Origin of the sequence: Bacteroides sp. ET71, assembly GCF_023336905.1 — a bacterium.
In the GTDB taxonomy this organism is placed as follows: Bacteria; Bacteroidota; Bacteroidia; order Bacteroidales; family Bacteroidaceae; genus Bacteroides.
The window spans coordinates 1-48,009 of the sequence record NZ_JAMBLS010000026.1 but is presented as its reverse complement, the minus strand read 5'-3'; the positions used below and the strand labels follow the sequence as shown (position 1 = coordinate 48,009).

Here is a 48,009-nt window from a genome sequence, read left to right as displayed (position 1 = left end):
ATAACCTATGGTGGAATTTTTATACTCATTTTATTTGCTTATTAATATAGTTCGTTTAAAATTCATTTTCCTGTCATCCCGAGCGTTGTTCTCCCCCGCCAAACGGGGGAGGCAAGAGGGGGTATCGAGGGATCTCACTACGCGCCTGAAAAGTATTAGGGAGATGTTTCGACTACGCTTCGCTTGCTCAACATGACAGAGAGAGCGATTTTTAAACGCTCTTAGTAAAAAAGTGAAAATATAAACAGGCTCCAAGCAAACAATCCATTGTGAACCGATACGCTGATATTTTGAGTAATTTTGCACGCAGAAACCAATTAGCACATCACAATGGAACCATCCATATACAGTTATTCGCTTTTCATTGCATTGCCGCTGATGCTGTTCTTCGGCTTTTACTTTTTGTTGGCCAAGATACCGGAGAAGGTCATTTTCGGAAATTATCTGCGCTCCCGGCGAATCATGGGGATAGCGTTGCTGCTGCTTGCCGCCAATTATTCGGTGCATTTCTTTTTCGGAATCCGATTCAGGAACGCCAATGCCGCCATTCTGATGAACCTTTCGACCTACTTCCTGTGCTACTGGCTTTTCAGTTCGGCACTCACGACATTGCTGGACCGCTTTTACATCACAAAGCGCCGGTTGCGGACGCACATCAGCCTTTGGGTCATTTTTTCCATCCTTTCCTGCATCGTGCTGCTGTTGTTGCCCGGAGGGACTTTGCAGACAACCGCGCTGTTTGCCCTGGCTGCATGGCTGGTCATTTATGGATTTGTTCTGGCCCGCAGGCTTATTCTGGCATATAACCGTGCCATCAGGATTTTCAACGAAACGTATTCGGATGACATAGGCGCGTATATCAAGTGGCTTTCCATTTTCACATGGTGGGCTGTCATATTCGGCGTGGGCTGCGGACTGCTCACATTCCTGCCTGACGAATACGTTTATATCTGGATTCTGTCATCCATTCCGTTCTACGGCTACCTGTTTTATTCCTACCAGAACTACATGATATTCTATGAGCAGGTGGAGCGCACGCTGGAGATAGAGAACGCGGCGGATGATGAGAAGAAAAAGACAGAAACAGAAAAGGAATCGCCCAAATATTTCGACGGCATAGAAAGCAGCCTGACGCCCTGGCTGGAAAACAAGAGCTATACGCAACCCGGATTTACCATACAAGACATGGCGAAAGCACTTGGCACCAACAGGACCTACCTGAACGCTTATATAAAGGACAAATATCATGCGACATTCTGCGAATGGATAACCGGGCTCAGGTTGGAATACGCCAAGAACATGCTGAAGGAACATCCGGAAATGAGCATACAGAAAATCGCGGAATCGTCAGGCTTCTTGTCCCGCAGTTATTTTATCAAGTCGTTCACTGAAAAGGAAGGATGCACACCCGCCAAATGGAGAAAGCTATAGCCTGATACAAAGGCCGCAGGTTTGTGCTCAATCAACAAAAATAAGTGCTCATATAACAAATTTTATAAGATGCTGATTATTAACCGAAAAATAATTGGCAGAGCATTTGGCACGACAAATGTTTTTCAGTATTTTTGTTGATAACAACTGATAATAAATCAAGTTTATATGAGCAAAAAAATCCTATTTTTCATCCCGTTTCTGTGGCTGGCGGCAATATTTGTCCCTGTCTTTGCGCAAGAAAAAGCGGACACCACCTACACCTTCCGCTTCGTGCCGCAGAAGGATATGTTCTATGTGCCGCTTGACGGCAACGAACGGGAGCTTGCCCGGCTGCTGGAATGTGTGCGCCGGAACAAGGACAGCATACTCGGCGGCAGTCTTCCGCTCTACGTGGACGGCTACTGCAATTCCCTTGACAACGAAAAGGAAAACCTGCGGATGGCCGCCATCCGTTCCAACCGGGTGAAGTCGGAACTCATTGTGCGCGGCGGAATCAAAGAGGAATGTTTCATCACCAGGAACCATGCTTCCGACAGCAAGGACTATGTGATGGTGACGATAAAAGTCCCGGCCCCCACCAGCCTCCCCCGTAATGAAGAGGTTAAGGATGCTCCGGAAATACAGGAAAAGGAAAAGAACGACAACGTCGTTATCGGTAAAAAAGAAGAGAAGCCTGCGGAAGAAGCGCAAGTGCAACCCGTGCAAACAGGACAGGCCATAGTCAAGGAAAACAACCAGCCGGCACGTCAAAGCCTCCCCACGGGGGAGGTTGGAGGGGCTTTCTCCCTCCGTGCCAACCTGCTGCGTTGGGCAACACTCACCCCCGACTTGGGATTGGAGTGGCGCGTCCATCCCTCGTGGGGAATCCTCGTGAACGGCTCGTGGACATCGTGGTCGTGGAACGGCAAGGACAGGCGGTACGCCCTGTGGGAAGTGATGCCGGAAGTGCGTTACTATACAGGCAAGGAGAAACGTGGCTATCTGGGCGCGATGTTCAAGGCTGGCGAGTTCAACTACAAGCTTTCCGCAACCGGCAAGCAGGGCGACCTGATGGGAGGCGGCATCACGGGCGGTTATCTGCTGCGACTGAACAAAGCCCTGTCACTGGACTTCTCTGTGGCTCTCGGTTGCCTGCATGCCGATTATGAGAAATATGAGGTCACGGGCGGCGTGCGTGTCTGCCGTGGTACGGAAACCAAGAACTGGTGGGGACCCGTCAATGCCGGCGTGACATTGGTATACTTTTTTAAATGAAGAATGAAGAATGATGAATGAAGAATGAAGAGACTGCTTAATATTCATTTCCCTGTCATCCCGAGCACAGTCGAGGGATCTCACTACACGACTGAAAAAGTATTAGGGAGATGTTTCGACTACGCTCAACATGACAGAGAGAGCGATTTTTAAACAACAGGTTTTAAGAATGAAGAATGATGAATGATGAATGAAGAGACTGCTTAATATTCATTTCCCTGTCATCCCGAGCACTGTCGAGGGATCTCACTACACGACTGAAAAAGTATTAGGGAGATGTTTCGACTACGCTACGCTCCGCTCAACATGACAGAGAGAGCGATTTTTAAACAACAGGCTTTAAGAATGAAGAATGATGAATGATGAATGAAGAACGAAAAATGAAGAATGATGAATAAAACATTGAACATAAAGAAGAGATCTGCGGCCATCCGCCTTATCTGTGTCGTCTGTGTGCCTTTGTTTCTCGCATCCTGCGTGAAGGATGAACTTCACAACACCCCGCACCCTGACCGGGGAGCCGTGACCGTCAGCCTGACAGGACTGGCAGCGGACGGTGCGTATGTGCTCGACATCAACGGACAGACTGCCGACATCACCGGCTCATCGTTCACTTTCCCCGACCTGCTCACTCCGGGAACGCACAGCCTCGTGGTCTATAACCGTGCCGAGGGCTTCACCTTCGACGGACGGATGGCGCAAGTCCATACAGAGGACAGCAAGACCCGTGCGGACGGCGTGTCCATTATCCCCCTTCCGGGTTATCTGAAAACCGCCAGCCGGGAGATTACAGTCACGGCAGACGATACGCTGCATCTCACTCCGGCACCGCAGCAACGGGTGCGCGACCTGCATATCGAGTTCACCGTGACGCAAGGACGCCCGGAACTGATACAGACCGTGACAGGCACGCTCAACGGCATTGCCGGGACGTTTGACATGAAGGCGGAACAGACTATCGGCGAACCTGCCTCTACCGTAGTGGCCTTCACCCGTGACGGCAGCAAGCTCACGGCCGACGCCCGCCTGCTGGGTACGATGGGAGCCGCACAGACTTTGGTGCTGGATATCGCTTTCGTGGACGGCGGACGCACCCAACGGACGGAAGTTGACCTGATGGAAGCCCTTGCCGATTTCAACGGCAACATGACCGACGGCTACCGTGTGACCGGCACACTGGAAACACCGGTCGGCATGGAGGAAGCCTCTGCCGAAATCACCGGATGGGAAACAGTGGACGGCAGCGGGGTGGATGCCGAAATGTGATAGGATAATTTAATGGGCACACAGATGACACGGATAAGACAGATTTACACAGATTGTAAAGGGCTTCGTCAAGTCATCCTGAGCAAAGCGAAGGATCTCCCGAACGCACAGGGAGATGCTTCACTCTGTTAGCATGACAAAAAGAAACCTGTGGTCATCTTGTTCAATCTGTGTCATCTGTGTGCCATTGTAAACATACAGTAAATTCCATAACATAAATGAATGAGTTATACAATAAAAATACAGAAACGATGAAGACAAGATTATTCACCTTTGCAGCACTGGCACTCGCGCTTTCCGCCTGCACCAACGACAACGAGAACCTGAACGACGGTCCCGTGGCCGCAGTGATTAACGCCGAAATTTCCGATGCCGTAGCTACCCGTGCCAGCGGCACCACTTGGGCGGACAAGGACGAGATAGGCATCTCCGAAAACCGTTTCGGCTACACCAATGTTCCCTACCGTTTGGAAAACGGGAAGTTCATACCGGCAGGAACCATTATCTTCTTCCAAGATGACGACCCGACCACCTTCTCCGCCTACTATCCTTACGATGCGGACGGCGGGACACTGACTGCCACCACTGATGCCACGGCGCAGCAGAACCAGCCCGCCATCGACTTCCTCTATGCCACCGGCGCCACTGCCAGTACGCACAATCCTGAAGTGAACTTTACCGACGACACGGCTGCGGGAGGCACGGACTGTTCCTTCCACCACTGCATGAGCCAGATTACGCTCACCTTCGAGGCAGGAAGCGGCGTGGACTTCAATACCATCAAACCCACCGGCTACACACTCTCCGGACTGGTGCTGGAGGGCAGCTTCGACACCACCACCGGCACGGCAGAAACGGATGCGAACGCACAGACAGCCGACCTTACAATGGAACTGAACGGCGTACTCACCTCGTCGGTCATCCTCTTCCCGCAGTCAACGACAAGTATCGAACTGAGCGTGAACTACAACAGCCAGCCCTACACCGCCACGCTCACCATTCCCGAAGGCGCACTGAAAGCCGGCAACAACTACACCTACACCGTCACCGTCCGCAACAAGGACCTGAGCATCAGCTCTGCCACTATCAGCGACTGGAACCCGGTGAACGGCGGCAATGTGAACGCAGACCTTTAAGTATATCATTCCTAAAAGACTAAGAATATGAACATTAGACTTCCATTGCATATACTGTCCGCAGCAACCGTCCTGCTTTTTGCAGCGACTGCCTGCACGCAAGACGACCTCGGCAGCGGCACGTTGCCCGAAGGCGAGTATCCATTGGTAATCAACGCCACCGGCCTGCAAGCCGTGGCAACCCCTGCCTCCACCCGCGCCACCGTGGACGGTGACTGGCAGGGTGTACAGACCGTAGCCCTCAGCGTGGGCGGCACGGTGAAGGAATACGATGTGACAGCATCCGATGCCGACGGCTACAAGACTGCCACCCTGAGCAGCGACACCGACCCGTTCTGGTGGACAAGCCGTGAGGACATTACCGTTTCGGCGTGGTGGCCATACAACGCAACCGACATGGGAACCATGCCCGCCGTGGTAGTAGCTGCCGACCAAAGCACGCAGACGGCCTTCCAGGGCAGCGACTTTATCTCTGCCAAAGCCCAGACCGTGCAGTTCGACAACCCGACGCTTGAGTTCAGCCACCGCACGGCGCGTATAACGGTTCATCTAAAGCCGGGTGCCGGCATCCCGAGCGTGTCGGGAGCCGATGTTTATGTCACCGGCTTGGGCAAGGATAACGGCAACCCCGCCACTATCCGCACCTACGAGGCGGGCGGCGACACCTACGAAGCCCTCACCGCACCGCAGACCGTGAAGGCGAATACACCGTTCATACAGGTGGATTTAGGCGGAGGTACTTACTATTTCCGTCCGCATAGCGATGTGGTGCTGGCAGCCGGCAGCCGCTACACCTACACCGTCAATGTCACCGCCAAAGGGCTGGAACTGGCAGGCTGCACCATCGGCGGCTGGACTGACGGCGGCGGCGAGAGCGGCACGGCAGAGGATTTGGGTTATTTCATACAGGACGACGGCAGCTACACAGTCTATAACGCTAACGGCCTGCTGGCATGGAATAAGGCCGTGCAAAGCGACCTCTCGCTAAACTGTACCCTGACCGCCGACATCAACCTCACGGGCACAACATGGACACCGATAGGCAGTGGTTTCAGTTCTAATACCGGTTATCAAGGCACCTTCGACGGACAGGGACACAGCATCACGGGACTGAGCATCACCACAAACTCAACAGACGGTGGGAATGCTGTATTGTTCGATGGTATCGGGAGTAACGGAACGGTGAAGAACCTGCAAGTAGAGGTGAACTACAATGTGCAGCAAGGGGTAGCCAGCGGCATAGTAAATGTCAACTACGGCACCATTACTGCCTGCTCCGTAACGGGAGATATTGCTGCAAGAACCAGCGATATCGGTGGCATTGCGTCTATCAACAACGGTAGTATTATTGGCTGTTGGTTCGATGGAAATTTAACAACGAATTATGTTGAGGGCGGCATCGCTGCTTACAACTATGGCACCATCACCGCCTGCTTCTATGGCGGCAATGCCGGACAAGGGGTATATAGTAATCAAGGAGAAACGGCAGAAACCACGAAGGTGGACAACTCGACCGTTACTTGGCAGACCGCTGTTGGTGGCATGAACGCTGCCCTTACCGGCAACGCCTACCAATGGACATCCGGCACCGATGGTCTGCCTGTATTGAAGAAGAAGTAAAAACAGGACGATATGAAACGATATACCCTATATGTATTCTCGGCACTCGCCCTGCTCCTTGCGGCCGCAGCCTGCACGCAGGACGATGCGAGAACGTTGCCCGACGGCACGCAGCCGCTGACGCTGACCGCCGCCATAGAGGGCAGCGCCGACACTCGCGCCACCGTGGACAACCGGTGGAACGGCAATGAGACGATAGCCCTGCAGGTAACCGACGGGGACGGCACGGAGTGGTATGACTACACGGTGGATGATAAAGGCAACCTGTCCGGCGAATACTATTGGACAAAACCAAGTCCCATCACCGTGCAGGGTCTTTACCCGAATATCATGGTGGAAAATAACGATTGGACTTGGAGTGTGGAGGAAGACCAGAGCCGCGATGCGGACTATCAGTCGGGAGACCTGCTTTGCAGTGAATCCAAGACCGTGAGCTTCGCCCAAACGCCCGCCCTCACCTTCTACCACCAGACCGCCAAGGTGGTGGTGAACATCAAGAGTGACGGTCTGCCCGAAAGCATCGTAGCCACGCCGGGCGACATCAGCCTGACTATCGGCGAGGGTGACATCCTTGCGCTGGACGGTGCGTTCACCCTCCCGAAAGCCGTGGACGCTGACGGGCGTTGGCTCGGCACATGGACACCCGGCACCACTAAAGGCAGCATCAGTCCCCATCTTGCCAGTACTCCGGCGACAGGCTGCTTCGCCACCTACGAGGCCCTCGTCATTCCGCAGAATGTGACGGCGGGCACACGGTTGCTGGCCTTCACCGCCGAGAAGGACGGCACCGGCTACGGCCCGTTCTACTACATGCTACAGAAAGACACCGAATGGAAAGCCGGCTATAAGTACACCTACAATGTTACCATCACCCTCTACGGCCTTCAGGTATCGGTCGATACCGACGGCATGACATGGGGCGACGGCGCGGACGGCGAAGGCTCGGTAGAACTGCCCGTTTAATGAAGGAAATGATACGCAAGAGACTTACAAGAACGAAGGAGATATGAGGAAAAACAGATTATTTACGACAATATGCCTCATGGCGGCAATCCTGCTCACCGCCTGCACGCAGGACGAACTGGCCGAGCAGGGCACGGCTCTGCCAGACGGCGAATATCCTTTGCAGATAGGTCGTGTCAGCATCACCGCGGAGGCGAGCGAGGAGCCGTGGACGCGCGTGACCGAGAAGCCCGACGGCAGCGGCAGCGTATTCCAGGACGAGGACCGGATAGGCGTGCGCATAGCCGGCAGTGAGGAAACGGGCATCTATCGAATAAAGGTGGACGATGCGGGAAATGTCACCATCACCCCCGATAAGCCCGTCTATTGGAAGAGCACGCAGCCTGCCGAAGTCACTGCTTGGTATCCCGCCGAGGCAAGCCGTGTGAGCCTTGGGTCTCAACATATGGATGGCCTGACCTACGTGCTACGCGGCACCGGCACGGGCAACCACCAATCGCCCGTCAGCCTCGGCTTCACCCATTCGTTGGCCAAGGTGCGGGTGAAGTTGAAGGGTGAACGAGCATCGCAAGTCACCAATGTGGAGGTTTATGGCTTCACTTCATGCACCAACACGCAGGGTACATTAGCTACCGATGCTGATTCGCAAGGCTGGATAACCACGAAGTCATGCATATATAACGGTGAATCATGCTGGGAGGCCAACCTCGTGCCCGGCGAAATAGGCGACCAAACTACCCAGCCCTTCGTCCGCCTAAACGAAACGACCGTAGTTCCTGTCAGCACCCTGACAACCCTCGAAGCCGGCAATGTCCACACCATCACGATTACGGCAAACAGCGAAGGCATGCAGACCATCGACCTCTCGAATGAAGACTGCATCATCAACGACGACGGCACCTACTACTTCAGCGGCACGGGCAACCATGCCATACGGGTGACGGGCGGCAAGCCCAACATCTACCTGGAAGATGCGCAGATAAGTGTGTTGGGCGGCAATGCCATCGACATCACGGGCGGCGACCCCACTATCCATGTAAAAGGAAATGATAACGAAGTGTCTTCCAGCGATGGCGCGGGCATCTATGTGGCAGAAGGCTACAGCGTAACCATTACTTCCGATGACAAAACGGCCAATTCGATTACGCTGACCGGAAAAGGAGGAGCTGGAATAGGAGGATATTTAGCCTCAGGACAACATTCTGCATGTGGCAACATTATCATACAGAATGTAACCGTAATAGCATCCTCGTCTTATTCACTTGGAATGCAGGGTTATAACCCGGGAATAGGCGGTTCTGGAAATGCCGCTTGCGGAAAGATTTCTATTACCAATGCCATTGTATATGCTTATGGTTCAAATGGACCTAATCAAGGAAGTCCGGCTATTGGGGCTGGTTTGGACGATAGTATGAATCCTGGTTCTGTCCCAACCATACAAATTGAGACATCTGACATCTATGCACATCGTGGCAATTACGCAGATTACATAGGACAATCGGGAGATAGAAACAATAGTCGTGGAGATTTTCAATTCGGTCAAGAAGGTTATTGCCGAAGCAGTAATGTCTATTGCTATACAGGAAGCAGCGATACGTTGGATAAGACGGTGACGTATGATGCCAGCGGCAACGGGACAGAACAGTCACAGTGACCCTTGATAAAGGGTATCAGATACCCTTTGCCAACAGTATCAGATACCCTTGCCAGGGCAGACGAAACAACATAATGTATAACCTCAAAACAGTAACGACTATGCTGGAACATGAAATTAAAAACAAAGTGCTTACCATTGGTAACCGTAAGGGACAGACCGTGTATTACGCCTATCCCAAGTCACAACAGAAGCTGACCAACGACATGGTCATCGAGCGCATCGTGCGCGAAACCTCGCTGTCCGAAGGTGACGTGAAGAACGCCCTCGTCAGCCTCTCCAACGTAGTATGCGACGCCCTGCAACTGGGCATGAGCGTGGACCTCGCCGAGCTGGGCAACCTGCGCGTCTCTGTCATTTCCGGATTTAGGTTGACTCGATAATGAGTTTATCCCTGATATAAGTTGACTCTGGTTAATGTTATTACTTCGATACGCCAAACAGCCTGCAAAGGAACTGAACCCCATACCGTTATGAATCCTTCGCATGCAGGTTCTCTACCGCTTGGCGCCAGCTTTTTTTCTTATCGGGATATTGAACTTGGTCTCTGCGATATTTATGAGTTCATCGTATGCTTCCGCCTTGATCTCGACCTCCCTGAGCTGCTCCCGCAGCCTGCACGCATCAGCGTCACGGTGTCGGGAGGCACATCAAGCATCAGTTCCGTGCGCCTGACGAACCTCTCCACCGCCAACGGCAATCCCGGCGAGATAATTGCCCACGATGCAGGGAGCGGCATCTACGAGGCTCTCGTCACCCCGCAAAGCGTGACTCAGGGCACGGCGTTTGTCACCATCGCCACCACTGACGGCAAGACCTACGTCTACCGGATGAAGCAGGATGCCGATTGGGATGCAGGCGTGGAACATAAGTATGAGATAAGCATAAAATGAAGAGAAAGCGAGCGTTCCTTGACAGGTCGGGAACGGGGGAAATAATAAAAGCCACCGATATGTTCGTTCTTCAGCATTTTTATGTTACCTTTGTATCGGTAACTATAAAATGAACAGGAAGCATGAAAGTAGGAGATAAAGTACTTATTTCGCCCGATTTGACACTACAAAAAGAGTGGCTGCCGGGCATCATTATCCAAGTGGAGAACAATCCCTTTGTAGGCATCGTGATTTCCGCAGAGACGGAAGACCATAACGTGTTCTTCGGTCGGGAGGACTTGTTCAAACTGGCAAAGGAGGAAGTATGAAAGCTGATTCGCAAAACCTATCCGTTATTTCGTGACGGTGTGTCCAAATGAGATACAGGCACGCAGATAACACAGATTAAACAGATTTTCGCCGATAATACATAATCAGTGGTCATCTGTTGTATCTGTGTTATCTGTGTGCAATTTTGTGTTCTTTGATACGTTGGGAAACGGGAAGAAAATAATAGAGTGGCTGCCGGGCATCATTATCCAAGTGGAGAACAACCCCTTTGTAGGCATCGTGATTTTTACTTTTGTCCCGCCCCTCTCCATACAGAAGAAAGGCGGGACAAACTCGTTTCTGCTCCCTACCTGCTCCCTACCTCGTCCCTGTTATATGACAAGGAGCAGGTAGGGAGCAGGTACGAATAGAGTCCATAGAAATCCCTTGTTTGAAAATGAGGAACGGTAAGCGTCCAAATGGAGGAGCCAATAAAAAAACTATGCTTATATTTGCGGCAGAATAAGAGCCTGCTTGAAATTCATTTTCCTGTCATCCCGAGCACAGTCGAGGGATCTCACTACGCACTTGAAAAGTATCAGGGAGATGTTCCGACTACGCTTCGCCTGCTCAACATGACAGAGAGAGCGATTTTTAAACAGGCTCCAAGCAAGAAACCTTTTAAAACACACAATCAGTATGGCAAGAATCAAACCGGAACAGCCAGAGAATCTCGCTGGCAAAATAGGAAACGTGGTGGCCTGCACCTGGATGGGCATCCCCTACCTGCGTTCGATACCGACACGCATCAACAATCCCAGGACCCCCATACAGCAGGCCCAGCGCTCGCGGTTCAGCGTGGCCTTAAATTTCCTCCGCCCGCTCACCCCCATCCTCCGCATCGGCTTCCGCGAAGGGGCCGTGAGGCAAAGCGCCTTCAACGCGGCCATGTCCTACACGATGCGCTACGCCCTGACGGAGACACCGGCGGGCATCGCCATCAGCTACGGCAACGTCATGGTGTCGCAAGGCTCGCTCATGGGAGCGCACGATACGGCAGCCAGACTGACCGAGGGGAAGGCCATTTTCACGTGGAACAGGCATCGCCGCACGGGCAATGCGTCGCCGCAAGACCATGCCCTGACAATGGTGTATCACAAGCCATCGCAGCAAGCCGCCTACGAGACCGCCGGGGCTTTCCGGCGCGAAGGCGGCATGGAGCTGGACTACCCCAAGGAATGGGCGGCAGAGGACGTGGCCGTCTACCTGGCCTTCTGGAACGAGAAAGAGGGCATCGCCAGCAACAGCGAGTGCCTGTGGGGAAGGGAATAGCTGATTTTCGACGAAAACTGTCCGGGACTTTAGGAAATTCACTAACTTTGTAAGACTGAAAACATCTGACAAGAAACATCATGGACAAACTTTATCCGATAGGCATACAGACGTTTGAAATCATCCGCAAGGAGGGCTATTGCTACGTGGACAAGACCGCGTTGATTTACCAACTGGTCAAAAGTGGCAGGTATTATTTCCTCAGCCGTCCGAGGCGTTTCGGAAAGAGTCTGCTGATTTCTACGCTGGAGGCATATTTCCGGGGGAAGAAAGAGCTGTTCGCAGGATTGGCCATCGAGCAATTGGAACAGGAGTGGACGGAATATCCTGTGCTGCACCTGGATCTGAACGCACGGCTCTACGAAAACACCTCTTCGCTGACAGCCATCCTGAACCAACACTTGGAACAATGGGAGGCTATCTATGGGGAGGAAAAGAAAGACCGTGCACCCGAAGAACGTTTCGCCTACCTGATTGAGAAAATCTGCCGCACGACAGGCCGGCCGGTGGTGATCTTGGTGGATGAATACGACAAACCCCTGCTGCAAGCCATCGGAAACCGGGATTTGCAGAACGAATACCGCGAGAGGTTGAAAGCCTTTTACGGGGTGATGAAAAGCAAGGATGCTTACATACGCTTTGCCTTGCTGACCGGAGTGACGAAATTCAGCAAAATCAGCGTGTTCAGCGACTTGAACAACCTGACGGATATTTCGATAGACAATGAATATGCTACGATATGTGGTATCACAGAGGAAGAACTATATACGATCTTCCATGAAGATATCCGTCTGTTGGGCCAAAAGAATGGGATGGACGAAGACGAAACGAAGCAAAAATTGAAAGAATGGTATGACGGTTATCATTTCTCGGCCAGATGTCCGGATATGTACAATCCGTTCAGCCTGCTCAGCACGTTTAAAGGGAAGGCCATCGACAGTTATTGGTTTGAAACGGGCACACCTACTTTCCTCATCCGGTTGCTCAAGCAGGGGAAATACGATTTGTACGCGCTCTGCCACGAGCAAGTGTCGAAAGACATGCTGGGAGATTTGGACAACACAGGAAGCAACCCCCTGCCCATACTGTATCAGAGTGGCTATCTCACCCTCAAAGGTTACAACCGTGAATTTGGCACCTATGCCCTCGACTTTCCAAACCGGGAAGTGGCGGAAGGGTTCAACCGCCATCTCTTGCTGGACTATGCACAAATACCTTTGGGCAATCCGACTTTTCAAATCCAGAACTTTGTCCTCGAAATACGCCGAGGTGACATTGACGCTTTTTTGCGACGCCTGCAAAGTTTTTTCGCCGACACACCTTACGAACTGGTGCGCGACTTGGAGCTGCACTACCAGAATGTATTATTCATCGTATTCAAGCTGCTGGGATTTTACGTGCAGGCGGAATACCACACTTCGCAAGGACGCATCGACCTGGTGCTGACAACCGATTCGTACATCTATGTCATGGAGTTCAAACTGGAAGGCACAGCGGAAGAGGCATTGCAGCAGATAGAGGACAAGCGGTATGCCCTGCCCTTTGCAACGGACACACGTAAGCTATACAAAGTGGGAATCAACTTCAACAACAGCCTGAGAAACATCGAAAAATGGCTGGTAAAAGTATAATCGGACATAAAACATAACCGTATGGAAATCATCATCGCAACAGTCATTGGCCTCATCGTAGGCGGAATCGTCGGCAGCCTGATGGTACGGAGCAAAAGGCAGGAACTGCTGACCAGGAACGAGGTGCTGCAGGCACAAGTGGAAAATGTACAAAAGCAGGCAGAAGCCACGTCCTTGGCATGGCAACGCCAAGTGGACGAACTCAAAGCCGCATCGCGGGAACAGGCGGAGCAGCTCAGGACAGAAGCCGAACGACGGCTGAAGGAGGCCAAGGAAGAGGGCAGCCGGCAGTGGGCAGACGCCAAGGCCGAGACGGAAAGACAGCACCTGGAAGCGATGGCCGACAAGGAGCGGATGTACCGGCAGGCCCTGGAGGCCAAGCAGCAGGCGTGCGACGAAGCAATGGCTGCCCAGGAGAAGCGCCACCAGGAGGCCATGGCTGCCCTGCAAGCGCGTTTCGACGAGACCATGAAGCGGGTGACGGCACAGGTGCAGACGGCCACGGACGACATGCTGAAGCAACGGCAGAAGGAGTTTGCCGAGTCGAGCCACACCAATCTGGGGCAGATTGTCAACCCGCTGCGCGAAACCATCGACAAGATGAAGAAGGCGATGGACGAAAATACGCTGAAGCAGACTTCGATGAGCAGCGAGATGAAGGCGAACATCGAACACATGATGCGCCAGAGCGCCGCCGCCCAGAAGAGCGCGGACGAGCTGACCCGGGTGTTCAAGCATGGCAGCAAGGTGCAGGGCGACTGGGGCGAGACGGTGCTGGACGAACTGCTGGAGGCGCAGGGACTGACGCGCGGCATACACTACGACACGCAGGCCGTCATACGCAACGCGCAAGGCGAGGTGGTCAAGTCGGACGACGGGAGCAGTCTCCGGCCGGACATCATCCTGCACCTGGACCAGCGGCGCGAGGTCATCATCGACTCGAAGGTGTCGCTCACGGCTTTCATGGATTATGTGAACGCCGAAGACGAGGAACACCGGCAACAGTACCTCAAGGCACACATCGCGAGCTTGCAGAACCACGTGAAGGAGCTGTCCGTGAAGGATTATTCGGCCTACATCCAGCCGCCCAAGGTGCGGATGGACTACGTCATCATGTTCGTGCCGCACACCGGTGCGCTGTGGACGGCACTGAACGCGCAGCCCGACCTGTGGCGCAAGGCGATGGACCGCAATGTATTCATAGCCGACGAGCAGACGCTCTTCGCCGCCCTGCGCATCATCAACCTGACGTGGACGCAAATCGCCCAGGCGCAGAACCACGAAAAGGTCTACGCCCTGGCCAACGAGATGCTGGACCGGGTGGGACAGTTCATGAAGAAATACCAGGCCTTGGGCAAGGCGCTGGACAGCGCGGCCAAGGCCTATGAGGACGGGGAAAAGAAACTGCTGCCCACGGGGCAGAGCATCCTCCAGACTTGTGCCAAGCTGAAAAAGCTGGGGGCCAAGACGAGCGACAAGAATCCGTTGCCGCAACTGGTGGATGTGGACGAGATTCCGGGCATCGAGGGAGAAACGGCGGCCGAAGCGACAGAAACGCCCCTCCCCTAAGAGTCTGCTTACAAACCGCTCTCTGTCATGTTGAGCATTGTTCTCCCCCGTTTGGCGGGGGAGAACAACGCTCGGGATGACAGGGGAAACGGTCTTTTAACAGATGCTGAGTCTTACGAAAGATTCATCTCTCCATATACTTCTTCCTTTCTTCGGGCGGGAACTTTTCCAGGGCATAACGGAGCATCGTGCGCGGCATCTGTCGGCAGGTGACATCCAAGATGACTTCCAGAAAATGCTTGTCGCGCTTGCCCACCTCGCGCAGCATCCAGCCCAAGGCTTTTTGCATGAGGTCGTGCATCTCTGTGGTTGGGCGCTTCGAGCCGGGCGCCTGTTTCAATCCCTGCCGGCTCAGGAAGTACATCGTCAGAAACGTGATATCGGCAAAGTCGCCCCGACGGATGAAGGCATGCGTAGCGACCACGGCTATGCGTTGACGCCACAACGAAGGGCTCTCGGCCAGCTCCAGAAAGGTCTGTATGATGTAGCGGTTGGTATCTTCGTTCTTCGGAAGGGTTGCCAGGTATTCGCCCAGGATGTAGGGCGCGCTCAGGTCGACCAGGTCCCAGTTGTTAATACGGGCCGTCTGCGTCAGGTAGAAGTCGAACACCTCTTTGCGCACCTCGGGCGTGGCTTTCTTGAAGCGCTCCACCAGCATCAGCAGGGCGCAGAGGCGGCACTCGTGCCAGGGGCTTTGCAGCAGGCAGGCCGCCACTTCCTGCGGCTCTTCGCGGTAGCGTTTGGCCACGCGGCGTACATCGGGCACGACAATGCCCAGAAACTGGTCGCCTTCTCCATACTCACCCTTCCCGGTCTTGAAAAAGCGGGGCAGGAAGTCGCGTTTCTCAGGGTTGACATACGTTTCCAATTCACTCTGGATAAGGGCGGCGCGTGATGCGGCACCGGCAACAGGCAAGGGCACACAAGAAGGATTCACAGGAGCCATGTTCATATCATTTTATCATTTCGAGAACAAAAATAGGACTTTCTGCGCGGCAGGCCAACAAGTTCGGAAAGTATTTCCTACTTTTGCAAGGAGAACAACACACTTTTAAAGCGAAACGATATGTACAGAAAGATTTGGAGCGTCTGTTGCCTGGCTGCGGCATCGCTGGGACTGCACGCCCAGACAGCCTTGGAAAAAGGGCTGCAAAGCATCAGCCGGGAGAAGGCAGAGGCGATTGTAGAGTTTTTGGCCGACGACCATTTGCTGGGACGGGAGGCTGGACAGCCCGGCGCGCGCATTGCGGCACGCTACCTGGCCTCGGAACTGAAGGAGGCAGGCATCCGGCCGCTGTCGGACGAGGGTTACTACCAGCCCTTCGAGGCCTGTGCCGTCGAACGGCAACAGAAAGGACGCTGGCAGGTACACCCGGACTCTGTGGCGCGGCTGAAGCAGGGCACGCACCGCTGCCTGAAGCTGGCCAACGTCTTGGGATGGATTCCCGGCGAACGGACGGACGAGTATGTCATGGTGGGGGCTCACTACGACCACCTGGGCACGGACCCTACCCTGGCGGGCGACAACGTCTATAATGGGGCGGACGACAACGCTTCGGGCGTATCGGCAGCCTTGCAGATAGCGCGGGCCTTCGCCGCGTCCGGGCAGAAACCGCTGCGCAACGTTGTCTTTGCGTTCTGGGACGGGGAAGAAAAGGGACTGCTGGGCTCGAAGCACTTCGTGCAAAGCTGCCCTTTTGCGGAGCAAATCAAAGGGTACTTGAACTTCGACATGATTGGCCGCAACAACAAGCCCGAGCAACCGCGGCACGTGGTCTACTTCTACACCGCGGCACACCCCGCCTTCGGGCAATGGCTGAAGGACGACATACAACGGTATGGCCTGAAATTGGAGCCGGACTACCGCGCGTGGGACCGCCCCGTGGGTGGCAGCGACAACGCGTCGTTCGCCCTGCGGGACATCCCCATCATCTGGTATCACACAGACGGGCACGCGGATTATCACCAGCCGTCAGACCACGCCGACCGCCTGAATTGGGAGAAGCTGACAGACATCACCCGCGCAGCCTTCCTCAATCTGTGGAACCTGGCCAACGAAGAAAACTACTAACTGCTGTCTACCAATTACTGTCTACTGAAACATGGTACTGAATTATATCTGGGTGGCGTTCTTCATCGTCGCCTTCGTCGTGGCAATGGGAAAGCTGCTTTTCCTGGGCGACACGGAGATTTTCACTGAATTGGTCAACTCCACCTTCTCTTCGTCGAAAAACGCTTTCGAGATTTCGCTGGGACTGACCGGCCTGTTATCGCTGTGGCTGGGCGTGATGAAGATTGGCGAGCGCAGCGGCATGATAAACGCGCTGTCACGCTGGCTCAGCCCCGTGTTCTGCCGCCTGTTTCCCGACATCCCGAAAGGACACCCGGCGATGGGCTCCATCTTCATGAACCTGTCTGCCAACATGCTGGGGCTGGACAATGCCGCCACGCCGCTGGGGCTGAAGGCCATGAAGGAACTGCAGGAACTGAACCCGAAAAAGGACACGGCCACGAACCCGATGATTATGTTCCTCGTCATCAACACCTCCGGACTGATACTTATCCCCGTCAGCATCATGATGTACCGGGCGCAGATGGGGGCCGCGCAACCTACGGATATCTTCATCCCTACGTTGCTGAGTACGGCCGTTTCGACCGCCGTGGGCATCCTGACCGTCAGCATCAGCCAGCGCATCAACCTGCTGTGCAAACCCATTCTGCTGCTGGGCGGGGGCATCAGCGTGTTCTTCGCGGCACTCATCTGGGTGTTCGTGCGGGTGGGACGCGACGAGATGGGAACTTACTCCACGCTGACGGCGAACGTCATCTTGTTCTGCATCATACTGCTGTTCATCCTGTGGGGCTTGTGGAAGCGTATCAACGTGTACGACGCTTTCATCGAGGGCGCGAAGGAGGGCTTCTCCACGGCTGTGCGCATCATCCCCTACCTGGTGGCTTTCCTGGTGGGCATCGCGGTGTTCCGTGCCTCTGGAGCCATGGATTTGCTGGTGGACGACTTGATTCGCCCGGCCGTGGCGGCACTGGGCGTGGACACAAGTTTCGTGGGGGCATTGCCCACGGCGCTGATGAAGTCGCTGAGCGGCAGTGCGGCCAACGGGCTGATGATTGACACGATGCAGCAATACGGGGCAGACTCGTTTGTCGGCCGCCTGAGCTGCGTGGCGCGCGGCGCCTCGGACACGACGTTCTACATCCTGGCCGTCTACTTCGGCAGCGTAGGCATCACGCGGACACGCAACGCTGTGACGTGTGGCTTGATTGCCGATGCGTCGGGCATTGTCGCAGCTATTGTCATCAGCTACCTCTTTTTCTTCTGAGCTGCTCCGAACAGGGGGCTTGCTTCGTCCGGAAGCGGGTGCTTCCGTCGGACACGGGACATGCTTCTTGTCCGCAAGAGGCAAACGGGCGGCAAGGGATGGATTTGTTTACAGTTAACACATTGAAAATAAGCATAGTATGATTACTTACCAGACAGAGGGCGTGGACATGCCCGACATCAGGAAACGAGAGACAACGGAATGGATTAAGGCCGTGGCGGCCACTTACGGCAAACGCGTGGGCGAGATTGCCTACATCTTCTGCTCGGACGAGAAAATCCTGGAGGTGAACCGGCAGTATCTTCAGCACGATTATTACACGGACATCATCACCTTCGACTATTGCGAGGGCAACCGCCTGAGCGGCGACTTGTTCATCAGCCTGGATACGGTGCGCAGCAACGCCGAGCAGTTCGGCACGGCGTATGACACAGAGCTGCACCGTGTCATCATCCACGGCGTGCTGCACTTGTGCGGCATCAATGACAAGGGACCGGGCGAGCGCGAGGTCATGGAGGCGGCGGAAGACCGCGCCCTGGCAATGCGCCCCGAAAAATAAGGGGCAGCCGCCCGGAACCGCGTCCGGAGGGCTGCCCCTCAGAAGGCTTGCCTGGCCTCGTCCGTTATTTCTCTACCGAGAAGCGGAAGATGCAATGGCTGTCGTATTTCTCACCCGGACGGAGCACTGCCGTGGGCCATTCGGGCTTGTTGGGCGTATCGGGATACTTCTGTGTCTCCAGGCAGACGGAGGCACGGCGTCCGTAGGTGATGCCCTTCTTGCCGCGCAGCGTGCCGTCCAGGAAGTTTCCGGCATACACCTGGATGCCCGGTTCGTTGGTGAAGACTTCGAGCTTGATGCCCGTCTTGGGCGAAACGAGCGTGGCGCAGGCACGCGAGTCGTCACCCTTGGTGTTGAGCACCCAGTTGTGGTCGTAGCCCAGGCCGTTCTTCAGTTGCTGGAAGTCGTCGTCAATGCGGGCGCCCACGGCTGTCGGTTGGCGGAAGTCCATCGGCGTGCCTTCGACGGTCACAATCTCGCCGGTGGTCATGAACGTGCTGTCTACGGGTGTATAGTTGTCGGCATCCACCATCAGCAGGTACTCGGAGTTATCGCGCGAGGGGTCTCCGTCGAGGTTGAAGTACGAGTGGTTCGTCAGGTTGACGATGGTCGGCTTGTCGGTCTCGGCGCCATATTGGATGTCGATGGCGTTGTCGTCCGTCAGCGTAAAGGTTACCGTGCAATTCAGGTTTCCGGGGAATCCTTCTTCACCGTCTTTCGACAGATAGCTCAGCTTCAGCGTGTGCTGGTCGGGCTGCACAGCATCGAATACACGGTACTGGAAACCCTTCGGACCGCCGTGCAGGCAATGCCCGTAGTTGTTCGTGGGCAGTTGGTAGTCCACGCCGTCCAACGAGAATTTGCCCTGGCCTATGCGGTTGGCATAGCGTCCGATGGTTGCACCGAAGTCCGAGGGATACTTCACATAGTCGGCGATGGAGTCGAAGCCCAGCACCACATCGCGCATGACGCCGTCGCGGTCGGGCACCATGACGGAGACGATGCGTCCGCCGAAGTTGGTGATGCACACTTCCATGCCGTTGGCATTGGTCAGCGTGTAGAGCGCCGTTTGCTTGCCGTCTACTTCCGTCTGGAAATCGGCAGGGTTCAGGCCGGAGGCAGTCTTCACTTCCTGCTGCTTCCCGCCACAAGCCGCCAGCGTCAGAAGCAAGGCGGCCACAGAGAGTTTCAAAATCTTTTTCATTTCGGATTACATTATTAGATTAAACATATACGGAAAATCTTATTTCTTCCCTTGCAGGAATTGTTCGGCACGCCCCGGCGAGAACAGCTCCCACAACGAAGCCACCGTCCAGCCCGGAGCAAAAATGACGTTATAGTATCCCTTGCCGTTGCGGCCATAGTCCCAGTGCGTGTGCTGCACCACTTCGGGATAATAGCCTACCTTGCCCATGCCGCACAGGTAGCCTTCGCGCGGCAGCAACTGGCGCATGGAAGTGGAGATGACCTCGGCAAAGTCAGAGAAACGCTTCTCGCCACACTCGCGGGCCAGCCAGTGCAGCACGTCGGCAAAGTCGAAGATGAACACGTCAATGTGGTTGTTCTCCACCGACACGTTGCCCCAGCCGCGCGTCTTCAGGCCAAGGTCGCCCAACATCTGCCCTTGGGCAAAGGGAACGTCCCAGGTATAATACCACGACAGCGCAAAGTAAGCGGCCTTCTTGGCCAAAGCGACGTAGCGCTCTTTCTCCTTGTCACCAGACACCAGCGCCAGGTAATAGATGGCCGTAGCGGCATAAAGCGAAGCCTCCTTGTCCTCGCAGTTGGCGTCCAGCGTTGAGGAGAAGTAATCGGCCTTCGAAATAATCTCACGCTCCAAGTAGTCCACCGTGCGGCGGGCCGACTCGAGGTAGCGTTTGTCCTTGAAATATTTGTAGCCCATCACCAACGGCAGAGTGGCCGACGGCGTACTTCCACCGCTGGCATCAACCAGCGAGAAATCGTCGCGGAACTTGCGGGGGAAGCTGCCGTCTTCGTTCTGGATTTGCAGGAACTTGTCCAGCATATTGCGTACCTTTTGCTCCCATTCCGGATGTTTGCGGCCTTGGCTCTTCTCGTAGTTCAGGTAGTAGAGCACGGCATACACACCCTCCGATTGCCGGCGGATGCTATGGACTGGGTCGACCCAACCCCGTTCAGGACGCGCCACTTCGTGGAAGAAGCCTGCTTCGGACAATCCGTTGGCCAGGTAGCTGTCAAAGATGCTTTGCGCCTGCTTTACCATCTCCGGGTTGTTGCCTTTCCCTTCGCCATATTCCAGTGCGTTAAAGGCATTGAGCAGCGTGCGGCCTACGAAGCCTACTTCGGCCTGGTCAATGCTAGCACAAGTGGCCACTACCATCTCAGGGCTGGAGTAGAAGCACAGCTTGCCGGGCACGTAAGCGTTGAGAAAATAATTGCTCAGCACCTCCTTCATATAGTCGGGCGTATAGGACGTCTGTACGGGTTGCGGGCGGTTCGTGTCGTAGCAATACTCCCACGTGCGCTGTACGCACTCCGAGAAGTCTGCGACCTGGCGTTCGCTAATCTCCCAAGTAAGCACCACGCTTTCGCCCTTCGGCAAGTACTGGAATGCCTTGACGGCCGGGGCCAGGGTGCACTTGCGGATGTACGTGCGCGGTTCCTCACGGTAGGGGAAGCCGTAGGCCAGCACCGTCTCGCCGCCTTTGTTCAGGAAGCCTGTATAACCGACGGAAGTCTCGCCGGAAAGAATCACTTCGCCTTCTTCGTGCGTGGTCAAGGCATCGGTAGCAAAGTCGCTGATATGGATGACTGACACAGAGCGGCCGTTTTTCTCGTCGAAAGCGGCTGTCAGCGGAGTGCTCAGACGGTCGTCGCGCACCAGCCAACTGTCTGACGTGTGGAACGACGGTGCCTCTTTAGGCGAACGAAGATTGCGGCGATACCAGAAGCCGGGCATGTAGAACTGGCAATCGTCGTGCCTGTACCCCGTCTTCAGTTCCTCTCCGTAGTTAAAATAGAGGTCTTGTTGTGCGGTAAGAGTGAGCGTAATGCGCTGACGGCCGTCCATGTTTTCTATTTGGCGGCTGACCAACAGAGGTACATCGGCCGACGAGGTGCCGGCATAAAGTCCGGGCCGCAGTTCGCGGAACGTCAGAGGATATTCCTGAGCCGGGTTGCCCGGCGTTTTCAGACTGATGGTTGCCGATGCGTCTCCGGCAGCGGCGTTCATTGCTCCGGCTCCGGTTACTCCGGCCAAAGGCAACAAGAGGGCTACTAATAGCTTTTTCAACTTCATAATGGTAACAAATGAATGAATACTGTTTTTACTTATTTATATTACGTGATAGTTTTATCGTTTCTGCGTTGGAGCCGGCTGTCCCGAGAATCCGGCGGGGAATGATGACTGCGTCGGGCTTCACCGAGATGTCGTAAAGGCCATCTGCCCGCTTCGCCAGATGCAGGGGGACGATGCGTGTGCGGCGCGGGGAGACTTCGCGGTCGGAGGCATGGACGTGGTAGACGTAGTAGAGCCGTTCGTCTTTGCCGCGGAAGATGTCTCCGTGACCGCTGCCGTTCTCGCCCACGATGCGGCGGCTAATGATGGGATTTTCCGCGTGTTTGACCCACGGGCCGAGTGGCGAGGACGAAGTGGCATAGCCTACGGCATAGTCGACGTTCATGAAATGGTTGGCTGAGAAGAACAGGTAGTACACGCCGTCGAGCTTGACGACAGTCGGCCCTTCCATGATGGGTACGGAGGGATAGGACGGGGTGTTCTCCCAAGGCTCGGTGTTGTCCAGACAGCGGCGCAGAGTCTCGGGGCGGATGGTGCCTTGCTGCAAGTCGAACTCGGCCACCCAGATGTAATTGCCGTGGTCGAAGCGGACGTGGTAGAGGTAGCATTTCCCGTCGTCGTCACGGAAGAGGAAAGGGTCGATGTTCTTCGCCGAAGCGTCGATGGGGCGCAGCGTGTCTTGCCGAAAAGGCCCTGTCACACGGTCGCTCCAGGCTAGCGCGGTCTGTTCGTTGGCAGTGTAGGCCAGGCCCCAGACATTGTTATCCAACTGTATCCATTGGGGCGCCCAGAATCCGGCTGTGCCGTAGGAGGTGCCTTGGGTCAGGAGGAAGCGGGTGTCGTCCGTGGTTCCTGTTCGCCAGGGTCCTTCCAATTCGTCCGAAAGCAACACGGTGAAGCCGGCAGGTGTCTGCGAGGAGGTGCCTGTCAGGTAATAGGTGTCGCCCACCAGGACGATGGTGGGGTCGGCATACGGAATCTCCTGCCGGCCGGAGTCCTGGCCGTAAACAGCCGGATGTCCTGCCAGCAGGAGAAGGGTGCCGCACAGTGCGAGTGCTTGTTTCATTCCGCGGCCCGGTTATTTTTGTTCGTCCAACGAATGGATGAGGCGGAGATTGGCTTCGCGCACGCGGTCGACGTCCACCTTCACGACTTTGCGGTCGTAGGTCATGAAGCCGTTGACCTCTACTTCGACGTCGGTGGTCTGAGTATAGACGCCGGCGGAGAATCCGCGCTTCACGAGGTTGTAGAGTTTGTCAGCGTATTTGACGTACTCGTCGGTAACCTCCTTCGGACTGCTGAATTGCACATAGCCCCAGTTGCGGTCGGGTTCCCACACGTGCTCTTTCAGCACCAGTCCGATGCCGCCGAACTCTCCCAACACCGTGGCGCGCTGTGCGTCGTACAGGTAGAGGTCGGGCTGCGGATAGTTATGCAAGTCGAGTATGTCTCCGCACGGATAGTGGTTTCCTCCGCTGGCGGGGTTCACCAGTCGCGTGGGGTCGTATTGCTTCGTCCACTCGGCGATTTCGGGTGTCTTGAACTGTCCCCAGGCTTCGTTGAAAGGAATCCAGACGCCGATGCAGGGATAGGAGTAGCAGGCGTCGATGATTTCTTTCCACTCTTTGCGGTAGTAGGCTTCGGACTCGGGCGAGCGCTTCAACTCTGTGCCGTTGAAGTACTGGCGCGATTGCCATTCGGGATTGCGGTCGCCGCTGGGCATGTCTTGCCAGACGATGATGCCGAGCTGGTCGCAGTGTGTGTACCAGCGGGCGGGCTCTACCTTGATGTGTTTTCTTATCATGTTGAAGCCCAGTTTCTTGGTCATTTCCACGTCGTAGCGCAAAGCCTCGTCGGTCGGAGCCGTGTAGAGTCCGTCGGGCCACCAGCCTTGGTCCAAGGGGCCGTACTGGAAGATGGGGCGGTTGTTGAGGGCGAGGCGGACGATTCCGTCTTTATCGCGCAGGGTGGAGAACTTGCGCATGGCGGCGTAGCTGTCCACTTCGTCCAGGGTCTTGCGTCCTTCCGTCAGGCGCACTTTCAGGTCGTAGAGGAAGGGGCTTTCGGGGCTCCAGAGCTTCATGTCTTCGGGCATACGGATTTCCACAGGCTGCGCGTTGATGCTCTTTCCAGCGGCCACGAGCGACTGTCCGTCATACACTTCGACTTCGAGCAGGGTGCCCGAGGTGCATCCCCGGGTGTCGGCCTCGATGCTGAGCGTGCGGCGGTCGATGTCGGGCGTGATGCGCAGGTTGCCGATGTGTTGTTCGGCCACGGGCTCCAGCCACACGGTCTGCCAGATGCCGCTGACGGGGGTGTACCAGATGCCGCTGGGTTCGTTCACCTGCTTGCCTCGGGGTTGCGGGCCACGGTCGGTGGGGTCCCACACGCGCACGGTCAGCGTGTTATCGTTTCCTTTGGGCAAGAGGGCCGCCGTGATGTCGAACGAGAAGGGTGCGAAACCGCCTTCGTGGCGACCCACCTTCACCCCGTTGACCCACACGTCGGCACGCCAGTCAACAGCCCCGAAGTGCAGCAGGACATTGCGGCCGCGCCAGTCGGCAGGCACGCTGAAGGTGCGTTGGTAGACCAGCTCCGAATTTTCGCCCAGCCTGCGGCACACGCCGGACAACGAAGACTCGATGGCAAAGGGTACGAGGATTTCGCCCTCGAAGCTGTCGGGCAGCGCGGCATCTTTCGGAATGACGGCATACTGCCACAGTCCGTTCAGGTTCTTCCAGTCCGGACGCTCCATCTGAGGACGGGGATACTCGGGTAACACTTGAGCGGGATTCAGTTCTTCAGCCCACTTCGTTTTAATACGATCGCCCGCCGGAGACCATTGGGCAGAAGCGTTGCCTGCAAACAAGGCAAGCAACAGAGAAAAAGCAACAATTCGTTTCATGCGTTTTTATGTTTTTTGTGTTCGCAAACAAAGATAAGCCTTTTTTCTTTCAGAAGTTAGCACTATTCGGCCAATTAATGCAAGAAATTGTGCAAAAACTATCTGATTTTACCAATGAGCCACCCGGACAACGCACAAAACCCGGACAAGCACTTCCCTCGCCTCGCAGACACCCCCGCCAAGAGCCGTGGCTCTTCCGAACAAGAAGCGCGGCTCTTCCGAACAAAAGCCACCGTTCTTCCGGACAAGAAGGAAACACGGACCGACCCCCAAAGAAAACGACCGCACGGTGCCTGTCTTTATAGAAAGATACGCGCGCAACCGGAGGCCGCAAGCTGTCTGCTCCGTATCCGCGCGTCAAACCGTGTCGACAAATTGGAAGCAAAAAGTTCCTTTTCAATTCACGAACGCATCAAACGAAAAGCAATCCGCTACAAAAATCAACAAAACAAGCCACCATTCCCCCACTCCGCTTACTTTTTGCTTTTCCCAAACGCCTTTTGGCTGCGATTTTTCCGCCCAGCCGTCCCCTCGTACACAAATACAGGCAGGAAAACGCGACAAAGCCACACCCTTGCCGGATATTCCCCAACTTTTAGTACCTTTGCATCGGATACCTAAAAAGATTTAGAAACAGCATGGAATTCAATTACGACGTTATCGTGATAGGCGCCGGCCACGCCGGATGCGAAGCCGCCGCCGCCGCGGCCAACCTGGGCTCGCGCACCTGTCTCATCACGATGGATATGAATAAGATTGGTCAGATGAGTTGCAATCCGGCCATCGGCGGCATAGCCAAGGGGCAAATCGTTCGCGAAATAGACGCTTTGGGCGGATGGACAGGAAGAGTGACCGACCAGACAGCCATCCAGTTCCGCCTGCTGAACCGCTCGAAAGGCCCTGCCATGTGGAGCCCCCGCGCTCAGTGCGACCGCAACAAGTTCATCTGGGCATGGCGCGAGGTGCTGGAGAACACGCCCAACCTCCACATCTGGCAAGACACCGTGCGGCAACTCTTGGTAGCCGACGGCGAAGTTCGGGGCGTCCTCACCGTCTGGGGCTGCACCTTCCACGCCAAGTGCGTCATCATCACCGCCGGCACCTTCCTGAACGGACTGATGCACATCGGACGAGTCATGCTTCCCGGGGGACGTATGGCCGAACCTGCTTCGTACGAACTGACAGAATCCATCGAGCAATACGGCATCACACACGGACGGATGAAAACCGGGACACCGGTGCGCATTGACGGACGAAGCGTACACTTCGAAGACATGGAGGAACAAGTGGGCGAGAATGACTTCCACCGCTTCTCCTTCCTCAGCACCGGCACCCGCCCCCTGAAGCAATTGCCCTGCTGGAGTTGCTTTACCAACGAAGCCTCGCACGAGGTACTGCGCCGCGGCCTGCCGGATTCGCCCCTTTTCAACGGTCAAATCCAGAGCATCGGCCCACGCTATTGCCCCAGCATCGAAACGAAAATCGTCACCTTCCCCGACAAACCCCAACACCAACTCTTCCTCGAACCCGAAGGCGAAAGCACGCAAGAATACTACCTGAACGGTTTCTCATCGTCCCTGCCCATGAGCATACAAATCGAAGCCCTCAAGCAGATTCCAGCCTTCCGCGACCTGGTCGTCTATCGCCCCGGCTACGCCATCGAGTACGATTACTTTGACCCGACGCAACTGCTTCACACGTTGGAGTCAAAGAAAATCAAGAACCTGTTCTTCGCCGGACAGGTCAACGGCACCACCGGCTACGAAGAAGCAGCCGGACAAGGCATCATCGCAGGCATCAACGCACACCAGAACTGCCACGGCGGCGAGCCCTTCACACTGGGCCGCGACGAGGCATACATCGGCGTCCTGATAGACGACCTCGTCACCAAAGGCGTAGACGAGCCCTACCGCATGTTCACCTCGCGCGCCGAATATCGGATACTCTTGCGCATGGATGACGCAGACATGCGACTCACCGAACGCGCCTGGGAACTGGGCCTTGCCAGCAACGAGCGCCACTCGCTACTGACCTCGAAACGCGAAGCCATCACACGAATCATCGACTTCGCCCGCAACTACTCCATCAAGCCCGCACTTATCAATCCGGTATTAGAGCAACTGGGCACCACCCCCCTGCGCCAAGGCTGCAAACTCGTCGAACTCATCAACCGCCCGCAAATCACGCTGACCGGCATCGCCGAGCACATCCCCGCCTTCCGCCGCGAACTGGACCAGATAACCGACCGAAAAGAAGAAATCATCGAAGCAGCCGAAATCCAACTCAAATACGAAGGATACATCGAACGCGAACGGATGATAGCCGATAAGCTGCTTCGCTTGGAAGCCATCAAAATCAAAGGCCGCTTCGACTACAACAGCATACGCTCCCTCTCCACCGAGGCACGGCAGAAGCTCTCAAAAATAGATCCGGAAACCATCGCACAGGCAAGCCGCATCCCCGGAGTTTCTCCCAGCGACATAAACGTCCTACTCTTGCTGGCCGGCCGGTGAGGAAGCAGTTCCACGTGAAACAAAAGATTGAATAAACCTCATAAAGCATTTGATTATGAACAAAGAAGAATTAGTAAAGACCATTCGAACGATACCCGACTACCCTAAGCCTGGTATCCTGTTCTATGATGTAACTACGCTGCTCAAAAATCCGAAAGCGTTGCACGACGTAAGCGAACGCTTATACGAGCTATACCGAGACAAAGGCATCACTAAAGTGGTAGGGATAGAGTCGCGCGGATTCATCCTGGGAGGCATCCTGGCGGAACGGCTGGGTGCCGGATTCGTTATGGTGCGGAAGCCAGGCAAGCTGCCAGCCGAGACCATCGAGGTGAATTACGAAAAGGAATATGGGACAGACACCATACAAATACACAAGGACGCCATCGATGAGACGGACGTGGTGCTGATGCACGACGACCTGCTGGCAACGGGCGGAACCATGAAGGCGGCCTGCCAGATGGTAGAGTCGATGCATCCGAAGAAAGTGTATGTCAACTTCCTCATCGAGCTGAAGGCGCTGAATGGGCGAAAGGTATTTGGCGACGACGTGACGCTGGACACGTTGCTGGCCTTATAAGAAAGGAGCACCACTTACGAGAAAGGAGGAACGGATTGCCCCAAGAGGCAATCCGTTCTCATCATAAGCCTATATACTCTTAACTTGCCGCTTGCTATGGACGAACTAAAGACCAATGATTACTTAAGGGGCATTGTGCTCAACCTGCCTGACAGCCCTGGCATTTACCAATACTTGAACGACGAGGGAAGCATCATATATGTAGGAAAGGCGAAGAACTTGAAAAGGCGCGTCTCGTCATACTTCAACCGCGAGCACGAGTCGGGAAAGACGCGCATACTGGTGAGCAAAATTGCCGACATACGCTACATCGTGGTGAAGACCGAGGAAGACGCACTGCTGCTGGAGAATAACCTTATCAAGAAGTATAAGCCACGGTACAACGTGTTACTGAAAGACGACAAAACGTACCCGTCCATCTGTGTGCAGAACGAATGGTTTCCGCGCGTCTTCCGCACAAGAAAGATTGTCAGAAACGGTTCGAGCTACTACGGTCCGTACAGCCACGTACCAACGATGTATGCGTTACTGGACCTCATCAAGCATCTGTTTCCGCTGCGCACGTGTCACCACCAACTGACGCCCGAGAACATACGGGCGGGGAAGTTCCAGGTTTGCCTGGAATATCACATCAAGAACTGCGCCGGCCCTTGTGTCGGGAAGCAGTCGCACGAGGATTACATGAAGAACATCGCCCAAATCAAAGAAATCTTGAAAGGGAACACACGCGAAGTGGAGCAGATGCTGTACCAGCAGATGCAGAATCTGGCCGCCGAGCTGAAGTTTGAAGAAGCGCAGAAGGTCAAGGAGAAATACCTACTGATTGAGAGTTATCGCGCCAAGTCGGAAGTAGTGAGCCACGTGCTGCATAACATCGATGTCTTCTCCATCGAGGAAGACAGCGACGGAAAGTCCGCTTTCATCAATTACCTGCACATCACGAACGGGGCGGTGAACCAGGCATTCACGTTCGAGTATAAAAAGAGGCTGAACGAGACGAAAGAGGAGCTGCTTGCGCTGGGCATTGTAGAGATGCGCGACCGTTACAAGAGCCATTCGAGGGAAATCATCGTGCCGTTTTTGCCGGACATTGAGCTGAAAGACGTCGTTTTCACCGTGCCGCAACGGGGCGACAAAAGGACGCTGCTGGAGCTGTCGGTGCTGAACGTGAAACAGTACAAGGCAGACCGGTTGAAGCAGGCCGAGAAGCTGAACCCCGAACAGCGCACGACCCGTCTTTTGAAAGAAATACAAGAGGCGCTGCACTTGGAGCGCATGCCCATCCGCATCGAATGTTTCGACAACTCGAACACGCAAGGCAGCGACCCCGTGGCGGGATGCGTGGTGTTCGTCAAAGGGAAGCCGTCGAAGAAGGACTACCGGAAATACAACATCAAGACGGTGGAAGGACCCGACGACTATGCCTCGATGCAGGAAGTCGTACGACGCAAATACACGCGCGCTGTGGAAGAAGGAACTCCCCTGCCCGACCTGCTTATCACCGACGGCGGGAAAGGGCAAATGAGCGTCGTTAAAGAGGTGCTGGACGAGCTTGGGCTGGACATCCCCGTGGCAGGCTTGGCCAAGGACGGACGGCACCGCACGTCGGAGCTGCTGTTCGGAGACCCGCCGCAGGTGGTCGGCATGAAGCAGACCTCTCCCCTGTTCCAGTTGCTGACACGGATACAAGACGAGGTGCACCGCTATGCCATCACGTTCCACCGCGAGAAGCGCAGCAAGCGCCAGATTGCTTCGGAACTGGACGCCATCAAAGGCATCGGACCGAAGGCCAAAGCGGCACTGCTGAAGGAGCTGAAAAGCGTGAAACGCATCCGCGAAGCAGACCCGGAAACCCTGGCCGCCGTGGTGGGGGCAAGCAAGGCACGCATCCTGCACGACTATTTCCACGACCCTCAGCCGGACGGGGAAGAAGGAGAAGGCAACTAACAGTCTGCCAGGTACTTGTCTCTTACGCACAACAGCCGTGCTTCCTGCGGACAAGAAGCGTGCCCGTTGCGGACAAGAGCCGCTCCCGCTGCGGACGCCGAAGAAAACCCCACCCGACGCCCGCAAAAAGCGGAAACAACGAAAAAGATTCGTATCTTTGCACATAGAAAACAGACCCAAGAAGAACAGAAACATGAGAGTAGTGATACAACGCACCGCCCACGCCTCCGTCGTCATCGACGGACGGGAAAAGTCGGCCATCGGCCCCGGGATGCTCATACTGGTAGGCATCGAAGAGGCCGACGGGCAGGAAGACATCGACTGGCTGTGCCGCAAGATAACCAACCTGCGCATCTTCGACGACGAGCAGGGAGTCATGAACCGCTCCATCCTGGAGAGCGGAGGCGACATCCTCGTCGTCAGCCAATTCACCCTGCACGCCTCGACCAAGAAAGGCAACCGCCCGTCGTACATACGCGCCGCCCGCCCCGAAACGGCCATCCCGCTGTACGAGCAGTTCTGCCGCTCGCTGTCAGACGCCCTGGGCAAGCCCGTCGCCACCGGACAGTTCGGAGCAGACATGAAAGTCACCCTGCTGAACGACGGCCCCGTCACCATCTGCATGGACACGAAAAACAAAGAGTAATGACACTGGAAGAAGCCCAAAAACAAGTAGACGACTGGATACGCACCTACGGCGTGCGCTACTTCAGCGAACTGACCAACCTGGCCGTGCTGACCGAAGAAGTGGGAGAACTGGCCCGCGTCGTCGCCCGGCGCTACGGCGACCAATCCTTCAAACCAGGCGAGAAAGACAACCTCAGCGAAGAACTGGCCGACGTGCTCTGGGTGCTCATCTGCCTGGCCAACCAGACAGGCACAGACCTGACCGAAGCCTTCGCCCGCACCCTCGAAAAGAAAACCAACCGGGACCGAACCCGGCACCTGAATAACCCCAAACTAAGAGAACAAGATGGAAAAGAATGAACCCACCCAAAGCAAGTACGACGACGCCCTCAGCCGGTACGACATCCTGCTGGACGACGCCGAAGTGGCCGCCCGGACAGCGGAAATCATCGAGAAGAACAGAGACCGCTACGACACGCCGGAAGTGAAACGCTTCCTCTTCAACTGCATCGACCTCACCACACTGCGTTGCGAAGACAACGACGAAAGCGTCATGCGCTTCACGCAAAACGTCAACCGCTTGGACGAGGAACACCCCGAGCTGAAGAACGTGGCCGCCATCTGTGTCTACCCCAACTTCGCCGAAATCGTGCGGGACACGCTCGAAGTCGAAGACGTACAGATAGCCTGCGTGGCCGGCGGATTCCCCTCCTCGCAGACCTTTACGGAAGTAAAGATTGCCGAAACAGCCATGGCGCTTAGCGAGGGAGCTACGGAGATTGACATCGTTATCTCGGTAGGCAAGTTCCTCGCCGGAGACTACGAAGCCATGTGCGACGAAATCGAGGAAATCAAAGACGCATGCAAGACACACCGCCTGAAAGTCATCCTCGAAACGGGCGCCCTGCGCACCGCCGCCAATATCAAGAAAGCCTCCATCCTGGCCATGTATGCCGGCGCCGACTTCATCAAGACCAGCACCGGCAAGCAGCAGCCCGCCGCCACGCCCGAAGCCGCCTACGTCATGTGCCACGCCATCAAGGAATACTACGAGCAGACAGGCCGGCGCGTAGGCTTCAAGCCCGCCGGCGGACTGAACACGGTGGCCGACGCCCTCACCTACTACACCATCGTCCGCGAAGTCTTGGGCGAAGAATGGCTGAACAACTTCTACTTCCGCCTCGGCACCAGCCGCCTGGCCAACCTTCTGCTCAGCGACATCCTGGGCCAAGAGACGAAGTGGTTCTAAGCCCTACGGCCGACAAAAAAATACCCGGTAACCGTCCATCACGACCGCTACCGGGTATATCATATATAAGAAAAGAACAGCCTTCCGTGGCAATTATTTATCCCTCTCCACCACGTAATCAATGTACGCTGTAAGCGCTTCCTTCACCTCGCCGGCAGGCACGCCTTCCAGCAAGTCCAACGCCTTCGCGCGGAGAACGTCCATCGTCCGCCAGGCATATTCGATGCCGCCATGCTCCTTGGTAAAGGCTATCAGCTCGCCTATCTCCTCCGCCGTCGCCTGTCCCGCCTTCACGCGCCGGGCCAGCAGCGTGGCACGCTCGTCGTGCGTGCTGTTCAGCGCATACAGCACCGGCAGCGTCAGCTTGCCTTCCAGCATGTCGTTGCCCGTCGGCTTCCCAATCTGCTTGCTCTCGTAATAATCAAAAATATCGTCCTTCACCTGGAAACACAGGCCGATGTATTCGCCAAAACGACGCAAAACCTCCGTCTTGGCCTCATCCGCCCCGACCGACAACGCTCCGGCCTTCGTACACGAAGCAAACAGCGCAGCCGTCTTCTTGCGGATGACATCGAAATAAACCTCTTCCGAAAAGCTTTGGTTGCTGACGTTCGACAGTTGCAGCAACTCGCCGTCTGCCAAGTCCTGCCCCAGCCCCGAAATAAGGTCGATGATAGCCAGGTTCTTCGTCTGGCTGGCCTGAATTAACGACGTAGCCAGTAAGAAATCGCCGGTCAGAACAGCCACCTTATTGTTGAACAAAGCGTTCACAGACAGTTGCCCGCGCCGTTCCGTACTGTCGTCCACCACATCGTCGTGCACCAGGCTGGCCGTGTGCAACAGTTCCAACGAGACGGCCGCATACAACGTAGCCGGGCGCACCCCGCCCAGCAGCTTGGCCGCGAGCAACACCAGCATCGGACGCATCATCTTCCCGTTCTTTTGCCGGATGTGCTCGATGACTTCCTGTAACAAAAGGTTGGAACTGGACAAGGAACTGCCGAACAGCTTCCTAAATTCCTCCATTTCCCTACTTATAGGCGCACTTATTAAAGAAGAACGATTCATATGATTAATTTGAGCACAAAAGTAATAATAAAACAAGTAATACCGTATTTTCTTCGTACTTTTACCACGAAAAAAAGACTAAAAACAATGGAATCTACCGAAAAACTCTTTTTATTGGATGCCTACGCGCTCATCTACCGTGCGTATTATGCGCTCATCAAGAACCCGCGCGTCAACTCCAAAGGCTTCAACACATCGGCCATCCTGGGCTTTGTCAACACCCTCGAGGAAGTGCTGAAGAAAGAGAAGCCCACCCATATCGGCATCGCCTTCGACCCCGCCGGCCCCACCTTCCGCCACGAAGCCTACGAACAATACAAGGCACAACGGGAAGAAACACCGGAAGACATCCGCCTCTCCGTGCCCATCATTAAAGACATCATCCGCGCCTACCGCATCCCCATCTTGGAGGTGCCGGGATTCGAGGCCGACGACGTCATCGGCACCTTGGCCACCGAAGCCGGACGCCGTGGCATTACGACCTACATGATGACCCCGGACAAAGACTACGGCCAGCTCGTGGGCGGCAGCGTCTACATGTACCGGCCCAAACACACCGGCGGATTCGAAAAAATGGGCATCCCCGAAGTGAAAGCCAAGTTTGCCATAGACGACACCCGCCAGGTCATTGACATGCTGGGCCTGATGGGCGACGCGTCCGACAACATCCCGGGCTGTCCCGGCGTCGGCGAAAAGACAGCGCAAAAGCTCATTGCCCAGTTCGGCAGCATCGAAAACCTGCTGGAGCACACCGACGAACTGAAAGGAGCCTTGAAGACCAAGGTAGAGAGCAACCGCGAACAGATAACGTTCTCCAAGTTCTTGGCTACCATCAAGACCGACGTCCCCATCGCGCTGGACATGGACATGCTGGCGCTCAAAGAACCGGATGCCGAAGCACTGCGCAAGATTTTCGACGAACTGGAGTTCCGCTCGCTGGCCGAGCGCGTCTTGCGCAAACCCGCCGCAACCTCCCCCACCCCGGCAGACTCCTTCGCCGGCCCGCTTTTTGCCCAAGCCCCCGAAGGACACAAAAATCCCGTCCCCACGCAAGGCGATTTGTTTGCGAAATTAGCGGCCGACGGGACAGGCGACGCGGAAAATCCAAATCTCGACACGTTAGAATCCATAGTTACGGAATACCAACTCATTGAGTCCGAAGAAGATGTCGCTCGTCTGGTTCAAAAGTTATTGACATCCGAAATTCTTGCAATAGACACAGAGACAACGAGCACCGAGCCAATGGAAGCCGAGCTGGTCGGCGCCAGCTTCAGCGATGCCGAAAACCGCGCCTGGTACGTGGCCATTCCGAACGAGAGGGAGAAAGCACAACGAATAGTAGACTTGCTTCGCCCGCTGTACGAAAATCCCCGGTGCCTGAAGGTGGGACAGAACATCAAGTACGACATGGTGGTGCTCCAGAACTACGGCGTTCGGGTCTGCGGGCCGCTGTTCGACACAATGCTCGCCCACTACGTGCTGCAACCGGAATTGAAGCACAACATGGATTACTTGGCAGAAGTCTACCTGCACTACCGGACCATCCACATCGACCAACTGATTGGCGCCCGGGGCAAAGGGCAGAAATCCATGCGCGACCTGCCGCCCGCCGACGTCTACCGCTACGCCTGCGAAGATGCCGATGTGACACTGAAGCTGAAGCACATCTTAGAAAAGGAACTGGAGAAGAACAATGCCACCAAACTGTTCTACGAAATAGAGATGCCTCTGGTGCCCGTGCTGGTAAACCTCGAAAGCAACGGGGTGCGCATAGACACCGAAGCCTTGAGCCAGACCTCGCGGCACTTCACCGCGCGTCTGGCCGAAATAGAGCAAGACATCTACCGGATGGCCGGAGGAAGGCACTTCAACATTGCTTCGCCCAAACAGGTGGGAGAGGTGTTGTTCGATGAACTGAAGATAGCCGAGAAACCCAAGAAAACGAAGACCGGACAGTATGTCACGTCGGAAGAGGTACTGGAAAGCCTGCGGGGAAAACACGAAGTAGTCGGGAAAATACTGGAGCACCGCGGCCTCAAGAAACTGCTGGGCACTTATGTGGACGCGCTGCCGCTGCTCATCAACCCGCGGACGGGGCGCATACACACGTCGTTCAACCAAGCGGTGACGGCTACGGGCCGCCTCAGTTCGAGCAACCCGAACCTGCAAAACATACCGGTGCGCGACGACGACGGGAAGGAAATCCGTAAGGCTTTTGTGCCGGATGACGGCTGCCGCTTCTTCTCGGCGGACTATTCGCAGATCGAGCTGCGCATCATGGCGCACTTGAGCGGCGACGAAAACATGATAGAGGCCTTCCGCAGCGGGCACGACATCCACGCGGCCACGGCAGCCAAGATATATAAAATAAGTATAGACGAAGTGAGTGCGGAGATGCGCCGCAAGGCGAAAACGGCCAACTTCGGCATCATCTACGGCATATCGACCTTCGGGCTGGCCGAACGGATGGGCGTCTCCAGGCAGGAGGCGAAGGAACTTATCGACGGATATTTCGCCACGTACCCGAAGGTGAAGGCTTACATGGAGCGGAGCATCGAGGTGGCCCGCGCGCAGGGGTATGTGGAGACCATCTTCCACCGCAAGCGCTACTTGCCGGACATCAACTCACGAAACGCCACCGTGCGCGGCTATGCAGAACGCAATGCCATCAACGCGCCGATACAGGGCAGTGCGGCAGACATCATCAAGGTGGCCATGGCGCGCATCTACCAACGCTTCACAGCTTACAATCTGAAAGCGAAGATGATTTTGCAGGTGCACGACGAACTGAATTTCAGTGTTCCGGAGGCGGAAAAGGACATCGTACAGAAAATCGTAATCGAAGAAATGGAGAACGCTTACCCCATGCTGGTGCCTCTGAAGGCCGATTTCGGGTGGGGGACGAACTGGCTGGAAGCCCATTAAACAAACTTTAACTTACAATCAGAAAGCAAGGCATGCCGCACAAACACTGTGCAAGCTGTTCGCCGTCTTATCCGCCGGAACGCCCGGCGGATATTTTTTTGCCCCTTGGAGTTGGCAGAAGGATAGGAAAAGGACGGCAACCCTGTTTGACATATTGACACATTTTAAACCAGAAACAGTTGGCTATTCCGAATAAGAGACGTACTTTTGCAGCGCAATCTGGAACGATTGATAGACAAAAAGAAAGTTTAACGCCTAAAAACAACAACAACTATGAAAGCAAAGAACCTGCTAAAAAGCTTGTGTGCATCGGCACTGTTTCTGTTGAGCACCGTGACGCTCTCCGCGGAGAACGATTCAAACCTGTTTTACAATTCGGAAGTAGCAAACGGTCTGAAGGTAGCTGAAACCATCTACAAAGCTGACGGCAGCGGACTGGCCAACTACATGAAGTACAACTACACGTATGACGAACAGAACCGCCTGACTATGAGTGAAGCCATGAAATGGGACGCACAGAGCGACCAATGGCAGAAAGACATGTGCATGCGTTATGCCTACGAAGGCAACCACATCACCACCACTTACTATCAGTGGAACGAAGGCAAGGGACAATACATTCTTGTGCCGGAAATGACGGTGACGATGGAAAGCACTGCTACCGCCCAATGAGCGAAGATACTCCTAACAATAACCAAAAACCCTTTTGATAACAGACGAAAGCCGGGGTGCGTGATGCATCCCGGCTTTTTTTCTGCCTCCGAAACAGCGGATTTTTCCCGACAAAAGCGTATTTTTGCCCTGTCAAACTCTAAACAATTTTTTGTCCCGATGAACTACGTTATCGCCTCCTACCTCAATCTGCTGTGCTACCTGCTGCTTGGCGCTTCGCACTATCTGGGCTACACGTCGCTGATGCACGTAGCCCTGCTGGCCGCCCTGGTCTCGTTCTACTTCACCGTGAAGATGCTGCGCTTCTACCGCCGCCACAAGTCCGAAGCCCCGCAAGGCATGCCCTTCCGCATCGGCTTCTCTTTCTTCTGCATCGCCTTCTTCGTGGTCTACTACGCCATGAAGGTGACAGCCACCGCACCGGCCTGACAACAACCGCCCCGTACCGGACCTGCGGAGAGCGTGCGTCAGCCCCTTGCCCCACGTCCGGAAGAAGCGCGGCCCTTGTCCGGAGGAAGCGTGCCCCGTGTCCGGAAGAAGCAACAGCCTTTTCCGGGGACATTCCGACGCCTCCGGAACGGGCACGGGCAGCAAAACGGCAGATTGCTTGGCGTATGTCCGATAAATGAGTAACTTTGCGCGGATAAACCAGCATACATATAGAATAATAAAATACATACGCTATGGCATTAAAAGCAGGTATCGTGGGTCTCCCCAACGTGGGGAAATCTACTCTTTTCAACTGCCTGTCCAGCGCAAAGGCGCAGGCAGCGAACTTTCCTTTTTGTACTATCGACGCCCAGATGGGGCAAGTGTCCGTACCCGACGAACGACTGACCCGGTTGGCTGAACTCGTCCACCCGGGACGTATCGTGCCCGCCGTGTGCGACATCGTGGACATCGCCGGACTGGTCAAAGGCGCCAGCAAAGGCGAAGGACTGGGCAACCAGTTCCTGGGCAACATCCGCGAGTGTGACGCCATCATCCACGTGCTGCGCTGCTTCGACAACGGCAACATCGTCCACGTGGACGGCTCGGTGAACCCCGTGCGCGACAAGGAAATCATCGACACCGAACTCCAGCTCAAAGACCTGGAAACGGTGGAGAACCGCATCAAGCGCGTCGAAAAACAGGCCAAGGTGGGCGGCGACAAGCAGGCCAAGACGGAGTACGGCCTCCTGCTCCGCTACAAGGAAGCCCTGGAGCAAGGCCGCAGCGCCCGCACCGTCACCCCGGAGAATGAAGACGAGGAGACATGTGCCCGACAGATGTTCCTCCTCACCACCAAACCCGTGCTCTACGTCTGCAACGTCGACGACACTGCCGCCGCCACAGGCAACGCCTACGTCGAACAAGTGCGCGAAGCCATCAAGGACGAAGACGCCCAACTGATGATTATCTCCGCCCAGACCGAGGCAGACATCGCCGAGCTGGAGACCTACGAGGAGAAGCAAATGTTCCTCGAAGACCTGGGCCTCGAGGAGAGCGGCTGCAACCGCCTCATCAAAGCCATCTACCGTCTGCTGAACCTGGAGACGTTCATCACCGCCGGCGAGATGGAAGTAAAGGCCTGGACATACCACAAAGGTTGGAAAGCACCGCAGTGCGCCGGCGTCATTCACACCGACTTCGAAAAGGGCTTCATCCGCGCCGAGGTTATCAAGTATGACGACTACATCAAATACGGCTCTGAAGCGGCCGTGCGCGAGGCCGGCAAACTGGCCGTCGAAGGCAAAGACTACGTGGTGCAGGACGGCGACATCATGCACTTCCGGTTCAATGTCTAAGGAAAGACAGAGTCCATAAACCTCTGTTGATACCCTCCGGCGAAGCTGTAAGATGCCTTTGCAACTTCGCCGGAGAAAACAATCTTCCATCCATTCACCACTTAATTGGACACCATTCAGATGGACAATGAAAATGAGATCATACTCTACCAGCCCGATAAAAGCGTCAAACTGGAAGTTCGCCTAAAAGGAGAAACCGTCTGGCTGACACAAGCACAAATCGCCGAGTTGTTCGGCACGGGCAGGCAAGCCATAAGCAAGCACTTGAAGAACATCTTCAACAGCGAGGAACTGAAGGAAGATGCAGTGTGTTCCATTTTGGAACTAACTGCGGCAGATGGCAAGATGTACAAGACAAAGACCTACAATCTGGATGCCATACTCTCTGTCGGTTACCGCGTCAACAGCAAGAACGCCACTCTGTTCCGCCAGTGGGCGAACAAGGTGCTGAAAGACTACCTGCTCCGGGGCTACGCCATCAACCAACGCCTCGAACGGCTGGAGAAGACCGTGGCCGACCATTCCGAGAAAATCGAGTTCTTCGTCCGCACGTCCCTGCCGCCCTCGGAGGGGATCTTCTTCGATGGCCAAATATTCGACGCCTACGCCTTTGCCGCAGACCTGATAAAGTCGGCGCGGAAGAGCGTCGTCCTGATAGATAACTACGTGAACGAAAGCACCCTGCTCATGCTCAGCAAACGCGGAGAAGGAGTCACGGCCACTGTCTATACGGCCAAGGTCGACAAACGCTTGCAGCTCGACCTGAAAAGGCACAACGAAGAGTATCCTCCCATTGAGCTGGCCGAATACAAGCAAGCGCACGACCGCTTCCTGCTCATCGACACGGACGTCTATCACATAGGCGCCTCGCTGAAAGACCTGGGGAAAAAGTGGTTCGCCTTCGCCCGGCTGCACCTCGATGTGAAAGAACTGCTTGACCGTATTCAAACATCACCCGTATGAAACAGCTTCTCTTCCTCCTCTCACTTCTGCTGGCCGCTACCGCCAGTCGAGCACAAAGCCGGGACTCGGTGACCATCAGCGGGCAGGTGACCGACTACGAAGGGCGGCCGCAGGACAGCACCACCCTCGTCTGGCAATACAAGGACTTCCGCGTTGCCGCACAAGCCCATACAGACTCAGACGGACGCTACACCGCCCGCATCCCCAAAGGGAAATACCAAAGCATGGCAGCCGTCGACTTCGGACGCTACCTGCACACGGCACCCACCCACGTGGCAGATGCCGACCAAAGGCTCGAGTTTTGGGCATGGGACTTCATCGCCGACCGCGACACAACCCTCGACATACACTACCATCGTATGGAAGCCTACGGCATACGCGCTTTCCGCATCCCCGGCAGCGTGCCTGCGTACCAGGTTTTCGTACAACCGCAAGGACTGACACGCATACGGAAGGCCCTGAAAGAGCATCCCGACCTGCTGACAGCCGGAAAAGACCTCCGGAACATACAGCAGGAACCGCTGAGCGATAAGGCTACGTATGTGCCCTTCGGCCCATCTATTGACCAGTTGAAAGCCACGGTATGGATAGACGGAGAGCAGGTCGGCGTGCTGCACAAACAGTCCGTCCAATTATATCTCTTCGCCGGATACTACACCAATGCCTATCTGCTCACGGTAGACCGCCCCAAGCGTGCAACCACCCTGCCCTACCACGTCTTCAAGGTGGAGCTGGAGGACTTGGATAACGGCGACCGGGGCGAAGGACTATATTATATGGAAAAGGAGGAGTATGTGAAGTAAAAGTGACAGAATAAAATTGTTAACAATCCGCTAATCTGAGATACCCTATGCTACCAACCCTTATCATTCAACAACGGATACACATCATAAGAAATCAACAAGTGATGCTTGATGCTGACTTAGCCGAACTATATCAGATAGAAACACGCGTTCTCAACCAAGCCGTAAAACGCAATATCAAACGGTTTCCTTCGGACTTTATGTTTCAACTAAGCAAAGATGAATGGACTAACTTGAGATCACAATTTGTGACTTCAAGTTGGGGAGGAACCCGCAAACTTCCTTTCGCTTTCACCGAACAAGGTGTGGCTATGCTCTCTTCCATACTCAACAGCGATACAGCCATCGAAGTAAACATAGCCATCATGCGCACTTTCGTAGCCGTACGCCAAATGGTATCGAACACAACCTTCACCACTTCGCCCGCCGAACGCATCGAGAAGCTGGAACACGACGTGCAGGAACTGAAGGAATACATGGAGGAAGTCTTCACCGACCAGAACGACATCAACGAGGACACCCGCACGCAACTGGAACTTATCAACCAGGCGCTGGCCGAACTGCAAGCAGCCAAACGACGTGCCGACGAACCACGCAACCCCATCGGATTCATTAAACCCAAACAATAACTACTAAAAAGAGCACTATGAACTACTTAATCGCAGGAACTGGAGGCGTAGGCGGCTCGATTGCCGCCTTCCTGGCACTGGCCGGGAAAGACGTGGCGTGCATCGCCCGCGGGGAACACCTCGCCGCCATCCGCACGCACGGTTTGCGCCTGCACAGCGACCTGAAGGGCGAACACACCCTCCACATCCCCGCCTGCACGGCCGAAGAATACACGGGCAAAGCCGACGTCATCTTCGTCTGTGTGAAGGGCTACTCCGTCGACTCCATTACAGACCTTATCCGCCGGGCCGCAAAGCCCGACACGGTGGTGATACCCATCCTCAACGTCTACGGCACAGGGCCGCGCATCCAGAGCCTGGTGCCCGGTGTGACAGTACTCGACGGCTGCATCTACATCGTGGGCTTCGTCAGCGGCAAGGGAGAAATCACGCAGATGGGACGGATATTCCGTCTGGTCTACGGCGCACACCGGGGCACTCAAGTGTCCCGCGAAAGGTTGGAAGCCGTGAAACACGACCTCGAAGAGAGCGGTATCAAAGCCGACTTGTCTGACGACATCGACCGCGACACGTTTGTGAAGTGGTCGTTCATCTCCGCGATGGCAGTGACAGGCGCGTACTACGACGTGCCGATGGGCGAGGTGCAAAAGCCCGGCCAGGTCAGGGACACGTTCATCGGCCTGTCCCGCGAAAGCGCCGAGCTGGGCCGGAAGTTGGGCATCGACATCCCGGACAACCTGGTGGAATACAACCTGATGGTGATGGACAAACTGGACCCGCACAGCACCGCTTCCATGCAGAAAGACCTGGCTCGCGGACACGAAAGCGAGGTGCAAGGCCTGCTGTTCGACCTGATAGATGCAGCCGAAGCGCACGGCGTAGACATCCCGACATACCGCCTCGTGGCACAGAAATTTACTCATCATTCTTAATCCCTCATTACAATGGACTTACTACTTTACATTCATTGGAATCCCGACCCGACATTTTTCCATCTGTTCGGGTTCCCCATCCTCTATTACAGCCTGCTTTGGGTAGTGGGCATCGCCTGCTCGTACCTGATAGCGAAACGCGAATACCGCGACTTGAAGATTGGCGACGACAAGTTCGACCCGCTTTTCATCTATTGCTTCGTGGGCATCCTGGTCGGTTGCCGCCTGGGGCACTGCCTGTTCTACCAGCCGGAGTATTACCTGAGCGGCGTGAAACCGTTCTTCGAAATGATTCTCCCCATTAAGTTCCTGCCGGACGGCGGTTGGGAATGGATAGGCTACAAAGGCTTGGCCAGCCACGGGGGCACGCTGGGACTGGCCATCGCGCTTTGGTTCTACTGCCGCAAGACACGGATGCACTTCATGGACGTGTTGGACATCATCGCCGTGGCCACCCCCATCTGCGCCTGCTGCATCCGCCTGGCCAACCTGATGAACTCGGAAATCATAGGCAATCCCACCTCGGTGCCCTGGGCTTTCGTGTTCGAACGCGTGGACACACTGCCCCGCCACCCGGGACAACTGTACGAAGCCATCGCCTACTTCATCTTCTTTCTGGGCATGATGTATCTCTACCGCCGCGGCATCCGGCTAAGGAGAACTGAAATCATCGGCATGGACAAAAAGTCGGTGGCTGCTCTGCCCGCTGCCTGGCCACACCGACGCGGTTTTTATTTCGGACTATGCCTGACGGAGATTTTCACCTTCCGCTTCTTCATCGAATTCCTGAAAGCCGACCAAGTGGCATTCGAACAAAGCATGACTCTGAACATGGGCCAATGGCTCAGCATCCCGTTCATACTGGTCGGAGTGTACTGCATGTTCTTCTACGAAAAGAAAAAATAAGAGACAGACACCGAAGTCTGACAAATCCTGACAAGCTCCGTTTCTCCGTCCGCCAAGCTGCACGGAGGGACGGAGCTTTCGTTTTTTGTACGATTCCCTGCCAAAATTGTATTAAAACAGTCCTTATGGCAAAAACTAACACAAAAATGGCAGAGAATCGTACAAATATTTTGGCGCTATGCACTTATCTTCGCAAACGGAAAAACAAAAAAGAAACGCACAAAGACATCCTCATGAAAAACTTTTTAATGACACTATCTGCGACTGCATGCGTCGCCATCAGTCTAACCACAGCCTGCCAATCGGAACCGGCTGTCCAGAACCCGGAATTATCCCGGGCCGCACAAACACTTGATTCGCTATATACACATTACTCCGTGGAAGGCTCATGCCTGCTGCGCGAAAATTACCCCTCAGGATTCGGCGACTACACCGCCACCTACCTGGCCACACAACCGACAGGAGGTCCCAATCCGTTCTCGTATCTGTGGCCCTACTCCGGAAGCTTCTCTGCCGTAAACGCTCTGCTGGAAGCCACCGGCGACAGCCGCTACAAAGACTTGCTGGAGCAACGCGTCCTGCCGGGACTGGAAGAATACCGCGATACGCGCCGACAGCCCGAAGCCTACGCCTCGTACATCCACACCGCCCCACAGTCCGACCGTTTCTACGATGACAACATCTGGCTGGGCATCGACTTCACCGATCTTTATACGCAATGCCCGGACGAGAAGAAGTATTTGCAAAAGGCGCAAACCATCTGGAAGTTCATCGAAAGCGGCATGGACGAGCAACTGGGCGGAGGCATCTACTGGTGCGAGCAAAAGAAAGAATCCAAAAACACATGCTCCAACGCGCCAGCCTCAGTCTTTGCCCTGAAACTGTTCCGCGCCACACAAGACAGCAGCTACCTGGCACAAGGGAAAGCATTGTATGAATGGACGCAAACCCACCTGCAAGACACAACGGACTACCTGTATTTCGACAACATGGCCCTGGACGGGAAAATAGGTTACGCCAAATTCGCTTACAACAGCGGACAGATGATGCAGGCAGCCGCCCTGCTTCACCAGATTACCGGCCAGCCCAAGTACCTGACCGATGCCCAAAACCTGGCAAAAGCCTGCTACAACTACTTCTTCTGCGAATACACCCCGGAAGGCGGACAACCCTTCCGTCTGCTGAAGAAAGGCGACGTATGGTTCACAGCCGTTATGCTGCGCGGCTTCATTGAACTCTGGAAAACCGACCACAACCCGGAATACCTCGCCGCCTTCCACCAAAGCCTGGACTATGCCTGGAACCATGCACGCGACGAACAAGGCCTGTTCAACACCGACTTCAGCGGCAAAACCCAAGACAGCCGCAAGTGGTTGCTCACACAGGCAGCGATGGTCGAGATGTACGCGCGCCTGGCCGGGATTACGCAAGAAAGCGCCCTCTAACATAACTAAAGATACACAAAATGAAAAAATCCTTCAGTCTGTTCGGCCTGGCTCTGCTCTGTCTGCCGAACGGCATAAAAGCCACCGAACTGGTCTTGAAACAAGACAACACCGCAGTCGTAAACCACGCGCAACAGACAGCGGCCTATAAAACAAACCGTCCGGCAGTGAAAGACCGCCTGTACGTCTCGCCCGCCGTCGAAGCAGAAATCAAACGGGTCAAGCAGATGCTCACCAACCCCAAACTGGCCTGGATGTTCGAAAACTGCTTCCCCAACACGCTGGACACCACCGTACACTACCGCGAACGCAACGGGAAACCCGACACCTTCGTCTACACCGGCGACATCCATGCCATGTGGCTGCGCGATTCGGGTGCACAAGTCTGGCCCTACGTCCAACTGGCCAACCAAGACCCTGAGCTGAAAAAGATGCTCGAAGGCGTCATCCGCCGTCAGTTCCTCTGCATCAACATCGACCCCTACGCCAACGGATACAACGACGGCCCCACAGGTGGCGAATGGATGACAGACGGCACCGACATGAAGCCCGAGCTGCACGAACGCAAATGGGAGATTGACTCGCTATGCTACCCCCTGCGCCTGGCCTACCAATACTGGAAAGTGACAGGTGACGCCAGCGTCTTCGATGCCGACTGGATACAAGCCATCACCAACATCCTGAAGACCTTCAAAGAGCAGCAACGCAAAGACGGCAACGGCCCTTACCGCTTCACGCGCAAAACCGAACGAGCCCTCGACACGCTGAACAACGACGGACTTGGCGCCCCGGTCAATCCCGTAGGCCTCATCGTTTCCTCTTTCCGTCCCTCAGACGATGCCACCACCTTCCAGTTCCTCGTGCCGTCCAACTTCTTCGCCGTCACCTCGCTGCGTAAGGCTGCCGAAATTCTGACTGAAGTAAACAACAACAAGAAGCTTGCCCAGGAATGTACCGCCCTGGCCGACGAAGTAGAAGCCGCCCTCAAGAAATACGCCGTCTACCAACACCCGGAATTCGGCCCCATCTACGCGTTCGAAGTCGACGGTTTCGGCAACCACATGCTGATGGATGACGCCAACGTTCCCAGTCTCCTGGCCATGCCCTACCTGGGTGACGTAGACATCAACGACCCCATCTATCAGAACACCCGCCGCTTCGTATGGAGCGAGAGCAACCCTTATTTCTTCAAAGGAACAGCCGGCGAAGGCATAGGCGGTCCCCACATAGGCTACGATATGATTTGGCCCATGAGCATCATGATGAAAGCCTTCACCAGCCAGGATGACGAAGAGATAAAATGGTGTATCCGCACCCTGATGAACACCGATGCAGGCACCGGATTCATGCACGAATCCTTCCACAAGGACAATCCCGCCAAGTTCACCCGCGCTTGGTTCGCCTGGCAGAACACTCTCTTCGGAGAACTTATACTGAAACTTGTAAACGAAGGGAAAGTAGACTTATTAAACAATCTGTAAAACACTTCATCAAAGACCATGAAAAAGAATTCATCGCATTATATCTGCCTCGTCCTCCTCTGCCTGTGCTTCGCATGGGCAGAAGGGCAGGCCCAAAACATAGAATGGGCCGGACTGCAACGCTACGCCCAGGCCAACAAGGAACTGCCCCAACCCGGCAAGAAAGAGAAACGCGTCGTATTTATGGGCAACTCCATCACAGAATGGTGGGTAAGCCAACGCCCCTCCTTCTTTACGGAAAACAACTACATCGGCCGCGGCATAGGTGGACAGACTTCCTACCAATTCCTGCTCCGTTTCCGCGAAGATGTCATCAACCTTTCGCCCGCCTTAGTGGTCATTAATGCCGGCACCAACGACGTAGCCGAAAATGCAGGTCCTTACAACGAAGACTACACCTTCGGCAATATCTTGTCGATGGTCGAACTGGCGCAAGCCCACCAGATCAAAGTCATACTCACCTCCACCCTGCCTGCCGCTGCCTTCGGCTGGAATCCCCGCATCAAGGACGCCGCCGCCAAGATAGCCTCGCTCAATGCACGGGTCAGGGAATATGCAGAAGAGCATCACATCCCCTATGTAGACTATTATCAAGCGATGGTCTATGGGGAAAACAAGGCACTCAACCCCGCTTACTCCAACGATGGAGTTCACCCGACGGAAGAAGGATACAAAGTAATGGAGGCACTGATAAAGCCTGCCATCGAACGAGTTCTAGAACCGTAGCAAAGAGTCATTGTACAACTTATATGTTTCCGTTTCATTGAAACGGAGCAAAATCCTTTTATAAGGAAAGACGCCAAAAGTTACGAAATCATAATAAAGAATTAACCAAAAGTTTATTACTAATTTATCTCAAACTTCAAAATTACTCTAATGAGCATGAAAAATGAACATCGTTTCAGGAAAGCATGGTGGTTGAAATATCCGCTATTATGCTTATTGGCTTATCCAATGCCAAGTATGGCCGATGAAAACGTATCGGCAGGGCAAAAACTGACAAACATTGTCGGTAACACTACAAATACAAACTTTGACGTTCAGCAAAACAAAAGAACAAGAACCTTGGTAGGTACCATCGTAGATGATGCCGACGGAACGCCCATCATCGGTGCGAGCATCAAGATTAAAGATACCACAAGCGGAGTAGTCAGTGACGTGAACGGCCACTTCTCATTGTCCATTCCCGCAGGAGAAAGCATGACGATAGAAATCAGCTACATCGGCTACAAAACCCAAAGTTTCTACGTGACTGACCAAGGTGAACTGAACGTACGCATGGTCAGCGACAACGAAATGCTGAGTGAAGTCGTTGTTGTCGGTGCTGGTACGCAGAAAAAGATCTCTGTTACAGGTGCCATCACTTCGGTAGAAGGCTCTGTATTACGTGCTCCCAGTTCTTCTCTGACCAACAGCATTGCCGGTAAACTGGCCGGTGTGATGTCCTTCGCCAACAGCGGTGAACCCGGTTCAACCTCTTCCTTCTACATCCGCGGTATCAGCACCTTCGGCGGTGTGGCTACGCCTCTCATCCTGTTGGACGGAGTGGAAATCTCGGCAGCCGACCTTGACCGCATCCCCGCTGAGACGATTGCCAGTTTTTCTGTCTTGAAGGATGCCTCGGCCACAGCCATCTACGGTGCGCGCGGTGCCAACGGCGTCATGCTGGTTACCACGAAAGACGGTGAAATCAACCAGCGTGCCAAGGTGAATGTGACGGTAGAAGCTTCACTGACCCAACCGGTCAACATGGTAGAGTTCGTAGACGGCGGCCGCTGGATGGAGATCTACAACGAAGCCTCTATGGCACGCGGTGGTTCTGCCCGTTATACGCAGGAAGACATTGACCTGACGCGCAGCGGTCAATACCCTTATCGCTATCCGAATGTAGATTGGTACGACGTAATGTTCAAGAATCATACTTGGAACGAACGCGCCAACGTAAACGTATCGGGCGGTGGTTCTAAAATCACGTACTACATGAGCATCCAGGCCAACCACGATACCGGTATGCTGAATGCGCCCAAAACGTACTCTTACGACACCAACATCAACCGTTGGAACTACATCTTCCAAAATAACCTGAAGTACAACCTGACTCCTTCTACGAAGGTCGGCCTGCGCATGAACGCCCAAATCGGTAAGCTGAAAGGCCCTAACTATTCTACCAGCGACCTTTGGGGCTATGCACGCGATGTAGCACCCGTTTTGTTCCCCGCTACCTATCCGGCACAACCGGGAGACACGCACATCCGCTTCGGTAACGATATTATCTCCGGTAACGAAAGATATACGAATCCTTACGCGGAAATGCTCAAGGAATACAAAGAAGAGAACTACAACACGTTGAACACGGTGCTGGATATCGAACAAAAACTGGACTTCATTACCGAAGGTCT

Annotated in this window: 42 protein-coding genes; 36 read left to right on the top strand and 6 right to left on the bottom strand. The window is 55.0% G+C overall.

Annotated features, from left to right (window positions below):
- Positions 1-330: 330 nt before the first annotated feature.
- The 13 genes from M3090_RS12255 (at position 331) to rmuC (ending at position 15,001) form a co-directional block, all read left to right on the top strand.
- Positions 331-1,431, top strand: a complete 1,101-nt coding sequence (locus M3090_RS12255) for an AraC family transcriptional regulator (protein WP_249056656.1) — start codon at positions 331-333, stop codon at positions 1,429-1,431.
- A gap of 168 nt (positions 1,432-1,599) precedes the next feature.
- The gene (locus tag M3090_RS12250) at positions 1,600-2,688 is read left to right on the top strand and encodes a DUF3575 domain-containing protein (RefSeq protein WP_249056654.1); all 1,089 of its coding nucleotides are present in this window, start codon (positions 1,600-1,602) and stop codon (positions 2,686-2,688) included.
- Positions 2,689-3,075: 387 nt separating this feature from the next.
- A complete protein-coding gene (locus tag M3090_RS12245) occupies positions 3,076-3,954 on the top strand; it encodes a FimB/Mfa2 family fimbrial subunit (protein WP_249056652.1) in 879 nt (292 codons plus the stop codon).
- Between the two features lie 251 nt (positions 3,955-4,205).
- Positions 4,206-5,090, top strand: a complete 885-nt coding sequence (locus M3090_RS12240; protein ID WP_249056649.1) for a fimbrillin family protein — start codon at positions 4,206-4,208, stop codon at positions 5,088-5,090.
- Positions 5,091-5,117: 27 nt separating this feature from the next.
- Positions 5,118-6,710 (top strand): fimbrillin family protein, encoded by a 1,593-nt coding sequence (locus tag M3090_RS12235; protein ID WP_249056647.1) that lies wholly within the window; start codon positions 5,118-5,120, stop codon positions 6,708-6,710.
- Positions 6,711-6,722: 12 nt separating this feature from the next.
- Positions 6,723-7,673, top strand: coding sequence for a fimbrillin family protein (locus M3090_RS12230; protein ID WP_249056645.1), 951 nt, complete (start codon positions 6,723-6,725; stop codon positions 7,671-7,673).
- Positions 7,674-7,716: 43 nt separating this feature from the next.
- Positions 7,717-9,327: a fimbrillin family protein gene (locus tag M3090_RS12225; RefSeq protein WP_249056643.1), complete on the top strand. Its 1,611-nt coding sequence runs from the start codon at positions 7,717-7,719 to the stop codon at positions 9,325-9,327.
- 101 nt (positions 9,328-9,428) lie between these two features.
- Positions 9,429-9,710 (top strand): DNA-binding protein, encoded by a 282-nt coding sequence (locus M3090_RS12220; RefSeq protein WP_249056641.1) that lies wholly within the window; start codon positions 9,429-9,431, stop codon positions 9,708-9,710.
- A gap of 90 nt (positions 9,711-9,800) precedes the next feature.
- Positions 9,801-10,220 carry a fimbrillin family protein gene (locus M3090_RS12215; RefSeq protein WP_249056639.1) on the top strand — a complete coding sequence of 140 codons (420 nt, stop codon included), beginning with the start codon at positions 9,801-9,803 and terminating at the stop codon, positions 10,218-10,220.
- Between the two features lie 122 nt (positions 10,221-10,342).
- Positions 10,343-10,528, top strand: coding sequence for a transcriptional regulator (locus tag M3090_RS12210; protein ID WP_249056637.1), 186 nt, complete (start codon positions 10,343-10,345; stop codon positions 10,526-10,528).
- 640 nt (positions 10,529-11,168) lie between these two features.
- The gene (locus M3090_RS12205; RefSeq protein WP_249056635.1) at positions 11,169-11,801 is read left to right on the top strand and encodes a DUF6266 family protein; all 633 of its coding nucleotides are present in this window, start codon (positions 11,169-11,171) and stop codon (positions 11,799-11,801) included.
- A gap of 80 nt (positions 11,802-11,881) precedes the next feature.
- The gene (locus tag M3090_RS12200; RefSeq protein WP_249056633.1) at positions 11,882-13,432 is read left to right on the top strand and encodes an ATP-binding protein; all 1,551 of its coding nucleotides are present in this window, start codon (positions 11,882-11,884) and stop codon (positions 13,430-13,432) included.
- A gap of 21 nt (positions 13,433-13,453) precedes the next feature.
- Positions 13,454-15,001, top strand: a complete 1,548-nt coding sequence (rmuC, locus tag M3090_RS12195; protein WP_249056630.1) for a DNA recombination protein RmuC — start codon at positions 13,454-13,456, stop codon at positions 14,999-15,001.
- Between the two features lie 124 nt (positions 15,002-15,125).
- On the opposite strand, the gene M3090_RS12190 is transcribed toward rmuC, so the two are convergent.
- Positions 15,126-15,947 carry a DNA alkylation repair protein gene (locus M3090_RS12190; RefSeq protein WP_249056659.1) on the bottom strand — a complete coding sequence of 274 codons (822 nt, stop codon included), beginning with the start codon at positions 15,945-15,947 and terminating at the stop codon, positions 15,126-15,128.
- Positions 15,948-16,067: 120 nt separating this feature from the next.
- Here M3090_RS12190 and M3090_RS12185 point away from each other — a divergent pair, with 120 nt between their 5' ends.
- The 3 genes from M3090_RS12185 (at position 16,068) to ybeY (ending at position 18,898) form a co-directional block, all read left to right on the top strand.
- Positions 16,068-17,072, top strand: coding sequence for a M20/M25/M40 family metallo-hydrolase (locus M3090_RS12185; RefSeq protein ID WP_249056627.1), 1,005 nt, complete (start codon positions 16,068-16,070; stop codon positions 17,070-17,072).
- Between the two features lie 31 nt (positions 17,073-17,103).
- Complete coding sequence (locus tag M3090_RS12180) at positions 17,104-18,339, top strand: nucleoside recognition domain-containing protein (protein ID WP_249056626.1); 1,236 nt, start codon at positions 17,104-17,106, stop codon at positions 18,337-18,339.
- Between the two features lie 139 nt (positions 18,340-18,478).
- The gene (gene ybeY, locus M3090_RS12175; protein ID WP_249056625.1) at positions 18,479-18,898 is read left to right on the top strand and encodes an rRNA maturation RNase YbeY; all 420 of its coding nucleotides are present in this window, start codon (positions 18,479-18,481) and stop codon (positions 18,896-18,898) included.
- Positions 18,899-18,962: 64 nt separating this feature from the next.
- Here ybeY and M3090_RS12170 read toward each other — a convergent pair whose 3' ends face one another.
- Genes M3090_RS12170 through M3090_RS12155 form a run of 4 tightly spaced genes read right to left on the bottom strand, consistent with a single transcriptional unit; the run spans position 18,963 to position 25,083 of the window.
- A complete protein-coding gene (locus tag M3090_RS12170; RefSeq protein WP_249056623.1) occupies positions 18,963-20,102 on the bottom strand; it encodes an aldose epimerase family protein in 1,140 nt (379 codons plus the stop codon).
- A gap of 39 nt (positions 20,103-20,141) precedes the next feature.
- Positions 20,142-22,178, bottom strand: a complete 2,037-nt coding sequence (locus tag M3090_RS12165) for a hypothetical protein (RefSeq protein ID WP_249056622.1) — start codon at positions 22,176-22,178, stop codon at positions 20,142-20,144.
- A gap of 28 nt (positions 22,179-22,206) precedes the next feature.
- Positions 22,207-23,244 carry a glycoside hydrolase family 43 protein gene (locus M3090_RS12160; protein ID WP_249056620.1) on the bottom strand — a complete coding sequence of 346 codons (1,038 nt, stop codon included), beginning with the start codon at positions 23,242-23,244 and terminating at the stop codon, positions 22,207-22,209.
- Positions 23,245-23,256: 12 nt separating this feature from the next.
- Entirely contained in the window at positions 23,257-25,083 is a 1,827-nt protein-coding gene (locus tag M3090_RS12155) for a glycoside hydrolase family 2 protein (protein WP_249056618.1), read from the bottom strand.
- 114 nt (positions 25,084-25,197) lie between these two features.
- On the opposite strand from M3090_RS12155, the gene M3090_RS12150 reads away from it, so the two are divergent.
- The 7 genes from M3090_RS12150 to deoC all read left to right on the top strand — a co-directional run bounded on the left by M3090_RS12150 (position 25,198) and on the right by deoC (position 31,999).
- Positions 25,198-25,704: a hypothetical protein gene (locus M3090_RS12150; RefSeq protein ID WP_249056615.1), complete on the top strand. Its 507-nt coding sequence runs from the start codon at positions 25,198-25,200 to the stop codon at positions 25,702-25,704.
- 17 nt (positions 25,705-25,721) lie between these two features.
- Entirely contained in the window at positions 25,722-27,596 is a 1,875-nt protein-coding gene (gene mnmG / locus M3090_RS12145) for a tRNA uridine-5-carboxymethylaminomethyl(34) synthesis enzyme MnmG (protein WP_249056614.1), read from the top strand.
- 55 nt (positions 27,597-27,651) lie between these two features.
- On the top strand, positions 27,652-28,176 hold the full coding sequence (locus M3090_RS12140) for an adenine phosphoribosyltransferase (RefSeq protein WP_249056613.1): 525 nt from the start codon (positions 27,652-27,654) through the stop codon (positions 28,174-28,176).
- Between the two features lie 96 nt (positions 28,177-28,272).
- On the top strand, positions 28,273-30,123 hold the full coding sequence (gene uvrC / locus M3090_RS12135) for an excinuclease ABC subunit UvrC (RefSeq protein WP_249056612.1): 1,851 nt from the start codon (positions 28,273-28,275) through the stop codon (positions 30,121-30,123).
- Between the two features lie 193 nt (positions 30,124-30,316).
- A complete protein-coding gene (gene dtd, locus M3090_RS12130; RefSeq protein ID WP_249056611.1) occupies positions 30,317-30,769 on the top strand; it encodes a D-aminoacyl-tRNA deacylase in 453 nt (150 codons plus the stop codon).
- Positions 30,769-31,110: a nucleotide pyrophosphohydrolase gene (locus tag M3090_RS12125; protein ID WP_249056610.1), complete on the top strand. Its 342-nt coding sequence runs from the start codon at positions 30,769-30,771 to the stop codon at positions 31,108-31,110. The genes dtd and M3090_RS12125 overlap by 1 nt, the downstream gene beginning before the upstream one ends.
- Positions 31,097-31,999 carry a deoxyribose-phosphate aldolase gene (deoC, locus tag M3090_RS12120; protein WP_249056608.1) on the top strand — a complete coding sequence of 301 codons (903 nt, stop codon included), beginning with the start codon at positions 31,097-31,099 and terminating at the stop codon, positions 31,997-31,999. Before M3090_RS12125 ends, deoC begins: the two co-directional genes overlap by 14 nt.
- A 93-nt stretch (positions 32,000-32,092) precedes the next feature.
- Here deoC and M3090_RS12115 read toward each other — a convergent pair whose 3' ends face one another.
- The gene (locus M3090_RS12115) at positions 32,093-33,067 is read right to left on the bottom strand and encodes a polyprenyl synthetase family protein (RefSeq protein ID WP_249056605.1); all 975 of its coding nucleotides are present in this window, start codon (positions 33,065-33,067) and stop codon (positions 32,093-32,095) included.
- Between the two features lie 87 nt (positions 33,068-33,154).
- Between M3090_RS12115 and polA the strand changes: the two genes are divergently transcribed.
- The 13 genes from polA to M3090_RS12050 form a co-directional block, all read left to right on the top strand.
- Positions 33,155-35,992, top strand: a complete 2,838-nt coding sequence (gene polA, locus M3090_RS12110) for a DNA polymerase I (RefSeq protein WP_249056604.1) — start codon at positions 33,155-33,157, stop codon at positions 35,990-35,992.
- Between the two features lie 273 nt (positions 35,993-36,265).
- On the top strand, positions 36,266-36,664 hold the full coding sequence (locus tag M3090_RS12105) for a DUF3836 domain-containing protein (protein WP_249056602.1): 399 nt from the start codon (positions 36,266-36,268) through the stop codon (positions 36,662-36,664).
- Between the two features lie 159 nt (positions 36,665-36,823).
- Positions 36,824-37,093, top strand: coding sequence for a hypothetical protein (locus M3090_RS12100; RefSeq protein ID WP_249056600.1), 270 nt, complete (start codon positions 36,824-36,826; stop codon positions 37,091-37,093).
- Between the two features lie 254 nt (positions 37,094-37,347).
- Positions 37,348-38,451, top strand: coding sequence for a redox-regulated ATPase YchF (ychF, locus tag M3090_RS12095; RefSeq protein ID WP_249056597.1), 1,104 nt, complete (start codon positions 37,348-37,350; stop codon positions 38,449-38,451).
- 120 nt (positions 38,452-38,571) lie between these two features.
- Positions 38,572-39,414 (top strand): RhuM family protein, encoded by an 843-nt coding sequence (gene rhuM, locus M3090_RS12090; protein WP_249056595.1) that lies wholly within the window; start codon positions 38,572-38,574, stop codon positions 39,412-39,414.
- Positions 39,411-40,217 carry a carboxypeptidase-like regulatory domain-containing protein gene (locus M3090_RS12085; protein WP_249056593.1) on the top strand — a complete coding sequence of 269 codons (807 nt, stop codon included), beginning with the start codon at positions 39,411-39,413 and terminating at the stop codon, positions 40,215-40,217. Before rhuM ends, M3090_RS12085 begins: the two co-directional genes overlap by 4 nt.
- Positions 40,218-40,264: 47 nt before the next feature.
- A complete protein-coding gene (locus M3090_RS12080; RefSeq protein WP_249056591.1) occupies positions 40,265-40,846 on the top strand; it encodes an ORF6N domain-containing protein in 582 nt (193 codons plus the stop codon).
- Positions 40,847-40,863: 17 nt separating this feature from the next.
- The gene (locus M3090_RS12075; RefSeq protein ID WP_249056589.1) at positions 40,864-41,778 is read left to right on the top strand and encodes a ketopantoate reductase family protein; all 915 of its coding nucleotides are present in this window, start codon (positions 40,864-40,866) and stop codon (positions 41,776-41,778) included.
- Between the two features lie 12 nt (positions 41,779-41,790).
- Positions 41,791-42,684, top strand: a complete 894-nt coding sequence (locus M3090_RS12070; RefSeq protein WP_249056586.1) for a prolipoprotein diacylglyceryl transferase — start codon at positions 41,791-41,793, stop codon at positions 42,682-42,684.
- A 233-nt stretch (positions 42,685-42,917) separates the two neighbouring features.
- A complete protein-coding gene (locus M3090_RS12065; RefSeq protein ID WP_249056585.1) occupies positions 42,918-44,129 on the top strand; it encodes a glycoside hydrolase family 76 protein in 1,212 nt (403 codons plus the stop codon).
- A 20-nt stretch (positions 44,130-44,149) separates the two neighbouring features.
- Complete coding sequence (locus M3090_RS12060; protein WP_249056583.1) at positions 44,150-45,610, top strand: glycoside hydrolase family 125 protein; 1,461 nt, start codon at positions 44,150-44,152, stop codon at positions 45,608-45,610.
- An 18-nt stretch (positions 45,611-45,628) separates the two neighbouring features.
- Complete coding sequence (locus M3090_RS12055; protein WP_249056580.1) at positions 45,629-46,336, top strand: SGNH/GDSL hydrolase family protein; 708 nt, start codon at positions 45,629-45,631, stop codon at positions 46,334-46,336.
- A 339-nt stretch (positions 46,337-46,675) separates the two neighbouring features.
- Positions 46,676-48,009 (top strand): SusC/RagA family TonB-linked outer membrane protein (locus tag M3090_RS12050; protein ID WP_249056577.1); only part of this gene is annotated, 1,334 nt, incomplete at its 3' end.

Bases quoted from the DNA above. Each gene is read 5' to 3' on its own strand.
- M3090_RS12155 (WP_249056618.1), bottom strand. From the start codon at position 25,083: ATGAAACGAATTGTTGCTTTTTCTCTGTTGCTTGCCTTGTTTGCAGGC.
- M3090_RS12075 (WP_249056589.1), top strand. From the start codon at position 40,864: ATGAACTACTTAATCGCAGGAACTGGAGGCGTAGGCGGCTCGATTGCC.
- M3090_RS12185 (WP_249056627.1), top strand. From the start codon at position 16,068: ATGTACAGAAAGATTTGGAGCGTCTGTTGCCTGGCTGCGGCATCGCTG.
- deoC (WP_249056608.1), top strand. From the start codon at position 31,097: ATGGAAAAGAATGAACCCACCCAAAGCAAGTACGACGACGCCCTCAGC.
- mnmG (WP_249056614.1), top strand. From the start codon at position 25,722: ATGGAATTCAATTACGACGTTATCGTGATAGGCGCCGGCCACGCCGGA.
- polA (WP_249056604.1), top strand. From the start codon at position 33,155: ATGGAATCTACCGAAAAACTCTTTTTATTGGATGCCTACGCGCTCATC.
- M3090_RS12165 (WP_249056622.1), bottom strand. From the start codon at position 22,178: ATGAAGTTGAAAAAGCTATTAGTAGCCCTCTTGTTGCCTTTGGCCGGA.
- M3090_RS12250 (WP_249056654.1), top strand. From the start codon at position 1,600: ATGAGCAAAAAAATCCTATTTTTCATCCCGTTTCTGTGGCTGGCGGCA.
- ychF (WP_249056597.1), top strand. From the start codon at position 37,348: ATGGCATTAAAAGCAGGTATCGTGGGTCTCCCCAACGTGGGGAAATCT.
- M3090_RS12060 (WP_249056583.1), top strand. From the start codon at position 44,150: ATGAAAAAATCCTTCAGTCTGTTCGGCCTGGCTCTGCTCTGTCTGCCG.
- M3090_RS12230 (WP_249056645.1), top strand. From the start codon at position 6,723: ATGAAACGATATACCCTATATGTATTCTCGGCACTCGCCCTGCTCCTT.
- M3090_RS12065 (WP_249056585.1), top strand. From the start codon at position 42,918: ATGAAAAACTTTTTAATGACACTATCTGCGACTGCATGCGTCGCCATC.
- M3090_RS12200 (WP_249056633.1), top strand. From the start codon at position 11,882: ATGGACAAACTTTATCCGATAGGCATACAGACGTTTGAAATCATCCGC.
- ybeY (WP_249056625.1), top strand. From the start codon at position 18,479: ATGATTACTTACCAGACAGAGGGCGTGGACATGCCCGACATCAGGAAA.
- M3090_RS12205 (WP_249056635.1), top strand. From the start codon at position 11,169: ATGGCAAGAATCAAACCGGAACAGCCAGAGAATCTCGCTGGCAAAATA.
- M3090_RS12140 (WP_249056613.1), top strand. From the start codon at position 27,652: ATGAACAAAGAAGAATTAGTAAAGACCATTCGAACGATACCCGACTAC.
- M3090_RS12150 (WP_249056615.1), top strand. From the start codon at position 25,198: ATGAGCCACCCGGACAACGCACAAAACCCGGACAAGCACTTCCCTCGC.
- dtd (WP_249056611.1), top strand. From the start codon at position 30,317: ATGAGAGTAGTGATACAACGCACCGCCCACGCCTCCGTCGTCATCGAC.
- M3090_RS12255 (WP_249056656.1), top strand. From the start codon at position 331: ATGGAACCATCCATATACAGTTATTCGCTTTTCATTGCATTGCCGCTG.
- M3090_RS12085 (WP_249056593.1), top strand. From the start codon at position 39,411: ATGAAACAGCTTCTCTTCCTCCTCTCACTTCTGCTGGCCGCTACCGCC.
- M3090_RS12180 (WP_249056626.1), top strand. From the start codon at position 17,104: ATGGTACTGAATTATATCTGGGTGGCGTTCTTCATCGTCGCCTTCGTC.
- M3090_RS12055 (WP_249056580.1), top strand. From the start codon at position 45,629: ATGAAAAAGAATTCATCGCATTATATCTGCCTCGTCCTCCTCTGCCTG.
- M3090_RS12225 (WP_249056643.1), top strand. From the start codon at position 7,717: ATGAGGAAAAACAGATTATTTACGACAATATGCCTCATGGCGGCAATC.
- uvrC (WP_249056612.1), top strand. From the start codon at position 28,273: ATGGACGAACTAAAGACCAATGATTACTTAAGGGGCATTGTGCTCAAC.
- M3090_RS12070 (WP_249056586.1), top strand. From the start codon at position 41,791: ATGGACTTACTACTTTACATTCATTGGAATCCCGACCCGACATTTTTC.
- M3090_RS12190 (WP_249056659.1), bottom strand. From the start codon at position 15,947: ATGGCTCCTGTGAATCCTTCTTGTGTGCCCTTGCCTGTTGCCGGTGCC.
- M3090_RS12100 (WP_249056600.1), top strand. From the start codon at position 36,824: ATGAACTACGTTATCGCCTCCTACCTCAATCTGCTGTGCTACCTGCTG.
- M3090_RS12160 (WP_249056620.1), bottom strand. From the start codon at position 23,244: ATGAAACAAGCACTCGCACTGTGCGGCACCCTTCTCCTGCTGGCAGGA.
- M3090_RS12240 (WP_249056649.1), top strand. From the start codon at position 4,206: ATGAAGACAAGATTATTCACCTTTGCAGCACTGGCACTCGCGCTTTCC.
- M3090_RS12080 (WP_249056591.1), top strand. From the start codon at position 40,265: ATGCTACCAACCCTTATCATTCAACAACGGATACACATCATAAGAAAT.
- rhuM (WP_249056595.1), top strand. From the start codon at position 38,572: ATGGACAATGAAAATGAGATCATACTCTACCAGCCCGATAAAAGCGTC.
- M3090_RS12235 (WP_249056647.1), top strand. From the start codon at position 5,118: ATGAACATTAGACTTCCATTGCATATACTGTCCGCAGCAACCGTCCTG.
- M3090_RS12170 (WP_249056623.1), bottom strand. From the start codon at position 20,102: ATGAAAAAGATTTTGAAACTCTCTGTGGCCGCCTTGCTTCTGACGCTG.
- M3090_RS12115 (WP_249056605.1), bottom strand. From the start codon at position 33,067: ATGAATCGTTCTTCTTTAATAAGTGCGCCTATAAGTAGGGAAATGGAG.
- M3090_RS12245 (WP_249056652.1), top strand. From the start codon at position 3,076: ATGATGAATAAAACATTGAACATAAAGAAGAGATCTGCGGCCATCCGC.
- rmuC (WP_249056630.1), top strand. From the start codon at position 13,454: ATGGAAATCATCATCGCAACAGTCATTGGCCTCATCGTAGGCGGAATC.
- M3090_RS12215 (WP_249056639.1), top strand. From the start codon at position 9,801: ATGAATCCTTCGCATGCAGGTTCTCTACCGCTTGGCGCCAGCTTTTTT.
- M3090_RS12210 (WP_249056637.1), top strand. From the start codon at position 10,343: ATGAAAGTAGGAGATAAAGTACTTATTTCGCCCGATTTGACACTACAA.
- M3090_RS12220 (WP_249056641.1), top strand. From the start codon at position 9,429: ATGCTGGAACATGAAATTAAAAACAAAGTGCTTACCATTGGTAACCGT.
- M3090_RS12125 (WP_249056610.1), top strand. From the start codon at position 30,769: ATGACACTGGAAGAAGCCCAAAAACAAGTAGACGACTGGATACGCACC.
- M3090_RS12105 (WP_249056602.1), top strand. From the start codon at position 36,266: ATGAAAGCAAAGAACCTGCTAAAAAGCTTGTGTGCATCGGCACTGTTT.